This is a genomic window from Thermostichus sp. OS-CIW-30 (genome assembly GCF_054060215.1).
Map to the genome: position 1 here is coordinate 1 of NZ_JBSSCZ010000030.1, position 40,953 is coordinate 40,953.

Annotated in this window: 37 protein-coding genes, 1 tRNA gene and 1 pseudogene; 17 read left to right on the forward strand and 22 right to left on the reverse strand. The window is 58.9% G+C overall.

The genetic code is table 11. The features are described from left to right. Window positions 1-178: 178 nt before the first annotated feature. Window positions 179-2,128 carry an acetate--CoA ligase family protein gene (locus tag ACVWZF_RS12155; protein ID WP_011434445.1) on the reverse strand — a complete coding sequence of 650 codons (1,950 nt, stop codon included), beginning with the start codon at window positions 2,126-2,128 and terminating at the stop codon, window positions 179-181. A 376-nt stretch (window positions 2,129-2,504) separates the two neighbouring features. Continuing rightward, window positions 2,505-2,654, reverse strand: a complete 150-nt coding sequence (locus tag ACVWZF_RS12160) for a hypothetical protein (RefSeq protein ID WP_011429585.1) — start codon at window positions 2,652-2,654, stop codon at window positions 2,505-2,507. 134 nt (window positions 2,655-2,788) lie between these two features. Between ACVWZF_RS12160 and ACVWZF_RS12165 the strand changes: the two genes are divergently transcribed. Then, window positions 2,789-4,012 (forward strand): Era-like GTP-binding protein, encoded by a 1,224-nt coding sequence (locus ACVWZF_RS12165; RefSeq protein WP_011434442.1) that lies wholly within the window; start codon window positions 2,789-2,791, stop codon window positions 4,010-4,012. Here ACVWZF_RS12165 and lipA read toward each other — a convergent pair. The 3 genes from lipA to ACVWZF_RS12180 form a co-directional block, all read right to left on the reverse strand. After that, a complete protein-coding gene (lipA, locus tag ACVWZF_RS12170; RefSeq protein ID WP_011434441.1) occupies window positions 4,009-4,863 on the reverse strand; it encodes a lipoyl synthase in 855 nt (284 codons plus the stop codon). The genes ACVWZF_RS12165 and lipA overlap by 4 nt on opposite strands. Before the next feature lie 221 nt (window positions 4,864-5,084). Then, complete coding sequence (locus tag ACVWZF_RS12175; protein WP_011434440.1) at window positions 5,085-5,579, reverse strand: DUF4079 domain-containing protein; 495 nt, start codon at window positions 5,577-5,579, stop codon at window positions 5,085-5,087. A 465-nt stretch (window positions 5,580-6,044) separates the two neighbouring features. Beyond that, entirely contained in the window at window positions 6,045-6,281 is a 237-nt protein-coding gene (locus tag ACVWZF_RS12180) for a DUF3148 domain-containing protein (protein ID WP_011429589.1), read from the reverse strand. Between the two features lie 510 nt (window positions 6,282-6,791). Here ACVWZF_RS12180 and ACVWZF_RS12185 point away from each other — a divergent pair. The 4 genes from ACVWZF_RS12185 to ACVWZF_RS12200 all read left to right on the forward strand — a co-directional run bounded on the left by ACVWZF_RS12185 (window position 6,792) and on the right by ACVWZF_RS12200 (window position 10,043). Further along, window positions 6,792-7,013: a DUF2949 domain-containing protein gene (locus tag ACVWZF_RS12185; RefSeq protein WP_041436895.1), complete on the forward strand. Its 222-nt coding sequence runs from the start codon at window positions 6,792-6,794 to the stop codon at window positions 7,011-7,013. 262 nt (window positions 7,014-7,275) lie between these two features. Then, the gene (gene mazG, locus ACVWZF_RS12190) at window positions 7,276-8,076 is read left to right on the forward strand and encodes a nucleoside triphosphate pyrophosphohydrolase (RefSeq protein WP_049749664.1); all 801 of its coding nucleotides are present in this window, start codon (window positions 7,276-7,278) and stop codon (window positions 8,074-8,076) included. 426 nt (window positions 8,077-8,502) lie between these two features. Then, window positions 8,503-9,444, forward strand: a complete 942-nt coding sequence (locus tag ACVWZF_RS12195) for a transglutaminase family protein (RefSeq protein ID WP_011434438.1) — start codon at window positions 8,503-8,505, stop codon at window positions 9,442-9,444. Window positions 9,445-9,536: 92 nt separating this feature from the next. Next, window positions 9,537-10,043: a hypothetical protein gene (locus ACVWZF_RS12200; protein ID WP_011434437.1), complete on the forward strand. Its 507-nt coding sequence runs from the start codon at window positions 9,537-9,539 to the stop codon at window positions 10,041-10,043. Between the two features lie 9 nt (window positions 10,044-10,052). Here the strand turns inward: ACVWZF_RS12200 and ACVWZF_RS12205 are convergent, their stop codons facing one another. Next, a complete protein-coding gene (locus tag ACVWZF_RS12205) occupies window positions 10,053-12,779 on the reverse strand; it encodes a CBS domain-containing protein (protein WP_011434436.1) in 2,727 nt (908 codons plus the stop codon). Between the two features lie 236 nt (window positions 12,780-13,015). Continuing rightward, window positions 13,016-13,564, reverse strand: coding sequence for a ribosome recycling factor (frr, locus tag ACVWZF_RS12210; RefSeq protein WP_011434435.1), 549 nt, complete (start codon window positions 13,562-13,564; stop codon window positions 13,016-13,018). A 237-nt stretch (window positions 13,565-13,801) separates the two neighbouring features. Between frr and ACVWZF_RS12215 the strand changes: the two genes are divergently transcribed. Then, a complete protein-coding gene (locus ACVWZF_RS12215; RefSeq protein WP_414329036.1) occupies window positions 13,802-14,380 on the forward strand; it encodes a hypothetical protein in 579 nt (192 codons plus the stop codon). 13 nt (window positions 14,381-14,393) lie between these two features. Here ACVWZF_RS12215 and recR read toward each other — a convergent pair whose 3' ends face one another. Continuing rightward, the gene (gene recR, locus ACVWZF_RS12220) at window positions 14,394-14,993 is read right to left on the reverse strand and encodes a recombination mediator RecR (RefSeq protein ID WP_414344525.1); all 600 of its coding nucleotides are present in this window, start codon (window positions 14,991-14,993) and stop codon (window positions 14,394-14,396) included. A 35-nt stretch (window positions 14,994-15,028) separates the two neighbouring features. Further along, entirely contained in the window at window positions 15,029-15,364 is a 336-nt protein-coding gene (locus ACVWZF_RS12225) for a YbaB/EbfC family nucleoid-associated protein (RefSeq protein WP_011434432.1), read from the reverse strand. A gap of 221 nt (window positions 15,365-15,585) precedes the next feature. On the opposite strand from ACVWZF_RS12225, the gene ACVWZF_RS12230 reads away from it, so the two are divergent. Both ACVWZF_RS12230 and ACVWZF_RS12235 read left to right on the forward strand, forming a co-directional pair. Continuing rightward, window positions 15,586-16,482 carry a carbohydrate ABC transporter permease gene (locus ACVWZF_RS12230; RefSeq protein ID WP_414416210.1) on the forward strand — a complete coding sequence of 299 codons (897 nt, stop codon included), beginning with the start codon at window positions 15,586-15,588 and terminating at the stop codon, window positions 16,480-16,482. 18 nt (window positions 16,483-16,500) lie between these two features. Next, window positions 16,501-18,009, forward strand: a complete 1,509-nt coding sequence (locus ACVWZF_RS12235) for a UbiD family decarboxylase (RefSeq protein WP_457411577.1) — start codon at window positions 16,501-16,503, stop codon at window positions 18,007-18,009. Here the strand turns inward: ACVWZF_RS12235 and ACVWZF_RS12240 are convergent. Beyond that, window positions 18,006-19,217 carry an ABC transporter permease gene (locus ACVWZF_RS12240; protein ID WP_457411578.1) on the reverse strand — a complete coding sequence of 404 codons (1,212 nt, stop codon included), beginning with the start codon at window positions 19,215-19,217 and terminating at the stop codon, window positions 18,006-18,008. The two genes, ACVWZF_RS12235 and ACVWZF_RS12240, sit on opposite strands and share 4 nt — an antisense overlap. Then, window positions 19,214-20,587 (reverse strand): efflux RND transporter periplasmic adaptor subunit, encoded by a 1,374-nt coding sequence (locus tag ACVWZF_RS12245; protein WP_414329040.1) that lies wholly within the window; start codon window positions 20,585-20,587, stop codon window positions 19,214-19,216. The genes ACVWZF_RS12240 and ACVWZF_RS12245 overlap by 4 nt, the downstream gene beginning before the upstream one ends. A 166-nt stretch (window positions 20,588-20,753) precedes the next feature. Between ACVWZF_RS12245 and rplS the strand changes: the two genes are divergently transcribed. From rplS to ACVWZF_RS12265, 4 genes are all read left to right on the forward strand, one after another. Further along, window positions 20,754-21,131, forward strand: coding sequence for a 50S ribosomal protein L19 (rplS, locus tag ACVWZF_RS12250; RefSeq protein ID WP_011434427.1), 378 nt, complete (start codon window positions 20,754-20,756; stop codon window positions 21,129-21,131). A 67-nt stretch (window positions 21,132-21,198) separates the two neighbouring features. Next, a tRNA-Trp gene (locus tag ACVWZF_RS12255) sits at window positions 21,199-21,271 on the forward strand. 69 nt (window positions 21,272-21,340) lie between these two features. Beyond that, window positions 21,341-22,165 (forward strand): tetratricopeptide repeat protein, encoded by an 825-nt coding sequence (locus ACVWZF_RS12260; RefSeq protein ID WP_041437723.1) that lies wholly within the window; start codon window positions 21,341-21,343, stop codon window positions 22,163-22,165. Window positions 22,166-22,567: 402 nt separating this feature from the next. After that, on the forward strand, window positions 22,568-22,990 hold the full coding sequence (locus tag ACVWZF_RS12265) for a hypothetical protein (RefSeq protein WP_148202781.1): 423 nt from the start codon (window positions 22,568-22,570) through the stop codon (window positions 22,988-22,990). A 151-nt stretch (window positions 22,991-23,141) separates the two neighbouring features. On the opposite strand, the gene pgl is transcribed toward ACVWZF_RS12265, so the two are convergent. Then, window positions 23,142-23,873 carry a 6-phosphogluconolactonase gene (gene pgl, locus ACVWZF_RS12270; protein ID WP_011434423.1) on the reverse strand — a complete coding sequence of 244 codons (732 nt, stop codon included), beginning with the start codon at window positions 23,871-23,873 and terminating at the stop codon, window positions 23,142-23,144. An 86-nt stretch (window positions 23,874-23,959) separates the two neighbouring features. Then, entirely contained in the window at window positions 23,960-24,967 is a 1,008-nt protein-coding gene (locus ACVWZF_RS12275; protein ID WP_457393965.1) for a phosphoribulokinase, read from the reverse strand. 351 nt (window positions 24,968-25,318) lie between these two features. Between ACVWZF_RS12275 and ACVWZF_RS12280 the strand changes: the two genes are divergently transcribed. From ACVWZF_RS12280 to ACVWZF_RS12290, 3 genes are all read left to right on the forward strand, one after another. After that, a complete protein-coding gene (locus ACVWZF_RS12280) occupies window positions 25,319-26,209 on the forward strand; it encodes a ferredoxin--NADP(+) reductase (protein ID WP_457411579.1) in 891 nt (296 codons plus the stop codon). A 140-nt stretch (window positions 26,210-26,349) separates the two neighbouring features. Further along, window positions 26,350-28,998 (forward strand): leucine--tRNA ligase, encoded by a 2,649-nt coding sequence (gene leuS / locus ACVWZF_RS12285; RefSeq protein WP_457411581.1) that lies wholly within the window; start codon window positions 26,350-26,352, stop codon window positions 28,996-28,998. 132 nt (window positions 28,999-29,130) lie between these two features. Then, window positions 29,131-30,522, forward strand: a complete 1,392-nt coding sequence (locus tag ACVWZF_RS12290; RefSeq protein ID WP_011434419.1) for a TldD/PmbA family protein — start codon at window positions 29,131-29,133, stop codon at window positions 30,520-30,522. A gap of 234 nt (window positions 30,523-30,756) precedes the next feature. Here ACVWZF_RS12290 and ACVWZF_RS12295 read toward each other — a convergent pair. From ACVWZF_RS12295 to ACVWZF_RS12335, 9 genes and pseudogenes are all read right to left on the reverse strand, one after another. Next, a pseudogene (locus ACVWZF_RS12295) lies at window positions 30,757-31,029 on the reverse strand (CHRD domain-containing protein); the annotation flags it as partial. Window positions 31,030-31,393: 364 nt separating this feature from the next. Beyond that, window positions 31,394-31,852, reverse strand: coding sequence for a fasciclin domain-containing protein (locus tag ACVWZF_RS12300; RefSeq protein WP_011434417.1), 459 nt, complete (start codon window positions 31,850-31,852; stop codon window positions 31,394-31,396). Window positions 31,853-31,933: 81 nt separating this feature from the next. Beyond that, on the reverse strand, window positions 31,934-33,244 hold the full coding sequence (locus ACVWZF_RS12305) for a CO2 hydration protein (RefSeq protein WP_011434416.1): 1,311 nt from the start codon (window positions 33,242-33,244) through the stop codon (window positions 31,934-31,936). A gap of 58 nt (window positions 33,245-33,302) precedes the next feature. Continuing rightward, window positions 33,303-34,838 (reverse strand): NADH-quinone oxidoreductase subunit M, encoded by a 1,536-nt coding sequence (locus ACVWZF_RS12310; protein ID WP_457411583.1) that lies wholly within the window; start codon window positions 34,836-34,838, stop codon window positions 33,303-33,305. Between the two features lie 50 nt (window positions 34,839-34,888). Continuing rightward, window positions 34,889-36,724, reverse strand: coding sequence for an NAD(P)H-quinone oxidoreductase subunit F (locus ACVWZF_RS12315; RefSeq protein WP_457411584.1), 1,836 nt, complete (start codon window positions 36,722-36,724; stop codon window positions 34,889-34,891). A 405-nt stretch (window positions 36,725-37,129) separates the two neighbouring features. Further along, complete coding sequence (locus tag ACVWZF_RS12320) at window positions 37,130-38,086, reverse strand: NAD(P)H-binding protein (protein WP_457411585.1); 957 nt, start codon at window positions 38,084-38,086, stop codon at window positions 37,130-37,132. A gap of 140 nt (window positions 38,087-38,226) precedes the next feature. Next, window positions 38,227-38,517, reverse strand: coding sequence for a 4a-hydroxytetrahydrobiopterin dehydratase (locus tag ACVWZF_RS12325; RefSeq protein WP_457395221.1), 291 nt, complete (start codon window positions 38,515-38,517; stop codon window positions 38,227-38,229). Between the two features lie 67 nt (window positions 38,518-38,584). Continuing rightward, entirely contained in the window at window positions 38,585-39,103 is a 519-nt protein-coding gene (locus tag ACVWZF_RS12330; RefSeq protein WP_457383990.1) for a GNAT family N-acetyltransferase, read from the reverse strand. Window positions 39,104-39,105: 2 nt separating this feature from the next. Then, a complete protein-coding gene (locus tag ACVWZF_RS12335) occupies window positions 39,106-39,264 on the reverse strand; it encodes a hypothetical protein (protein WP_414342473.1) in 159 nt (52 codons plus the stop codon). Window positions 39,265-39,526: 262 nt separating this feature from the next. Here ACVWZF_RS12335 and ACVWZF_RS12340 point away from each other — a divergent pair, with 262 nt between their 5' ends. Next, window positions 39,527-40,306, forward strand: coding sequence for a cysteine hydrolase family protein (locus ACVWZF_RS12340; protein WP_041437718.1), 780 nt, complete (start codon window positions 39,527-39,529; stop codon window positions 40,304-40,306). A 45-nt stretch (window positions 40,307-40,351) separates the two neighbouring features. Next, entirely contained in the window at window positions 40,352-40,816 is a 465-nt protein-coding gene (locus ACVWZF_RS12345) for a cupin domain-containing protein (RefSeq protein WP_011434408.1), read from the forward strand. Window positions 40,817-40,953: the final 137 nt, after the last annotated feature.

Consider the following 40,953-nt stretch of genomic DNA (forward strand, 5'->3'; position numbering starts at 1 on the left):
ACTTGGCTCATAAGTTCATTGTACTTCATCAAAGCGCATTCCTCCCGGCACTGACCCTACGGGTACAGTGCGGGGCTCCTGCGATTTCTAGCTGACTGGCTGGCCGGCCTTTTTCCCCAGCAGGGATCCCTTGTTTTGCCTACCCTTTTACAAGAATCTGAAGAAAATCCAAAACCCCTCAGCCAGACCAGTTCTTCAGCATCTGGCTAATGGTTCTGCAGATGATCCGCAGGGTCATGGAGCGCAGCAGGATCCCCATCTGAAGGTCTGTCCCCGGCAATTCAAATCGCTCCGCCTGGCCCGCCACCGTCAAAGTTAGGGTGGATCCCCGCTGCAGGAAGAGGGCGCCGCCGGGGTTGAGATCCCGTTTCAGGGTTTGCAGCTCTTGATCGGAGGGATCCCGCAGCACCACCAGATCGCTGCCTTCGTAGGCCAAGCCCTCCCGCTCCAGGGTCTCTTCGTCGGCTTCCGCCAAAAGCAGATCCAGTTGGGGATGGCGCAGCAGGGTTTTCACCTGGCGAAAGAGGCTGCCCTGCAGGGGTCTAGAGCTGTGGTTCAGCAGCACGCCCTCCCGACAGACGGATCCCACACATGCGTTGGGGCGGTGGGACAAAATATGCTCCACCAAGGTGTGCGCCTCCGCCAGGGTAAGGCGGTTGAAGGTCAAAATCGGGATGCGGGCCGTCTTGGGAAACAGATGGTCGAGGATTGCCCCCGGCACATCCACTCCCGCGCCAATGGCAGGTTTTTGGTGCATGAGCACACCTGGCGCAGCATTGATCTCGATGATCCCCAGGGATCCCTCCTTCCAGGAGCGCTCCAGGCTGGGGGCAATGACATCGATGCCCAAGCACACCAGCGAGAACTGCTGGGCAATGGTTTGGGCCAAAACCACGTTGTCGGGATGGACGGTGGCCGTGACATCGCGGCTCACTCCTCCCGCCGAGAGATTGGATACCTTGCGCAGATAGACCGTCCGCCCCGGTTCCAGCACACTGTCCACTGTCAAGCCCTGCTCCGCCAGAAAGCGCTCCATTGTCTCATCCCATTGGATCGGCCCTAGGGGAGAAGTGGGGGTATCCCAACGGGCGGGATCCCGGTTGGCCTGCTCGATGAGCTGCCCGATGGTGCTTCGGCCATCTCCCGTCACCGAGGCGGGGCGTCGTTCCGTGGCCGCCACAAAGCGGCCTCCCACACACAACAGGCGAAAATCGGTGCCCTGCAGATGCTTTTCCAGGATCAGTCGGATGGGCTCCTCAGGGGGAAGGGCTGCCACGGCTACCTCGTAGGCAAAGGCCAGTTCTTCTGGGGTTTGAATGCCTGCTGTTACCCCTATCCCCTTGTGGCCGGCCACCGGCTTGAGCACCACCGGATAGCCGATTTCTTGCGCTTGCTGCAAAGCTTCTGCCAAAGAGGCGACCACCTCTCCCTGGGGCACGGGGAACCCTTGCGCCGCCAGAAAGGCTTTGCAATCGTCTTTGCGGGTGGTGAAGTCAGAGTCGAGATGGCTGTCGCAGTGAAAGGTGGTGGCCACCCCTCGCACCTGGTTGCGACCATAGCCATACTGCATCACCCCTTCATCCCATAGGTAGTAGGTAGGGATCCCGCGTTCGTGAGCAGCCCGCAAGAGGGCATAGACCGTCGGCCCGCCGTACACCGAGTCGCGAAACAATTGCTGCAGGCGGCGCATCTCCCCTTCAAAATCGAAGGGCTGTCCTTGGGTGATGGCTTCCAGCCAATCCCAAGCAAAATAGACCGCAGCACGAGTGGTACGGCCATGTAAGGTCTGCACCGCGATGCGCACATACTCTGAAAACGGATGACAGCTCCACCGCTGCAAGTGGAGATCCATCTGCAACCGGTTCACCTCCGTCACCAGCCGGGCAAACAAGTGGGCGTAGGAAGGATAAGATCCCTCCTGCAACTGGGGAAAGTAGAAGCAGACCTTGGACAGGTAGACATCGATGGGCAGTGGCTGTGGGCACTGGGTAAGGGCAAAGTCGAAGGTGAAAGCGGCTGTACTGAGATAGGGGTTAGGGCCGAGATAATGCTTCAGGTTGAAAATGTCGAAAACATCCGACTCGCGCGCGTTGATGCGGGGCACGCCCGCCGCCTCCTGCAAAACCATAGCCGGCCTCAAGAGAAGGAAGACAACGACCTCAGCTCGGAGAAAACCCAACTCCCCCGGCTTGGGCCGCTTCCATTATTCCCGATCCGGCCCCCATCCCCGGCGGCTTGCCCTCGCAGCACAAGGGATCCCAGCTAGCCTTTTGCTGGTCAATTAACAGTTGCCTGACAGGCAACTTGGTAACTTGGAAAACCCTTCCCACCCTCTGATCGGGTTGGGGTTATTTCGAGTTGCAGTGCAACTGTTTGCCAATTCTGGGATCCCCTCTCCTCATAATGGGCAAGGGGCTGGGAGTGCTTGCCTGTAGCAGTGCTAGAGGAATGCCTCAGACTTAGACTTGTTCGGAATCACCTAACGATGGGCTTGCCAAGTTGGACTAGCGAAGGGCGCTCAGAAGCACAACATCCATAACCAGCAGCGCCCCAGCAAAGGCCAGCAGGCTGCGCACGATCTGGCGCTCTTGCTTAGAACGATGGGATCCACCCACACGAAGCCATTTCAGAGATTGGGGAAGGCGGTACAGCATAGGAGATTCGGCGGAACCCTAGGGTGATCATGCCCTATTTTGTGGGGTTTGGATTCCCCACGCTGGGGGGGAGAAACGGCTAGCCCTGAGGGGCAATTCCCTCTAGAGTGAGGGTTAGTCCATTGCCCCTGTCTATGACCACTCCCTTGACCCAAGCCGAAACCGTTTTGCAAAGGTGCTGGGATCATTGGCAATCTCTGGCCAGCCGTCGGGATTTACAACCGGAGTTCAGGGCTCTATCCACTTTGCGCAAGCGCCTCACCGCGCGGCTGTTTTCCATTGCGGTGTTTGGGCTGGTCAACCGTGGCAAGTCGGCCGTCCTGAACGCCCTAACCGGCGAGGAGCGATTGAAGGTGGGCCCCCTCAATGGGGTCACTCAGCAGCCCCAATCCCTGCTGTGGCAGCCGGGGCCGGGGATCCCTTGGCGGGTGAGGCTGGTGGATACTCCGGGTTTGAACGAAGTGGAAGGAGAAGCCCGCGAACAGTTGGCCTGGGATGTGGCCCGCTCGGCGGATTTGATCGTGTTTGTCATCGCCACCGACCTGACCCAGTTGGAATACCAAGCTCTCTCGGAGCTGCGCACCCTGCACAAACCCATCCTGCTGGTGTTGAACAAATGCGATCTCTACTCCGAAGCGGAGTTGCAGGCCATTTGTGCCCAGATCAGCCGCCACCTAGGCTGGGTATCGCCGCAAGAGATTTTGACCGTGGCCGCTTGCCCAAAACCTCTGAAAGTCCGCACCCACTGGCCGGATGGCCGCATTACTTTGGAATGGGAACGGCCTGCACCCCAAATTGAAGCCTTGCGGGGGCGAATTCTGCAGATTTTGCAAACCGAGGCGGGATCCCTCCTGGCTTTGAATGTGTTGAAGCGGCTGGACCGGGTTCAGGCCCAGATTCTGGAAAAACAGTGGCAGCACCATGCCCCCTTTGTGGAGCAATGGGGCAGGATTTTCGCCCTTGGCAAGGGGATGGGGGTGGGCTTAGCTCCGCTGGGGTTGGATTTGCTGTTGGCCCCGCTGCTGGATGGTCTTTGGCTGCTGGGCTTGGAGATCCGGCTGCACCTGCCCCGGAGGGTCTTGTGGAAGGGGCTGTGGCGACCGCTGCTGCTCAATGGGGCTTTGCTGCTGCTAGCAGAAGGAGTAAGTTCCTGGCTGTGGGGAGGCTGGGGCAACGGCCTCTTGCCGGGTCTGGTGGCGGGGGTCAGCCTGTATCGCCTGGGATCCCTGGCGCCACAGGTGCTCAGCCGGTTTGCAGCCCGAGCGTTCGGCCTGGAAGCGGGCCTTCGTGCCTTGATCGGACGGGAAAGGTTGGCTATGACAGACTGCACAGCCTCTCTGCCAAGCTCCCTGGCCTAGTTCTCAACCATTTCGGCAGCGTGGTAGGAGCTGCGCACCAATGGCCCTGAGCGCACCTGGCGAAACCCCATCTGGCGGGCTATCTGGCCCAGCTCGGCAAACTCCTCCGGAGTCCAGTAGCGTTCCACAGGGCGATGGGCCAAGGAAGGCTGCAGGTATTGCCCCAGAGTCAGACGATCGCATCCCACCGCCAGCAGATCCCGGAAAGTTTCCAGCACTTCTGCGCGGGTCTCCCCATGCCCCAGCATCAGCCCAGACTTGGTGGGTAATCCAGGATTCAGCTCCTTGACCGTTCGCAAAACCCGCAAGGACAGGTCATAGCCGGAGCTGCGCCGTACTGCCTGGGAGAGGCGTCGCACCGTTTCGATGTTGTGGTTGTAGCAGACAGGCTGGGCAGCCACCACACGGGCAATGCACTCGCGATCCCCGCGAAAGTCGGGGGTGAGCACCTCGATCTGGGTGCCGGGGCAGCGCCGCCGAATTGCCTCCATGACCTCCACAAAGCGACCGGATCCCTGGTCGGGCAGATCGTCGCGGGCCACCGAGGTGAGTACCACATAGCTGAGCCCCAGCAGCTCAACCGCCTCGGCCACTTTCTCCGGCTCTGTGGGATCCAACGGTGCGGGCCGTCCACTGGCCACCTGGCAAAAAGAGCAGGCGCGGGTACAGATCCCTCCCATCAACAGAAATGTAGCGGTTTTTTGGCTGTAGCACTCGGCTCGGTTTGGGCAGCGCCCCTCTTCGCAAATGGTGTGCAGGCCCCGCTGCTTGATCACCTGCTGCACCGCTGAAGTCTCGCTGGCTTTGCCGATGGAACGCTTGACCCAACTGGGAAGAGGGCTAACCGACATAGGGAGAACCGTTGCGTTAACTGGGTATCGGCAACAAGACTGCGCCCCTCTACAGCCGAAGGATGCAGCGCCTGCTCTGCCATTCTGACATGATGAAGCTCTGGGTTCCGAAAAGGGGAGGCCGAAGTCTTTGGGTCGACGGACTTCTCGGCTCGCACCAGCGGGACAAAGTCCTCCCAAAGCTCAGCCCTGTTCAGGGTTGCATGGGTCTTTCGGGGAGATTAAGCCACCTGGGGTGTGGTCAGCATTTGGTCGACGATGCGCTGCACAATCTGAAAGCCGGTCACCGCCTGCCAACCCAAGATCGCCAGGATCACCACGTTTAATAGGACATGCACATTACGCGCCCAGACCTTTTGCCCGTCTTTCATCAGCGGTGCTAGAGCCGCAGAGCTGGCCACCAAGGCCACAATGCCCAACCCAGCCAGCAGGTGAGGCCCAACAAACAGCTTGCCATTGTTCAGGTAGGTAACCCCCATGCCGCCCAGCGCCCCGAACACCATCAACACCAAGAACAGGGATCCGGCGAGGAAATGCCGCTGACCAAACTTCCCTTTGATCAGCTCCTTGCGTTCTTCTGCCGAGGCAGTGCGCACCCGTCGCGCTTGCAGACCCAGGTAAAGGGCATACAGGGCCAGCGCAAACGCCAAAATCATCAGCACAGGATGAAAGAAAGGCAAGGCCAGTTCTAGCCAGCGAGGAAGTTGAATGCTCATAGAGATCGCAGGATGGAAGAGGAAGACGCCCCCAAATTAACATGAGTTAACCTGATGCGCGGCAGTCTCCAGTCTCAGCGCAGCGGACTGGCACCCTATGGCAGGGTAACCCCCTGCCTCACTTTGTGGCTACGCAACGCTGCCGCGGCCCAGCTTTATCCCAGTCGCCAGCAAGAAAAACTCTTGCACCACTGGGGGCGGATGTGCTGAGCCCTCTACAGCGCGGCGGTGGCAGATCGCAAAACCAGCTACCAAAAGCTGGGCAGGTCTGTCAGCTACTTCGACACCGCTGACGGGAATAAGCAACTGAGCTCGCTGAAGCGTCAGAAGCGGCTAGCCGCGGTTCAGGCTATCGCGAAAGTCCGCCGGCCAGTTGAAGGCTCGCTTCTGCAGAAAGCTGCCAGCTCCCAAAGGTTCTAAAGGTCGGCAAACCCATCCAGCTGGCTCGGAGGAGAGATGGGCGTGTCAGGACAGGGATCCCACCGGCGCGAGATATTTTCCGTCTATGAGAAAGATGCCATTGGCAAACTGCACACTGTAGGTGCCCAACAGCCGCCGCTGCAGGATCACCCCTTGTTCGTGCAAGCGGATCAAATGGGCCGGGCGCAACATCGGCATTGGGTCAGCCGTTTTTAGGTAAGGAGGCATCTCCACCACTTGAACCGTTGCCCCCACTGGCAGTAAACCCTGGGCTTCAGACATAACGGGAGTCCATGTGGCAAGTGTCTCTAGCTTAGCTGAACGTAGGACGATGTATGCCCAAAACCGAACCCGAGCAGGATGACAGCATTAGGGCAGATCCCAGAGGAGCCGAACAGATTGGATCCCCGAAGAATTGTTGTAAGATTTTTATCAAGCACGAGGACTCAACGAGATAAAAAGGTAACATCTTGCAAGGTGAGTTGGTTTTTCCCACAAAGAAAAAGCAGTCGGCCTTTCGGGGTGCTGCCAACTGATCGCCAATTTGCTACCATACCATGAACTCTTGGTACCCATTTTTTGTGTCCTTGGATACGGAAACCTCATTTGCCGAGGCAATTTAGGGGTTCTCTTGTCCTGGAGCTGTGGGCGCAGGGCTTAGCAAGCTCGCCTTCGGCCTACGCACCAGCCAGATCTTTGCCGAAATTCTGTAGAAGTGTTAAGAATAGTTACATTGGTTTGCTATCTTCTCAGTTTTCATACTCGTCCTTACTTCAGCGCTGCGAAACGACCATGCTAGATCCCATTCCCCCCCCAGCCCTTGAGGAATATCTATTGGAAACGGGCATTATCGACCGTTCTCAACTGAGCCTGGCCAAGAAGCTGCAGCATCGCCAGCAAGGGCCGTTGCTGATGATCCTTTTGGAGTTGAGTTTCATCGATCTGGAGCAGCTCAGCCGCCTTTTGGATTTGGGCCGCGCCTACCCTTTTGATCATGCTGCAAACGCTGGATAGTCTTCAGCCCAACTGGCAACAGGCTCTGGCTCGGTGGTTCGCTGCTGAGCAGGGATCCCTGCTGCTGAAAAGCTGTGGGGGCCAGGATCTGGCGAAGCTGCGCAGTGTTTTGCAACAGATCTGTTCTCCTGTCCAGTCTGTTACGTTGCTAACAGAAGACTTGGAGGTGGTGGCCGGCCCATTGACGCTGCAAAGCTGGGATCCTCAAGCGACGGGCCATTTTGCCCACCTTTATCTGGAGCGTTCCGCCTCTAGCTCACACATGAGTCGTTTGGCGGCTATTGTTGCTCGGTTGCGCGCTCCCGACGGGTGTCCTTGGGATCGGGCCCAAACTCCAGAGTCTCTTACCCCCTACATTCTTGAAGAAGCGTATGAGACGGTAGCTGCCATTCGAGCCGGGGATCCGGCAGCAATTGCCGAAGAGCTGGGGGATTTGTTGTTGCAGGTGGTGTTGCAGTCTCAGATCTTTGCCGAGCAGAACCACTTTGATCTGGAAGCTGTGGCTGCGGGAATTGCCGATAAGCTCATCCGCCGTCACCCCCATGTGTTTGGGGATGCTGTGATGGCAGATCTTCCGGAGTTGCACCGCTCTTGGGAACAGATCAAGCAAGGGGAGCGACCGGATCAAAGCCTTGGCCAAAAACTGCTACACTATGCCCAAGGTTTGCCCCCCCTGATGGCTGCCCTGAAAATTTCCTGCAAAGTGGTGGGGGCAGGGTTTGAGTGGCCAACGGTGGAGGGGATCTGGGCCAAGATCCGCGAGGAAGAAGCCGAGCTGCGTCGAGAATTGGAGAGGGATCCCCCCGATCCAACTCGGCAGGAAGCCGAACTGGGGGATCTGCTTTTTGCCCTGGTCAACTTGGGCCGTTGGTATGGTTTGGATGCTGCCCAAGCTCTAACCCAAACCAACCTGCGCTTTGCTCGCCGTTTTTTGCGCATGGAAGAGCTGGCTCAGGAACCAGCGGGATCCCTGCCCGGCGATGGCATAAGCTCCCTTCTGAAAGGACGCAGTTTCCAGGAGCTGGAAGTCCTCTGGCAACAGGCCAAGCAAGAATATCCCTAGTTTGGATATGGGGTTGAGCTGGCGCTGGCTTTGAGGGGGTATCCGCCCACACAGTCTTGGGGCAAGTTCTCTTTGTAGGGTAGGAGCTGTTCTGAGCACCTGTCTCTATGTCGGCTATGTCTCCAGTTTCTTTCCTTGAGCAGGCTGGGGCTTGGATTGAATGCCTGCCCACATGCCAGAATGCAGCAAACCCCCCTCGCTATGCTCCTGTACGGGCCGGGGAGTATATTCGCTCTAAGCTGAAGGTTTCGATGATTGGGGAGGTAGGGCAGAGCTCTCGGAGATCTCAAACTCAGATAAAGTTTCAAAGCTCCCCGGCAGAGGATACAGCTACCTCCTGGCTTTGATTCGAGAGCAGTTTGGGTTACCTGATCTCAAGGCTCGGCTGCCTGTGATAAAACTCCTTGCCCGTCATTTGGCCAACCTGTGCAAATTCAGATCCGCCATCTCATCGAATATCGCTACAGTCGTCCAGTCCAACTGGAGCCCCACACGGTGCGATTGCGACCGCGCTGCGACGGGATCCAGACTCTCCTGGCTTTTGAGTTGCAGGTGGATCCGCAGCCGGTGGGCCAATCGGCGCTGGTGGACCTGGAGGGCAACGCGGCGGTTCGGCTCTGGTTTGGGGATCCCACCGAGCATTTGCGCATTCAAACTCAGGCCACGGTGCTCACCCTGCGGCAGAATCCCTTCGACTACCTGCTCTGCGATTGGGCCACCCATCTCCCCATCGACTATCCCAGCACGCTGGCAGCCCAATTACAGCCTTATCTGACGGCTCAGGCGGATCCCGGCATCCAGGCCTTGGCCTGGGAGCTATGGGATCACGTGCAGGGGGAAACGACGGCTTTTCTGCCGGCGCTGAACCAGCGCATCTATTCAGAATGCCGCCACATCTTGCGGGAAAAGGGGGATCCCTGGCCTGCCGGCTTGACCTGGCATCGCAAAACCGGAGCCTGCCGCGATTTGGCCCTGGTGTTCATGGAGGTCTGCCGTACGGTAGGCTTGGCCGCGCGCTTTGTCAGTGGCTACCAGGTCAGCCCCTCGCAGCCTTCGGGGGAGAGCAGGGGTGGAGAACCCCCAGAGCCTGTGCGCCGTCATTTGCACGCTTGGGCGGAGGTGTACTTGCCAGGGGCCGGTTGGCGGGGCTTTGATCCCACCCAGGGGTTGGCCGTGGCCGATGGTCATGTGGCTTTGGCGGCCAGCGCTTACCCCAGAGATGCCGCTCCCATTTACGGCCATTGGCTGGGCAAGGGCGTTCACAGCAGCATGAGCTACACCATCCACATTCAGGCGGGATCTTCTGCGCAAAGCCAAGCCCAGCTTGCTGCAGACAGCCTGAGCACTCCACCAAAAGTTTGGGGCTGAAGCCGTAGAGCTTCAACTTGGCCGGATCCCAAAGCGGAAATTTGAGATAGCATAGCCTAGCCCAGATCTTGAGAATTTGCCGAGGGATCCCGTTGACCCAGTCTATTGATGTCCCCACCAGCGTTGATACGTTTTTGCAGGAGTTGGCCGCCATTCAGCAAGTTGGGCCGAAGCGAGTGGCCATCCTGGGCAGCCGTCATGTGCCCATTACCCATCAGTATTTGATCGAGACCCTCAGTTATGCCCTGGCCCTTACCGGCAATCAGATCCTCACCTCTGGGGCCATTGGCACCAACTTGGCCGTCATTCGGGGGGCGATGCGGGCGGACATGAAGTCCTTGACGGTGATCTTGCCGCAGAGTTTGGAGCGACAGCCGGCAGAGTCGCGGGCCAGCCTGGAGCAGGTGCTGCATCTGGTGGAGCATCCGGAAAACGACCATCTTCCCTTGGCGGAGGCCAGCCGCCTGTGCAACCTGGAGATCATCAGCAAGTGCCAGCAGTTGATCTGCTTTGTCTTCCACGACAGCGTCACGCTGCTGGATGCCTGCAAGCATGCTGAGGAACAACACAAGTTGGTCACTCTCTTCTATTTCGACTGATTTGCCCTTCTACTTTCTTCCTCGGTATTGAGCTTGCGGCAGGGGGAAGTGTTCTTGTAGCCAGGCTTCAGCTTCTGCCGGGGTGGTGAGTTCGCCGTTCAGGGTGAGGCAACGCAGTTGCTCCAAAATGGCTTGGAAGGGGCGACCTGGCTTGTAACCCAGACGACGCAGATCGTGGCCGTTGAGGAGCGGCTTCACCCAGTACCACTCCTGCAAGTAGCGCCAGATCAACCGCCGGGCCGGCTTGGGGGCGATCCCAGCCAACAAAATCACCGCCGGGATCCGCAGCCCCTGCAGCAGTTGCACCACCTGGGCCGGAGAGAGGGTGCCGGGGTCCAATTGGGCCAACAGGGTTTGGTAATAGGAGGAATGGCTGAGGCGTTCGATGCCTGCTTGGGTAAGGTGGAGTTGGCTGGCCACCTGGGGGGCTTGGGGCAGCGTGAGGAGGAGAGCCTCTAGGCGCAGTTGCCAGATCTCCTGGGATCCCAGCTCAGGATAGCGGCGGCGAAAGTGATAGGCCCAGCGGCCCACCCGTTGCAACCGCCGGCACAGGGAGGGATCCCACTCCAGGTCGGGGTGAATACAGCGCAAAGCCCCCCATTCTGCCAGCTGCTCAAAGGCTTGGGGCCAATCGCGGGATCCGAGAATGTAGGCCAGCTCCTGCTTGAGGCGATCCCCGCCGACGGCATCGTGCAGACCACTGGCCACAGCAGCGCGGATCCATTTTTCTGTGGTCGAGTCCAGGGCGAAGCCCAAGCGCACCGCAAAGCGCACCGCCCGATAAATGCGGGTGGGATCCTCGATGAAGCTGTTGGGGTGTAATGCCCGGATGATCCCCTGTTGCAGATCCGCTTGTCCGCCGAAAAAATCCAGCACCTGTCCTCGCTGGGGGCCGTTGAGGCGCAAGGCCAAGGCGTTGATGGAAAAATCCCGCCGATAGAGGTCTTGCTGAATGGATCCCATGGCCACTTCGGGGGGAGAGGCCGGGTAGGGATAAAACTCCGTGCGGGCGCTGGCGATATCCACACAAAAGCCGCCTGGCCAGATCAAGGCCGCCGTTTGGAATTTGCCGTGGATCTCCAGCCGCGCTTCTGGGAAGTGCTGTTTGAGCGCTTGTCCCAAAATCAAGCCCCAGCCCGGGGGATCGATCCCATCCAGGGCCGGAGAGTAGGGCCCATCCACCACCAAGTCCAGATCCAGCCGCTCCAGGTTGGGTGAGGGCTGCCGTCCCCACCGGTGCAGCAGCAGATCCCGCACCGTTCCCCCCACCAGATACAACCTCAGGCCCTTCTCATCGGCGATGTGGGCGGCCTGCTCCAGCAACTGTCGATGCCGCTCCGACAGGGCCGCGAAGGCGAGATCCAAAGGGCAGGAAAGGGTGGGCAAAGCCAACTGCGGTGAGAGGGCCGGCAACTCGTGTAGGTGCCGCAACACATCGGTGCGAGTTACAATGCCCACCAACTGTCCATCCTGGAGAACCGGCAGGCGGCCAATATCCCACTGCACCATCAACCGCTGAATCTCCGCCAAGGGGGTGTCGGGGGAGAGGGTTTTCACGTCGGTGGTCATGTAGCCCTTGACGGGGGCATGGCCAAACCCGTGATGCAGGGCGATATCGATATCCCGCCGCGAGATCACCCCCACCAGGCGACCTTGAGCGTCCACCACCACCAGGCCGGAATGGCCGTAGCGCAGCAGCACCCGCTGGGCCTCGTCGATGGTGATCTCCGGTCGGATGGTGCGCACCGGAGCCGACATCAAATCTTTGGCCGTCACCGGGGGCGGGATCCGCTCTTGGACAGCCTGCCTGAGGGCCGCCATGACTTGGGCCGGGTTGGGCAAAGGCTGCTCTGGGCTGGCTTTTAACGTGGCTGCTGCAGCACAATCGTGTCCACCGCCGCCGTAGAGGGCCATCACCCTGCCCAACTGGGCAAACTCCTGCCGCGCCCGCCCGATCAGGCTGAGCCGCTCCCCCTGCCGCGCCACCAAGAGCAGCACATCCACTCCCGTCAGATCCATCAGCCGCATCACCAGGCCGGCTAGGCCGGGCACAAACTCCGGCAGCTCCAGCAGCCACTCTCCCAGGCGATACTCTCCCACCTGCTGCACCTGCATCTGGGCCAGCCCCTGGCTGAGCAGTTCGCGCATCTCTGGGGTGAGGCCATCCCCCAAAAAGCGCCGCAACAAGACCAGGTTCACCCCCTGATCCAACAGCCAGCTCAGGGCAGCAGCATCGCGGGCGGTGGTCTCCGGGAAGGTCAGGGATCCCGTATCCATGTGAATGCCCAAAGCCAGCGCCAGCCGCTCAAAAGGGCTGAGAGGGATCCCAGCAGCCTGCAGCCGCTCCACCAGCAAGGTACAGGTGGCCCCCACGGCCTCGATATGACAGTTCACCTGCTGCTGCGGCCAAAAGCCATCCGGTGGGGTTTCCGGATCCCTGAGGTGATGGTCGAAAATCTCGATTTGGGTGCCGGGGACGCTCAACCAAGCGGCAGCTTTGCCCAAGCGATCCGGATCGTGACAGTCCACCACAATCCACCGCTGCACCTGTCCCGGATCCACAGAGCGCAGCTCGATGAGGGGAAATTCATCTCGGTACAAGGCCAAAAACTCCTGCACCCCCGGCAGGGATCCCCCGGCCAAGGCAATGCGGGCACCCGGATACAGGCGCGCCGCTCCCACCGCCGCCCCTAGGGTGTCGAAATCCGCCGATTGATGGCACAGGATCAGATCCATTGCGGCAAGAGTTGTCGTTTTCCCCCCTTCCATCCTGGCCTAAGCCAGGATCCCTCTTGTTGGAGTCGGACAAGAAGAAATGAAGGGCTGCTCAACTCCGAGGGGCAAGTGAAAACCTCGAAGCTAAGTTTCAGGACGGGTGTCCGGGTTTTTATCAAAAAATTGGGTCATAACCCCGTCCTACGGCTATGCAGAAGCAGGCCAGTAGCGTGGGGAGTTATGTCCACAAGGAGCTTTTACAGCGTCGTCAGCTCCTTTTCTTTTTCTGCCAGCAGCTCATCGATCTTTTTGATATAGCGGTCGGTCAGCTTCTGGATGTCATCCTGCAAGCTTTTGGACTCATCTTCAGACAGCTCGCCGTTTTTCTCCCGCTTGCGCACCGAGTCGATGCCATCCCGCCGGATGTTGCGGATTGAGACTCGCCCCTCTTCGGCTAGCTTGGCCACCTGTTTGCTCAGCTCTTTGCGGCGCTCTTCCGTCAGGGGGGGAATGGTGAGCCGCACCACCTTGCCGTCGTTGCTGGGGGTTAGACCTAGGTCAGAGGCAACAATGGCCCGCTCAATGGCCGCCAAGGTCGAGGGATCAAAAGGCTGGATCAAGAGAGTGCTGGAGTCTGGCGTGGTGAGGCTGGCCAGGGCCTTGAGGGGAGTGGGCACGCCGTAGTACTCCACCTGAATGCGATCCAGCAGGCTGGAATTGGCCCGCCCGGTGCGCACCGTATTAAAGGAGCGCTGTGTGGCTTGCACAGCTTTGTTCATCAACTCCTCAATCTCAGCTAGCTCCACGGGGTTTTCCTCGCTTTCAAAACAGTTTCCAGACAGTCAGGCTTGGGCAGCCAACCTGGCCCCTCTACGGTGAGCCTGACCTCAATTCTACCGCCTTGTCTTAGGATCCCGTTCCCCAAAGCTGCACCTGCAGCTGGCGAATTTCCGCAAAATGCCCCCCAGTGGGATAGTACGAGCTCAAAGCTTTTCTTAGACTGGTCTGGACTTTACTGCACAATACAGGCACGACGAAGTTTTATGCCCTCTCGTCAAGTTTGTTCTTCAACGGCCCTAGCCTGGCTGATCGGCAGCTTGAGTCTCTTGGGTTTTGGAGCGGCTGCGGCAGCCTTAGAGCTGCAGATTGTGTCCCCCAATGCTTATAAAGTGCCCTACCTGGGAATTGATGGTGTTTTCACTCTGGATACGTCCCTGGAACAATCGGCCAACGATCCGCGCAATCCAAAGCGGGTGAAGTTTGAGAAGATGGAGTTCTTCTCCTTCTACGCCGATCTGGAGGGGAAAAAGCCCCTGGCGGAAAATTGTCGCTACGCCTATCGGGGGGCTGCGCCGGATCCCTTCTACTACCCTGAGCGCTCCTTAAGTTCCATCTGGGATTTGTTTCAGTTGCAGCCTGGAGCAGACGCCAGTTGCGAGACCTTCACCTATGTGATTCTGCGGGCACCCCACGGGGATCCGGTGCACATGCACCTGCGCTACGGAGGCCGCAACAGCAGCTTCCAGGAACTTCTGAACATCAGCACTCTGCCCGAGGATCCTGCCAACTTCAACCCCTGGTGGAGCACCTACTGCGCGGAGGGGGTAACCGGCTGCGATTGATGGGCTGGGCGGCTCACAACTCCTGCCGGGCTTCCAGGGCACGGGCCAGGGTAACCTCGTCGGCATATTCCAGCTCGGATCCCATGGGCAGGCCGAAGGCCAGGCGGGTCATGCGCAAGGTGGGGGCAACTGGCTTCAGGTAATCCTTGACCACGTGCATGGTCACCTCTCCCTCTACACTGGGGCTGAGGGCGAAGATCAGCTCCTGCGGTTTTTCCCGTGCCACCCGGGCCACCAGCTCGCGGATGTGCAGTTGGTCGGCCCCGATCCCGTTCATGGGGGAGATGAGGCCGCCCAAAACGTGGTAGAGCCCCTTGAACTCGCGGGTGCGCTCCATCGCAATCAAGTCTTTGACGTCGGCCACCACGCACCACAGCAAGGGATCCCGCTGTGGCGAACGGCAAATCTCACAGGGATCCTCCGCTGACCAGTTGAAGCAGATGGAACAGTGCCGAACCGTCTGCTTGGCTTCCAGCAGGGCTTTGGCCAGGGCCTCGATCTCGCCGGCAGGCCGGTTGATCAAGTGGAGAGCTAGGCGCTGAGCGGTTTTGGAGCCAATGCCGGGCAGCCGTTGCAGCTCTTCGATGAGGCGAGCCAAGGGGCGAGTGTACATACAGAGTTAAGCAAGCGGGGTTAAGCAAGTGGGGCTCAACCCAGTCCCAACCCCGGCAGACTGATGTTTCCGGTCAGCTCTTCCATGCGTTTGCGCATCGTCTCAGCAGATTGGGTGTAGGCGTTCACCATTGCTGTCAGGAGCAAGTCTTCTACCACATCCACCGACTCCTGGAGCACTTGGGGATCCAGAGAGACTTTGAGAGGTTCTTGGTTGCCGTTGACCGTCACTTTCACCAGCCCATTGCCGGCTTCGCCGACGATCTCCATCTCCTCTAGCTCTTTTTGCAGCCTTTGGGCGCCATCGCGCACCTCTTGGGCTTTCTTGAGCGCTTCTTGGATTTTGCCGAAGGGGCCAAAGCCTCGAGTCATGGGATCCTCTCTTGGGTTATCCAGATACTGCTGTTCTACTCTACCCGTTTCCCCATCGCCGGTAAAAGCACTCGAAAGTTCAGGCCAGAAGTGCTCCGCACCGCTAAGGCGACCGGCCTTCCTTAGGTTGCCCTTAACTCTGGCAGATTATCCTCACAAGAGAAGCCAAAGATCGACTCAAAAGCCCATCTGCTCATCAGCGTTTGCTGTCCGGAGGTGCCATGGCCCAACTGTTGCAGGATCCCCGATCTCAAGTAGCCCAGCCCAGTTCAACTCGGGTGGAGCCTTCTCCCTGGCGTTGGCGGCGCTGGATCCCGGAGCGTTGGTATGTGCATTTGGGCCTGGTGCTGGCCTGCTTGGTTCTGGGATTTCCGGTGTTGTACGCCCTGCTCGTGAGCACCCAGAACAATGCCGAGGTGTTCCGCTATCAATTGACCTTTGGCTCCTCTTTTGCCTTCAACTGGCATCAGGTGATGGTGGCGCGGCACTTGGGCCACTACATGGTCAACAGCACCATCGTGGCGGTGGCGATCACCGTGGGCAAGACGGTTTTGTCGCTGCTAGCCGGGCTGGCCTTTGTGTACTTCCGCTTTCCCGGCAAAGGGCTGGCCTTCGGCTTTGTGCTGATCACGCTGATGATGCCCACCGAAATCTTGATTATTGCCCTGCTGCGATTGGTCACCAACTTGGGCTGGGGATCCACCTACTACGCTTTAATCGTGCCCTTTCTGGCCAGCGCCACGGCCACGTTTTTGTTCCGCCAGCATTTTTCCAACATCCCCCGCGAGCTGGCGGAGGCGGCCCAACTGGACGGGGCCAACCCGCTGCAATTTCTCACCCAGGTGCTGATCCCCTTGAGCTGGAACGCCATCGGGGCGCAGGCGGTGATTCACTTCGTTTACGCTTGGAATATGTACCTGTGGCCCCGCTTGATCGTGCAAGGCCGAGAGCGACAAGTGGTGCAGGTGGGGCTGCAATCCCTGCTCAATCTGGATAGCTCGGCCTCCTATGGCCCCATGATGCTGGGAGCGATCATCGCCAGTATCCCGCCGCTGCTGGTGTTCATTGTCCTGCAAAAGCCCTTCATGAGCGGGTTAGCCCTCAATCGCGACAAGTAAGCCCTTAGGTTCCCTTTCATGCCCAGAGATCTACGCCGTTTTATTGCTCTGCTGGAATCCCGTGGTCAGCTCCGCCGCATTTCGGCAGAAGTGGATCCGGATCTGGAAATTGCCGAGATTGCCGATCGCCTCTTGGCCTGCGGGGGGCCGGCGCTGCTGTTTGAGCGGGTGAAGGGATCCTCAATGCCGCTGCTCATCAACACCCTGGGCACGGTGGAGCGCATTTGCTGGGCTTTGGGAATGGAGCAGCCTCAGGATCTGGAGGAACTGGGGAAAAAGCTGGCCCTGCTCTACCAGCCACGGCCCCCCAAAACCTTTGCCCAGGCGGTGGAGTTGGGACAGGCGCTGCTTAGCGTCTTCAAAGCGAGACCCAGCCGGGATCTGATCCCTCCCTGTCAGCAGGTGGTGCTGCGGGGAGAGGAAGTGGATCTCACCCAATTGCCCCTGTTGCGGGTCTACCCCGGCGATGCCGGACGGGTGCTGACCTTGGGCCTGATGGTCACCAAAGACCCGGAAAACGGGATCCCCAACGTGGGGGTGTACCGCCTGCAGTTGCAAAGCCGCAACACCATGACGGTGCAATGGCTGTCGGTGCGGGGGGCGACTCGGCATCTACGCAAAGCGGCGGCCCTGGGCCAAAAGTTGGAGGTGGCGGTGGCGGTGGGGGTGGATCCGGTGGTGATTCTGGCGGCGGCCACACCTCTGCCGGTGGATCTGTCGGAGTGGCTGTTTGCCGGTCTCTACGCCGGAGAAGGGTTGCACCTGGCCCAGTGCAAAACGGTGGATCTGCAGGTGCCGGCTCATGCTGAGATCGTTTTGGAGGGCACCATCACCCCTGGGGAAGTGGCCCCCGACGGGCCTGCCGGGGATCACATCGGCTACTATGGCCCCCGCAACGAGCAGGCCCCTCTGATTCGCTTCCACTGCTTGACCCACCGCCGGGATCCCATCTACCTCACCACCTTCAGCGGCAAGCCCCCCAAAGAAAACGACATGATGGCGCTGGCCCTGAACCGCATCTACACCCCCATCCTCAGGCAGCAGGTGCCGGAGATTGTAGATTTCTTTTTGCCGATGGAGGCGCTGGGCTACAAAGCAGCCATCCTCTCCATCGACAAGGCCTACCCTGGCCAGGCGCGGCGGGCGGCTTTGGCTTTTTGGAGCGCCCTGCCCCAATTTAGCTACACCAAGTTTGTGATCGTGGTGGACAAGGATATCAATGTGCGGGATCCACGGCAGGTGCTCTGGTGTCTGTGTTCGCGGGTGGATCCGCAGCGGGATGTGTTTATTCTGGCGGACAACCCCTTTGACACCTTGGACTTTGCCACCGAAAAACGGGGTCTGGGGGGCAAGATGGGCATTGATGCCACCACCAAAATTCCCCCAGAAACCGATGCTCCCTGGCGGGATCCCCTCACTCCGGATCCAGAAGTAGCCCGCCTGGTGGATCGCCGCTGGGCGGAGTACGGCTTGGCGGATCTCAATTGGCAGCCGGCGGATCCCCGCCTGTTTGGATACGATCTCTAGGCCCGCAGGGCCTCAATGGGATCCAGTTGCGCCGCTTTGCGGGCCGGGAAAATGCCAAAGACTAGCCCAATCCCAGTGGACAGGGAGAACGCCACTCCCACTGCCACCCCATCGACTTGGGTGGCCAAGGGGGTGAACACCTGCACCGCCACCAGCAGGCCGCTGCTGAGGAGGATCCCGAGCACCCCCCCGGTCACGGCAATGAAAATCGCTTCGGCGGCAAACTGCTGCAAAATCTGCCGGCTATCCGCCCCAATCGCCTTGCGCAGCCCGATCTCATGGGTGCGTTCCGCAACCGAGATAAGCATCACATTCATGATCCCCACCCCTCCCACCAGCAGGGAGAGGGCCGCCGTGCCCGTCAGCAGCACCCGCAACAGGCTCAAAATCCTGGCCGACCCATCCAGGAGCACTTTCTGGTTGCGGATGATGAAGTCATCTTCTCCCACCAATTGGTGCCGCTGGCGCAGCAGGTTGCGGATTTGGAACTCGGCAGCAGGCAGATCGGCTTCAGAGCGGGCCGAGACGAAAATCGCCGTCAGCTCTGTGCCGTAGGGGGAACGCCGCCCGACCAACCGATTGGCCACCACGTCCACCGGCAGAAACACTCCGGCATCGCTGTTGCCAAACACCGTCGGCTTCGAGCGCAAAGTGCCGATCACCTCGAAAGGCAAATTGTTCAGTAGGACGGTCTCCCCAATGGCAGCGGCAGGATCCAGGCCGAACAACTGGCTGGCGGCATCGCTGCCCAGCACCACCACCGGGCGCTGTTCCTCGATATCCGAGGGCAAGAGGAAGCGGCCTGCCTCGATCTCTAAGTTCAAGACCGACAAATACTCCGGCCAAGTGCCGGTGGCCTCGTAGCGGCGATCCACTCCACCTCGCACCGCGCGCACATTGGTGCCCAGGCTGGGGACAGCTGCTGACACGGCAGGCACTTCCGCCGCAATAGCCCGTACATCCTCCAAGGTGAGGGGGCGGATGTTGCCGGCATCAGCTAGGCCCAAGTTGGCCGAAAAGACGATCAGCAAGTTGGTGCCCAGAGAGCGAAATTGATCCACTGCCATCTCTTGGGCAGCATAGCCAAATCCGGCAATGGCCACCACCGCCGCATTGCCGATGAGGATCCCGAGCATGCTCAGCCCGGTGCGCAGGCGATGTCGTCGCACCATTTGCCAGGCCATTTTGGCCGCCGTTGCCAGGCTCATGGCTGTTGCTCCGCTCTTTTAATCAAAGTCTCTAGGTTCACCCCAGGAGGCAGGGCAGTAAAGACCCGATCCCCTGCCTGCAGACCAGAGAGGATTTGGGTAACTCCACCCTGAGTGATGCCCGTTTCCACGCGGCGATAGACAGGTTGCCGGCTTTGGGGATCCAGCAGGAGCACGCCTTCCTGGCTTTCCTCCCGGAGGATAGCCACTGAGGGCACCGTCAGAGCCTGAGGCTGGGGATCCCCAATGAAATCCACCGAAACAGTCATGCCGGTGCGCAAAAAGTCGGCCCCAGGCTCCGGTTCAACGAAGACCCGAAAGACGGTTACCTCTCGCACCACCACGGTAGCAGGCGCAATCCGCTTCACCCGCCCCTGCACCAGGCGGTCGGGGTAGGCCAGGGAGCGGATCTCCACCGGCTGACCCACCCGCACCTGGGCAATCTGGGCTTCTGGCACTTCTGCCCGCACCTCAATTCCCTGAGCCAGCGCCAAAATGGAACTGGAAGAAGCTGCGGTGGCATCGGAAGCTGCTGTTGTGGGAGCTACAAAGGATCCCACCTCGGCAAAGCGCTGCACCACCACACCGGAAAAGGGGGCGCGGACTTCGGTGTCAGCCAACCGGGATTGCCGTTGGGCCAGCTCGGCTTGTGCCTGGGCAATTTGGGCTTGAATTTGCTGTAGGGTTTCCGGGCGGCTCCCCAGTTGCAATCGCTCCAACTCCTGTTGAGCAGCTCGCAAATCCGCTTGCGCTTGTTCCAGGCGGGCCGAGCGTTGATCCAGCTCGCTGCGGGCTACCACCCCCGCCTGCACCAGGGCCTGGATGCGCTCTAACTCCCTCTGAGCCAAGTCCACCTGCGACCGGGCAGCATCCACCCTGGCCTGGGCCGCCGCGATCACCTGGGGGCGCTCTCCGGCCTGTTGCTCCGCTAGACGGGCTTGCAGCTCTTGAATGCGGGCTTGGGCTTGGCGAATGCCACTGGCGAGATCGCCGTAGTCCATCCGGGCCAATAACTGCCCTGCCACCACTTCATCTCCCTGATCCACCAACAGTTCCGCCAGGCGACCCGACTCGCGAGGGCTGACATTCACCTGGCGGAGCGGCTGCACCTGGCCGCTCACCCGCAGGCGTTGGGTCAGATCCACCACTTGAACCGGTACCGTCAATCTTTCCAGCCGTTCTGCCCTCTGCTGCTGCAGCTGACGCTGGATCAGGAGACCGCTGCCCCCTAGGCCGGCCAACAGCAAGCCCAAGAGCATCCAACCGAAGGGAAATCTCTTGGGGCGGGGTTTGCTCTGGGGCAGAGGCTGATCTGCAGGCCTGGGAGTAGACAGGGATCCCGTCTTGGGCTCATCGGTGTGCAGGATCACAAAAGTCTCCCGTTTGTAACAAAAGCTTTATCTTTGTCTAGCCTATTGGAAAAATGGGGGAAGCGTAAACACAGTCTCCCACCTCTTGAGCTCTATGTCGGCCAGCTCTGTACAAAAAACAGCGACGATTGTTACCATGGTTAACTGCCGGTAGCGCGGGAAGGCCATGAACGTTCGCATCAACGCTGAGGAGATCATCCGCTCCATTGAAGCTGCCCAGATGAAGCCGGATCTGCCGGAGATTCGGGTTGGGGATCAGGTACGGGTGGGAGTTCGCATTCAAGAGGGGGGCAAGGAGCGGGTACAAGCCTTTGAGGGCACGGTCATTGCCATGCGCCACTCCGGCATTAACCGCACCATCACGGTGCGCAAGGTTTTCCAGGGAATCGGCGTGGAGCGGGTTTTCCTCATTCACTCCCCGCGCATCGAGTCGATTCAGGTGCTGCGGCGGGGTAAAGTGCGTCGGGCCAAGCTGTTCTATTTGCGGGATCGGGTGGGCAAAGCCACTCGCATCAAGGCTAAGGCAGAGAGCCCAGATAGTTGAGGAACAGCTCCTCTGAAAATTAGGTGTACCTGCTACACTGGGTAAGCGGGTGTAACCTTTGGCCAATGCGTCCTTAGTTCAGTTGGTAGAACGTCGGTCTCCAAAACCGGATGTCGGGGGTTCGAGTCCTCCAGGGCGCGCTAACCATCAGACCCCCTGCGGCGATGGCTTCAGGTGGGGACACCCCATCCAAGGTGGTTTTTGCAGCCATGAAGTCCGTCAGTGTACCCAACCTACTCCCTGCGCTGCTGCTGGGGCTGCTGTTTTGGCTAGGGATCCCTATCTGGCCTGGATCGGGTGTGGTGGCAACGGCAGCGAGCAACAGGGTAGATCACGAGATCGATCGACTGTTTGAGGAGGCCTTTGCGGCTACTCAGAGGGGAGATTTTGCCCGGGCGGAAGCCCTGTGGACTCAACTGTTGCAGATCCAGCCTGATAATCCAGCCCTGTGGAGCAACCGGGGCAATGCCCGTGTCAGCCAGCACCAACTGCAGGCAGCTCTGGAGGATTACGCTGAGGCCATTCGTTTGGCCCCTGAGGCGCCGGATCCCTATCTAAATCGAGGAACTGCTCTGGAGGGGCTGGGGCGGTGGCAGGAGGCGATTGCAGACTACGAACGAGTGTTGCAGTTGGATCCCAACGATGCGGCGGCCTACAACAACCGCGGCAATGCGGAAGCAGGGCTGGGCCAATGGCAACAGGCTTTGGCCGACTACCGCCGCGCCACAGAATTGGCTCCCGACTACGCCTTCGCTCAGGCCAACTATGCTCTGAGCCTCTACCAGGTGGGTGAAACAGAAGCTGCCCTGCGCTTGATGCGGGCTCTGGTGCGCAAGTACCCGAAGTTTCCAGATATGCGGGCTGCTCTCAGCGCCATTCTTTGGGCGCAGGGTCGCCAGGGAGAGGCTGAAAGTCACTGGGTGGCTGTGCAAGGACTGGATCCCCGCTACGCCGACCTGGAATGGGTGAAAACCGTCCGCCGTTGGCCACCGGCAATGGTGGCAGCTCTGGAGCGTTTCCTTTCTCTCAAGTAGTGAGGCTTACGATTGCGGCGGAGGCACTCTGGGTCTTGACTCTGCGCATTGACGAAACAGTTGCTGGGGATCCCCGCAGCCAGAGTCTCAGGTTACATCCTGTCTGGGGGGATGGAGATTGCTAGATTGGGATCAAGCCGAGGGCGGATTCCAGCAGCAGGCTTAACCCAGAGCCAAGAGAGCGCAGAGGGATCCCAAAGGCTTTCAGCGAGCTGTGAAAAAAACTGTGTAAGGGATTGCTTCCTGCGACACCTTTTCGCCTTTTTCTTCGTCTGTTTTAGACCTATCGCGGCGCGTGGTATCAACGTGAGTGCAATGGCTTGTTTCTCTCGCTCTTCTTCCTTCCTCCCCGATTGGAGAGGGGGGCTGCGAAGTCACTGGAGCTGGGCAGGGCTGTTGCTCGTGGTTCTGCAGATTGGGCAACCCGCCGTGGCTCAGACGGAAACCCGAGTTTGGAGCGGAACCGGCCAAATTTTGAGCGGCCAGGGGCAGGGGGCGACGGTGCAATTGATCTTGGAAACGGGTGGCGGGCGTATCTGGAGCCAATCGGGGCCGGCTTTGGATGCACCCTTTTCCGGCGGCCATATTTCGGTAACCAGCGGTGATGGCACCTGGCAAATCCAATCGCAAGGGGATCAGTTGTTGGTTACCTTTTACCGCGGCGAGCAGATCATCCGCTGGCAACTGCGGCCCATGGGCGAGATCCCCAGCTCTTCCCCTTCTGCGCCATCCAGCTCCCTGAGCAGTGACTCCGCCCAGCCCGTAGCGCTGCCCGTCCAAGAGCTGGTGATTCCAGTACTGAAGAATTTGCCCGGTACCCCCTGAGGGATCCCTGCCCCGCCGGTTCTCGACCCATGAAACCTGGTGCGTTGGCCGCTGGGGCTATCAAACCTGTGGCCACTGGAATGGGCTGGGATGATTTTGGGGGCGGTGGGCCTGGGGATCCTATCCCATCGGCAGTTAGCCCGCCTGTTGTTTAGCTGAGCAGCGGGACACAGGGCAGGGGCAGTTGAGCTGCTGCCGCCGCATCCAGCAACCACAGCAGCCGTCCTCTGGGGTTTACGCGCTGGCAGGGTAGGTGGGCCTCGGTGGTCAGCGCCTCTTTCACGATGGGGGCTTTGTTCGCTCCGGTTACCAGGAACACCACCTGGGCTGCTTGGTTCAGAACAGGATAGGTCAAGGTTAGACGCGGCTCCTGCCCTTTTTGCCCCACCGTCACCCAGCGGTGCTGCACCTGCAGAGCGGCGGTGTCGGGAAATAGAGAAGCTGTGTGGCCGTCTTCCCCCACCCCCAGCCATACCAGGTCGAGAGAAGGGCACTCTGCACCGAAAATCTGCCGTAGGGTGGCCTCGTATTCGGCAGCATCGCGAAGGGGATCCCCCGCTTGGGTAGGCATGGGGAAAACTTGAGCTGCCGGGATCCCGATCTGCTGCAGCAGGGTTTCTCGTACCATGCGGTAGTTGCTTTCAGGGTGATCCGGGGGAACATAGCGCTCATCCCCCCAGAACAGCCAGGTTTGTTGCCAAGGGATCCCTGGGGTTTGGGCCAGGGCAGCATACAGCTTCTTGGGGGTGCTCCCTCCCGCCAAGGCCACCGTAAAGCGTCCCCGCTCGCGAATGGCAGCGGCTGACCGAGCTTGCCAAATCTCGATGGCCCGTTGGATTAAGACGGGGCCCTCCGGAAAGATCTCCAACTGGAATCCCTGCATACACCGAAGCCCTACTGCCGACCTATGCTGGGTCAGCCGACCTGCACCAACACTTTACCGAAGGGATCCCCTAAGCGGGGCAAACACTAGGAAGCCACCGCCAGCTCTTTGGCTTCTGCCCGAATTTGCTCGTAGAGGGCGCGCAGCTTCAGGCCCACGATGATCTGAATCAGACCAGAGCCATTGCGGGATCCCGGGTATTCCGGGTGCTTGCGCAACAGTTCCGTCAGCTCGCCATAGTAGCGGGTGGACAAGTTGCTCAGGTGGTTCTCGATGTAGATGACCTCTTCCAGCTTGTCGAAGGTGCCGTCGATCTCCAGAATCGAAACCGGGTGCTCGAAGTAGGTGGAAGGGCCATAGTGGAGGCGGATCCCTGGATAGGAACAAGTCAGCTTTTTGCCGCAGGGGATCCAATCAATGGTGGAGCCTTCGTCAAAGAGATAAACATGGTCGAAGTACTTCACCCCTTCCCGCTGGATCAGCCGCACCCGCAATACCTTGTGCTCTGGATCCAGCTCCGGCAACAACTGGGTAGGCAAAACCTCAATGACGGCATCGGCGTACTGCTTCTGCACATCGACATAGGCTTCAAAGTCCGGGCGGCGAGCCTCGATTGAGCGCAACACATCTTCGTAGGTGTGGCCCCGCTCCGCCATGTCCCGCTTCACTTTCCAAGCAATCTTGATCTCTGGGGCCAGATCCAAGTACACCTTGAAGTCCAGCAGCTGGCGCACCCGCTCGTCATACATGGGATGCAGCCCCTCCAGGACGATGATGCGGTTGGGCTCCACCAGCTCCGGCGGGTCAATCATCCCCGTCTCGTGGTTGTAGATGGGCTTCATCACGCTTTGGCCGTTCTTGAGCGCCTTGGCCTGCTCGTACATCAGGTCGAAGTTGTTGGCGCGGGGATCCAGCGCCGTGATGCCCTTCTCTTTGCGCTGGTAGCGATCCAAGGAGTGATAGTCATCCAGACAGATGGTGGTAATCAGATCCCGGCCAAATAGATCCCCCAGCCGGCGTAAAAAGGTGGACTTGCCACAGCCAGAATCTCCGGCGACACCAATCATCACAACACGATCAGGACTGCTTGCCATGGGAACTCCTTGGGGACGGGCAGGGCAAAACTGAGAAAAAGGCTCTAGAAAGTTACCAACTGTTACGGTCTTACATGATACCAAATAAAGCCGTTACATCACAAGCCGCTGGCAGGCCAGAGAGGTGGGCACCCTAAGCAACAATTTAACAAAAAATCCATATTTTTGGCCGATGAGCTTGGCCGGGATTATTTTTCCGGGGTTGCCGCTCTCAGGACGGCCTGGGGGGCTGGCGAAGGTCGTCTGCTTCTCCTCTGACAAGTTCCATTTGAGCAGCCGGGCTGCTGTGGTGTTTGCTATTTTGCTATATGTAAACTCATTTCCTCCCAGTGCCAGGAGCAGATCGCAGGTATGGTTGCCAGCGCAGAAAAGCGAGAGGTTGTCGTCAATCTGTATCGTCCCAACGCACCGTTGATCGGCCACTGCGTGGAGACCTACTCCATTGTCGGTGAAGGAGCACCCGGACTGACTAAGCACATTGTGCTCAGCTTGCCGGATCCCAACTACCGCTACCTAGAAGGGCAAAGCGTCGGCATCATTCCTCCTGGTGAAGATGCCAAGGGCAAACCCCATAAGCCCCGCCTTTACTCGATCGCTTCCACTCGCTTTGGCGATGATGGCGAGGGGCGCACCGTCTCTTTGAGCGTGAAGCGGGCCGAATATGTCGATAGAGAGACAGGCCAGCCGGGGGTGGGGGTCTGCTCCGGCTTCCTCACCGATTTGAAGGCAGGCGACGAGGTGATGATCACGGGGCCATCGGGGAAAACCTTCCTACTGCCCGAAGATGAGAACGCCAACCTGATTTTGATCGCCACCGGCACCGGCATTGCTCCTTTTCGCGCTTTCATCAAGCACCTGTTTGAAGAGGATCCCAACTATCAGGGCAAGATCTGGCTGTTCTTTGGGGTGCCCACCACTTCCACCTTGCTCTACCACGGGGATCTGGAGGCCTGGAAAGCCCAGTACGGGGATCGCTTCCGCGTCGATTACGCCATCAGCCGCGAGCAACAGACCCCCGATGGCAAGAAAATGTACGTGCAAAACCGCATGGCCGAATACGGTGCCGAGCTGTGGGACATGCTGCAACAGCCCAACACCTACACCTACATCTGCGGCCTCAAGGGGATGGAGGACGGGATCAACAACGTCATGGGGCCTTTGGCCGAACAAGCCGGTCAGGATTGGAGCAAGTTCCAGAAGGAACTGAAGAAAGCAGACAGGTGGCACGAAGAAACCTACTGATCTCTGCTTGTGATCCCTGCTTGTCGGTTTGTCAGCGCCAATAGGGATCCCGTTCCTTGCTTGAGAGCACTGGCGTGGGGAGTATGTCAAAATGCTTCTATCTCCCAGCGTATGCGCTTTTTTCCCAGGAGCATCGAACCGTGGACGCGCGCTACAATCCCCAGGCCATTGAGAGCAAGTGGCAAGCCCACTGGCGTGAAATTGGGCTGGATCGCACCCCAGAGCTGAAGGACGGGAGCCGCAAATTCTATGCTCTGTCCATGTTCCCCTATCCCAGCGGCAACCTGCACATGGGGCATGTGCGCAATTACACCATCACCGATGTGATTGCCCGCCACAAACGAATGCAGGGATACGCGGTGTTGCACCCGATGGGCTGGGATGCCTTTGGCCTGCCGGCGGAGAATGCCGCCATCGACCGGGGGATCCCGCCGGCCAAGTGGACCTACCAAAACATTGCCCAGATGCGGGATCAGTTGCAGCGGTTGGGCCTGTCCTACGACTGGGAGCGGGAGATCACCACCTGCGCCCCCAACTACTACAAGTGGACGCAGTGGCTCTTCCTGCAATTTTTCAAGGCCGGCCTGGCCTACCAGAAGGAAGCGCCAGTGAACTGGGATCCGGTGGATCAGACGGTGCTGGCCAACGAGCAGGTGGATGCGGAGGGGCGCTCCTGGAGATCCGGTGCCCTGGTGGAAAAGCGCATGCTCAAGCAGTGGTTTTTCAAAATCACCGCCTATGCCGACCAACTGCTGGCGGATCTGGAAAAGCTCTCCGGCTGGCCGGAGCGGGTGCGCACCATGCAGGAGAACTGGATCGGCCAATCGGTGGGGGCTAAGGTGATTTTCAAAACCGAGGCAGGGGACGAGCTGGCAGTGTTCACCACCCGGCCCGATACCCTCTGGGGGGCCACCTTCATGGTGATGTCGCCGGAGCACCCCTTGGTGGACAAGCTCACCACTGCCGAGCAACTGCAGGCCGTCAGAGCCTATCAAGCCCAGGCCGCTGCCCGCAGCGAGATCGAGCGCAGCGCCGAAGACCGGGAAAAAACGGGGGTTTGGACGGGATCCTACGCCATCAACCCCGTCAACCAAGAGCGAATCCCCATCTGGATTGCCGACTATGTGCTGATGGGCTACGGTACGGGGGCCATTATGGCCGTGCCTGCCCACGACCAGCGGGATTTCGAGTTTGCCCGCAAGTTCGGCCTGCCCATCAAGCGGGTGGTGCAGCCGCCGGAGGGTTCCTTATCCTCGACGGATCGCGCCAGCGGGACGGAGTCCTCAGAACTGCAGGCTGCCTGGACGGGGGAAGGGGTGATGATCAACTCTGGCCCCCTAGACGGGATCCCGGTGGGCAAAGGCCCAGGGCAAAGCGTGGAAAGAGCCATCGCCTGGCTGGAAGCCCAGGGGCTGGGGGAAAAGCAGATCAACTACCGCCTGCGGGATTGGCTGATCTCGCGGCAGCGCTACTGGGGTTGTCCCATCCCGGTGATCCATTGTCCCCACTGTGGCATTGTGCCGGTGCCGGAGAAGGATCTGCCGGTGCTCTTGCCGGAGGATGTGGAGCTGACGGGGCGAGGGGGATCCCCGTTGGCCCAGTTGGAGGACTGGGTGAAGGTGAAGTGCCCCACCTGTGGCGCGGAGGCTCGCCGGGAAACCGATACCATGGACACCTTCATCTGCTCGTCGTGGTACTTCCTGCGCTTTAGCGATGCCCGCAACGACCGAGAGATCTTCCGCAAAGACCGGGTGAACGCCTGGCTGCCGGTGGATCAGTACGTGGGCGGCATCGAGCACGCCATCCTGCACCTGCTCTATTCCCGCTTTTTTACCAAGGTGTTGCGGGATCGGGGGCTGCTGGATTTTGACGAGCCGTTCCTGCGTCTGCTCACCCAGGGGATGGTGCAAGGGCGCACTTACTACAACCCCAACAAGTCCGGCAAGGATTGCTGGATCCCGGCAGCTCTGGTGAAGGATCCCGACAACCCCACAGATCCGGAGACCGGCGAACCCCTGGAAGTGATCTATGCCACCATGTCCAAATCCAAGGGCAACGGCGTGGATCCCGAGGAGGTGCTGGCCCACTACGGGGCGGATACGGCCCGCATGTTTATCCTCTTCAAGGCCCCGCCGGAGAAGGATCTGGAGTGGGACGATGCCGATGTGGAGGGGCAATTTCGCTTTCTCAACCGCGTCTGGCGGCAGGTGTACGAGTTTGTCGTTCGCGGTGGCGGGACGGAGTCCTGGCGGGGCAGGGTCTCAGAGCTGTTGCCGGCCAAGGTCGAGGTGGGATCCCTGACCAAGGCGGAAAAAGATCTGCGCCGGGCCATCCACACCGCCATCAAGGAAGTCAGCGAAGATCTGGAAAACGATTATCAATTCAACACCGCCATTGCCGAGCTGATGAAGCTGAGCAATGCTCTGGGGGAGGCCGGGATCCCGGATTCGCCGGTCTATGCAGAGGGGATCCGCACGCTGGTGTTGCTGATGGCGCCTTTTGCCCCCCATATTGCGGAGGAGCTGTGGCAGGCGCTGGGGGGCGCAGACTCGGTGCATCGGCAGTCTTGGCCCAGCTATGACCCGGCAGCGCTGGTGGCCGACACGGTGACCATTGTGATTCAGGTGAACGGCAAATTGCGCGGCTCGTTTGAGGCCCCTGCCGAGGTAACGCCGGAGGAGCAGGAACAGTTGGCCCTTCGGTCAGAAGCAGCGCAGAAATACCTGGAGGGGGCAACACCCAAAAAAGTGGTGGTGGTGCCGAAAAAGCTGGTTAACTTTGTCCTCTAACGGCGGGCCTGGCCAAAATGTTCCGCACTGCTGACACGAACGGGATCGGGGCTTTCACTCGGCGTGGCAGCTCATCGACTTTCCAGGATCGGGCTATGCTGGACTGAGGACTACACCCATCTCCCTGTTGCTATGCGAGACCTTCTGCGCGACATCCTTCGGGACTGCTCTGGCTTTGTGGAACTGCGCTACCACGGCAAGGTGTTTCGCAGCATCACTGCCGAGAAGGGCCGCCTTGAGCGCACCGCGGTTCGTCGCCGTTCCGGAGTGGGGGTGCGGGTGTTGGAGGCCGGCACTTGGGGCTTTGCTGCCACCGGGGATCCCTCGCCGGCTGCCATTCGGGAGGCCATCGCTGAAGCTCGCCGTGCCGCCCAAGCCAGCGCCGACTACCGCAAGCAAAAGCTGGGATCCCTGCCCAGTGTGCGGCTGGCCCAAGGGGAGTTCTGCGAGCCCGGTGTGGAGGAGGTGTTGAACAAACCGCTGGAGGCGAAGATCCAGTTGGCTTTGGAAACCGAGGCGCAGGCCCGGCAGGCCTCTCGCCAAATTAGCTCCGCCAGTTGCACCTACAACGAGATCTACGAGGAAAAAGCCATTGTCACCACCGATGGGGCGGATGTGGCCTTTCGTCTGGTGCGCCCCGAGCTGCGAGTTCAGGCGGTGGCCGAAGCTGCCGGCCAGCTCAGCAGTGGCTCCGAGGCCATTGGGGTAACGGGGGGATGGGATTGCCTGTTCCGCTCGGATCCCTTGCAGATGGCGGAAAAGGCGGCTGCTACCGCTGTTGACTTGTTGTCCGCAGGCTACGCGGAAGGGGGATGGGCCACGGTTATTCTGTCGCCTTCCATCGTGGGGCTATTGGTGCACGAGGCCATTGGCCACACTGTCGAAGCGGATTTTGTCCTGGCGGGTTCTGTGGCTGCCGGCAAGCTGGGGCAGCGGGTGGCCAGCGACTTGGTTACTCTCAAAGACTCCGGCCATTCGGAGTTTATGCCAGGGGCAGGGGGAACCCTTCCTGTGGACGACGAGGGCGTTCCTACCCAAAGCACCACCATCATCCAAAACGGCATTCTGGTCAGCTATCTCCACAACCGCGAAACTGCCGCCCACTTTGGGGTGGAGCCCACCGGCAATGCCCGCGCCTGGGAATACGCCGATGAGCCTTTGATCCGCATGCGCAACACCTTCATCGAGCCCGGATCCCAAACGCTAGAGGAAATCATCGCCAGCACTCCCGATGGCTACTTCCTGGATGGGGCCAGGAACGGGCAGGCGGACTCCACCGGCGAGTTTATGTTTGGGGTAGAGCGGGCCTACCGCATTCGCGATGGCAAGCTGGCGGAGTTGCTGCGCGGTGTCACCATCACCGGCAATGCTTTTGAGGTGCTGCAATCGGTGGATGCCGTCTCGCGGGACTTCCTGTGGGACTTGGGATCCGGCCATTGTGGCAAGGGTCAACCGGCCAAGGTGGATGCAGGCGGCCCCTACATTCGCTGTCGGGCCATTGTGGGCGGACAGCAACCTGTGTAGTTATTCCCTTGGCGCTCCACAGCTAGCCCAGAGGTGAAGCCTACAGCTCGCTCTGTAAAGGGGACTGGCAGGCCAGCTCCAGGACTACCGAAAGCTGCTGGCCAGGAGCTACACAGAAACTCTGTCCTGCCGGCCCGACTGACCGTGGGGGAGTTCACAGAACAGCCAATCCGTCCGCAAAAATTAGGGATCCCCTCACCTGCGGGGATCCCAGATGGGGTACTGGATCAAACCTTAGCGAGGGAAAACCACCTGGGCTCGCAACTCGCCCGGCGGGTTGGCCTGCGTGTGAATGTTGATGTAGTAAGCTCCGGCCAAAAAGCTGGAGACTTGCTCAGGGGTGAGGTTGGCTTCCAGTCGGAAATTCCCCGACTGATTGCCTGGATTCGGCAACATGTTCAAGACAAAGACCACCGGCCCTGTGGCCTGGGCGAAAGATTGTCCTGGCTGCGGCTGAGCAATGTGAATGTGCCCAGGGCCAAAATCAGCAATGGGTAGAAGTGGGGTTGTGAGATTTGTAAAGCTTCCTTAACCGCTGAGAAACAAGACAGCAACCAGGCAAAAGCCGCAAAAAGCCTCGAAAATTGAACGAGGCCGAAGGGCAAAACCGATCAACAACATGGAAAAAGCTCCTCGGTCAGAGAACAGGCCAAATAAGTTACGTATCAGGCCAAGCTTCGGATTCATCTCTGGGTTTAAAAGATGGCAAAATCCCCGCTACCAAGAGACAAAAGCCCCTACCCTGTGGGGGTTGGGGGATGGTGTAGACTGCACGCGGAGCAGAAATCTCTGACCGTACCCATTGGAAGGCATAGCCGGGGAGAGTGTTCACCAAGGCACTTTCCCCAACCTCCGTTCAGGATGGATCCGTTTATCCTCTGGCCGAGGCGGCCAAAGCAGAGTTCATGATCGGCCAGAACCAGTGGGGCCGCATCAGGATGACGGTGTCAATGACGTGGATGATGCCGTTATCGGCTTCGATGTCCGCTTGGATAACGGTGGCGTTATTGACCTCGAAAACGTCCCCTTCGATCAACAAGTCGATGGGGGATCCCTCTACCGAGCCCACACTTTGGTACTTGGCCAAATCTGCCTTTTTCAAGCGGCCGGGCACCACGTGGTAACACAGGATGCGAGTCAGTTGGGGGATATTTTGCACCAGGGTGGTGATGGTGCCAGGAGGCAGCTTGGCAAAAGCCCCATCGGTGGGGGCAAAAACGGTAAAGGGGCCAGGGCTTTTGAGAGTGTCTACCAGGTTTGCCGCTTTAACGGCAGTTACCAAGGTGGAAAAACCCTCAGCAGAGACCGCAATATCGACAATATCGGGCATGGCCGGGATCCTTTTGCTGTGAAGTTGTTGCTAACTGGATTGCTGCTCGAAAGGCTTTGAGATCATTAAAGTTGCCACGGGCTAGCGATAATTCTGATCCTGAATGTAGGCGAGGCGGGCTGCTTCCCGGATCCCATATTCCGGTCGGGTGAAGCGATTGAGTTGTCCCTCAAAATAACGGCGGTTCATCATCAAGTGCCGTGGATTTGGATCATCAAGGGGATACAAGAAAGCGGCCCTTCCCGCCTGAATCACGGCTGAGGTGACGTTGTACATGGAGCGCTGGAAGCTAACCCCCAATTGAATCAGCATGTCCTCTTCGCCGCGGCAATGCTTGCGATAATACTCCACCAAATACTGGGGCAAAAAGTGGTACATATCCTGGTGCAAGAGCGTGGGCGGGATCCCGGCGGTGCCCACCGGAAACTTATCGGCGTAGAGGATCCCGTAGTGAAAGTCCAACTGGTTGGTGGGAACTTCGTTGGCCTGAGCGTTGTAGGACTTGGTGCCGCGGAAAGGAGAGGTGCGATAAAACACGGCCTCTACATAGGGGAAAGCGGCCTCATATAGCCAGGTAAATCCCTTGGATTTGGGCACAATATCGTACCATTCTCCCCGAATGCGCACGCGATGGTAGATGGGTCGTCCGGCAATGGCGAAGATCCCGTTGACCAGAAAGTTCATCGCCTCCGGCACGCTGGTAATTTTGCCTTCATCGTAGAGATCGCTCATCTCAAAAAAGACCGGAGCCATCACCTCCCAAAACAGGCCCAACACCGAGTACATGGTGGCCTGGCGGCACAGCTCCAAAAACATATCGGGGAAGAGCTTGTATAGCCCCATCAACAAGGGGTTGCCCTGGCAATAGGCGCGGATGGCGCGGTCGGCATTTTGCTTGTATTCTTCGGAATCCATGTAGGGATCCAGCAAGCCCCCCATATCCCGGTGCCAGAGCATGGCCCGCATACATTCTTCGGCAAATTCCATGTTGATGCGGTCATGCCAAAGGTGATGCAAAATCCGCGGCAGCTTGCGCTTGAGCTCCCCTTTTTCCATGAACTCCAGCAGTTCCGGGTGGGCCGTAGCGGGGCCGCGCCAAATGCGCAAATCGGCATTATCCCCCGCGTAGTGGTTGGCCAGCTTCAAATATTCTTCGGGAATGATGAACTTAAAAAAGGGCAAGGGATCCACAAACACCTGCTCGGCAATGTAGAGCAGATCGCGCCAGTAAAAGTCCATCGGCACCGCATAGGCTTTGTAGAGGCCGATAATTTGCATCAGGTTTTCCGGCGTATCCGGCAGCATCGATCCCCCAGCCTCCAAGCGGTGGACTACATCCGCAAAAGGGTGGGTAGAAGGGGGAAGCTTGCGGGTTGTAAGGGTTGTCGTCATGGAAGAAGTCTCCAACTCTTCAAAAGTCCTGGCTCCATAGGGGGCATCTGCTGGGATCTCAATTCCTGGGAGTTTCCCGCTTGCCTGGATCGGCTCCAGAGAGGGTGATGGGGGCAAGGTCACCGGCTGATGCCAGGATAAGCGTTTGCGCTTGAGCCACCTGGGTGGATAGGGTAAACGCCAAGGGTTGTGGCCATTTCACCAGGCTCATGGGCTGGATCCCAAACCAAACGATCAAGGCCGTCAAAATCAGCCCCGGGATCCGCTCCCAGCCGTGCACGCGTGGGTAGTAGGCGGTACGGTTGTCCAATTTGCCAAAGCAGGTGCGGTTTAGCAAAATCACGAAGTACACCGCCGTCAAACCGGTGCCACAGATGCTGATCAAAGTCGGCAAAGGAAAATCCTGATAGCTGCCCTGGAAGATCAAAAACTCCGCCACAAAGCCCACCAGGCCAGGGATCCCGGCGCTGGCCATCCCCCCCAAGATGAGCAGAGCACTCACCGTGGGCAAGCCCCGCAAGGGGTTGAGCAGGCCGTTGAGCACATCCAGATCGCGGGTTCCCACTTTGCGCTCCACCAAGCCCACCAAATCGAACAGCAGCGCCAAGATGAGACCGTGAGAGACCATCTGAACCATCGCCCCGGTCAGGCTAATGGGGGTGGCTGCCGCCATGCCCAGCAAGATGTAGCCCATGTGGCCAATGGAGCTGTAGGCCACCATGCGCTTGATGTCTTTTTGGGCGATGGCTGCCAAAGCCCCGGACAACACGGCAATGGCTCCCCACCAGGCTAGGATCCCGCCCAGGTCGGCCCAAGCTTGGGGAAACAACTGCAGCCCAAAGCGAAACAGACCGTACGTGCCTAACTTGGAGAGGATCCCTCCCAGGAGGATGGCCACTGGCGGCGACGACTCCCCGTATGCATCAGGCAACCAGGTGTGGAAGGGGATCAGCGGCATCTTAATGCCGAAAGCCACGATCAAGGCCAACAGCGTCAAGGTCTGGGCAACAGGGCTGAGAGAGGTGATGCGGATCTCCAGCAGCTCAAAGCTATGGGGATCCCCCAGCCAGTAGATGGCCAAAAAGGCCCCCAACAGAAAGATGGCGGAAACGGCGGTGTAAATCAAAAACTTGATGGCAGCATAATCCCGCTTGGGGCTGCCCCAAATGGAGATGAGCAGGTAGATCGGGATCAGCACCAGCTCGTAAAACAAGAAGAACAAAAGCAGGTTCTGGGCAACAAAAGCCCCGTTGACCGACCCGCTCATGAACAAAATGCAGCCGTATAAGAGGTTGGGCCGCTTCACCTCTGGCTCAGCTGTCAGCACCGCAATCAGCGTGAGCAGCCCATTCAAAGCCACCATCAGCAGGGAAAACCCGTCCAGGCCCAGGGAGTAGCTCAGCCCAATTGCCGGGATCCAATCCCACCGCTGCACCCACTGCAGCCCTTCCGCTTGCAGGTCAAAGTTGGCAAACAGCAGCAGCGAGATCCCCAGCAGGATCCCGGCCAAGGCCACCGCCGGCTTTCGCCCCCCCAAGCCTAAGAACAGGAGCAGGGATCCCAAGATCGGCAACACAATCAAGGCACTCAGCATGGTCTTTTCCCTCTTTATCTAAGGACTCCGTCCCGCTACCTTGCCCAAGCCTAGAGAATCAGCCAGCCCAGCAGGGCCACCCCCACCACAATCGTCAGCACGTAGGCTTGCAACTGGCCAGAGGTGGTGTATTTCAAAACCTGTCCACCCGCCAATACCGCCAAGCTGGTCAAATTTACCAAGCCGTCTACCACATAGCGGTCGAACAAGGCTGTAACCTCAGAGATGATGCGTACCGCAAACACCACACTGGCCCGGTAGAGCTTGGGGGTGTAGAAGTCGTTGGCCAACAAATCCTGCCAGTCGGCCAAGAAGGCCCAGTCCACCGGCTGCCGCTGCGGACGCAGATACAGCCAGGCTCCCAAGGCAATGCCTGTCAAGCTGGAGCCCGTCATTACCCCAACAGGGATCCCTTCCAGAGCGGGAATCAGACCTAGTGCCGATAGGATCATGGGCATGTGCAGCGTTACCCCCATCATGGCGGTGCTGGGCAACATCATCGGCCAATGCACCTCTGGCGAGCGCTCGCTCATCTGCTGCGGTTTGCCCCCCCAAACAAGGCCAAATACCCGCGTTAGCCCCAGCGCCGTCACCGCATTGGTAACCAGCACAACTGCCGCCCACAACCCCTGCCCCGGTTGCACCAACTGCTGCCAGAGATCCGTCAGCACCCAAAAGGAGCCGAAGGGAGGCAAAGCGATGATTCCAGCCATCCCGGTCAAGAAGCACAGCCCCGAGATAGGGCGCCGCGACCACAAGCCTCCTAGATAGCGCAGATCCTGGGTAATGCTGTTCCAGATCACCATGCCCAGCGCCATCACCAACAGGGCCATCGCGGGCGCATAGGTCAGCAGCAACCCATAGGCTTGCTGGGGATGACCGGTGCCCACCGCCACAAAGATCAAGCCCATGTAGGCGCTCACCAGATAAGACAGGGCCCGCTTGGCATCGATCTGGGCCAAGGCCACTAGGGATCCCCCCACCGCTGTCAAGCCGCCGATGGTTAGCATCACCCTTAGCACTGTTGGGGAAAGCTCGTAGAGGGGTTGCAGGCGAATCAACACCCAGGCCCCTGTGCCCACCACCACCGCATTGCGCAAGATCGTCGAGGGGATCGGCCCTTCCATCGCCTCATCCAGCCACAGGTGCAGAGGAAATTGGGCACACTTGCCTACGGGGCCGGCCAGCAACCCCAGCCCTACCAGGGCCAGCAGGGTGGGATCCACAGTGACAGATCCTGCCTGCACCGCCTCTGCCCAGGCCGCCAAATCCTCAAACTCCCAGGAGCCGGTCAGGGGATAGATGGCGATTACCCCCATCAAGAGCAACAGGTCGCCGATGCGCTTGGTTAAAAAAGCATCCCGCGCTCCCGTCACCACCAGCGATTGGTTGAACCAAAAGCCCACCAACAGGTAAGTGCCCAGGGTCAAAATCTCCAGGATCACGTAGCTGAAAAAGAGGGAGTCGCACAAAGCCAAGGCACACATCCCCCCCTCAAACAGGCCCAGCAGGGAGAAAAACCGCGCCCAGCCCCAGTCCATTTCCATGTAGCCAAAGCCGTAGATCTGGGCCACCAGGTTCAGCCCCGTCACCACAGCGCAGGCCCCCAGAGTTACCGATGACACCTGCAGCGGCAGCTCTAACATCAGATCCCCCACCTGTAGCCAGGGCAACCGAATGACCTGCGCCGGCTGATCCCAAATCGCCACCAGCGCTCCCACACTGTGAAGGAAAGCCACTAAGGTCAGCAGGGCATTCAAATAACCTGCCGGACGTGGTCCCGTGCGCCGGGTGATTCCTGGGGACCAGATCAGCGCTCCCGCCCACGCCACCAAGGCGTAGAGGGGAATCAGCCATGCAGTTGTGACCAGCCCGTTCAAGCTCATAATCCTCCTTCGGCCAGGGATCTTGGCCAAACTGGAACACTTGCTGAGATCCTGTAAAAAATCTTAAGCAGCATCTTAGCTGCGAACTAGGATAGATAAAAATTGAACTTCTCGATGAAAGCTATAGACTTTTGTCTATAGCTTAAGAAGGAGCAACAGCATAACCTCTGTTGTTGTCACCACTCCCCTCTCCAAAGCGTGGATGGGAATAAACTCCTTGGGAACTCAGGATCCCCGGCTGCGCAGATACCGTGAATGGCTCTATGACATCCCCGAAGTTCTGCTGCCCTACTTCCGGTCTTCGATAGGCTAACGCAAGCAGGATCCCATTCACCTCTTCATCCCAAGGCTACCATCGTAAGTCCCTGTGAAATTGCCAAGAAGATGAAGATTGAGAACAACGACCTAGAAGGGCGTTTTGACTTTGGGTTGCTTGACCTTCAGCTCGCGAATCCGTTTCAACATCTTCTGGAAATACTCCGCTAGGTAGTCCTCAAGAGAGGTCAGAGAGGCCAGTTCAATCCCCAGGGTTTCGCATACAGGCGTCATATCGGCGTGCATGGGTTCTTTGGCAGCAATCACCTCGGCGAAGGCCAGCCGGTCGGCAATGTTCCAGCTCCACTGAAAAAACTGCGCCACCTTGCGCGCCCCTCGCAGTAATCCCAGCGGCATGGTGCTGACTTTGGCCTTTTTGCCGGAGAGCTGCTCGCACAAGGCAATGACTTCTCGAGCCGTCCAAGCCTTGGGCCCCACCAAGGGAAAGATTTGCTGCTTGGCAGCTTCTACAGTGAGAGCTCGCACCGCAAACCGGGCTGCATCTAGGGTGTCTAGGTAGGCCGTTGGCATGCCCTCGCCGGTTACCCAGACGATTTGTTCTTCCAAGATGGGGATGGCGTACTGGCCAATCAACCCCTGCATAAAGCCCGCTGGCCGGAAAATGGTGTAGGGCATCTGGGATCCAACCAAATACTTCTCAATGTGATGCTTGAAATTCATCAGGGGCACATTGGGATACTCGTGGTGGGCGCCCATGATGGAGAAAAAGATAAAATGCCCTACCTGGGCAGCCCGTGCCGCATTGATCAGGGCAACTTTGCCATCCCAGTCCACCTGACGGGCGCTGAGGGTATCGGTCACCCGCACCGTGGCACAGTCGATCACCGCCTCGATGCCTTCCATCGCGGAGTTGAGGGTGCTGGGCTGAAGCAGGTTTCCCACCTTCAGGTGAGCGCCCCATTCACTTAAGAAAGCAGCCTTTGCCGGATTTCGCACCAGACAGGTAACTTGGTGTCCCTCTTCGATGGCTCGGCGTACCACTTGACGGCCCAGCGTTCCCGTCGCCCCCACAACCAGCACGTTCATAAAATTATCATTTCTTAACCTTAGGCTTAGTCTATCAGACCAGCGCAACTCCCGACACAACCTTAGAGGCAGCAACAAACCAATGGGGATCCTCTGCCAAGCCGGCTTTGAGGGATCCCCAAAGTTGGGTACTGAAGCGTCTAGCTGGCCAGCTCGTTCATGCGTTGCGCCAGGGTAAAGTCCAGTTCTGTAATGCCCCCGGCATCGTGGGTGGTGAGATCCACCCGCACGCGGTTGTAGACATTGGTCCATTCGGGATGGTGCCCCATGCTCTCGGCCACCAAGGCCACACTGCTCATCCAGCCAAAGGCTTCGACAAAGGAGCGAAACTGAAATTGACGATGCAGCTTCCCATCCTGCAAAGACCAGCCCGGCAGATTTTCCAGCTTGGCTTGGATCTCGGCTTCACTGAGTTTGACAGGTCTGGACATGGGCTTTCCCTCCAGTCTTTGCCACCGCTTTCATCAAAAGAGCAACTGAGAGCGGATCCCAGCTTATTTACAAAACTTCATAACCTTTTGGTTCTGCCACGCCAGCGGCGCCGAGGGGTTTGTACAGCCAGTAGCCTTGCACGGAGAAATGGGCCCGCTTGTAGAAATTGAGGGCAGCCTGGTTATGGCGATAAACCTGCAGGGTGATGGCCGCCAGCTGCTGCTGGGATCCCCAGCGTTCCACCTGTTGCATCAAAGCTCTGCCCAGGCCCTGCCGGCGATGGGCGGGATCCACCCAGAGCAGAAAAATGTAGGCTACCCGCCGATGGGTGGCTTGATCGGTGGAGATGCCGGCCCAAACACAGCCCACCGGCTCTGCAGTTTCTTCTTTCAAGATCCACCAGCAGGGGGTGCGGGGTGGGTCGAAGAGGCGATCCAGCGTCTCTTCTAGGTGATCCCAGTTGCTTTGCTCTGGAAAAGATTCCTGCAACGTGGCCTGCAATCCTCGTCGCACCCAGGGCCGATCCCAGGCTGAACCGATGCGCCAACGATAACCCACAGGCAGAGGGATCCCTTGTTCAGCCATCCTCAGGCATTTGCAGAAAGGGCCACAGGCGTCGCTTCTTCTAGAGGGGCAGGCTGGGCCATATCCTCCGGCAGAAACGAGCGAATGCTCACCACCACCAGGGTAAACAGAAACACCAGCAGGATGAGAGCGGGAAAGATATATTGCCGCAAGATGTTCATATTTCTACATAACCTTGGTCTCTACAGCATAGCGTGCAGAGGGGAATCCCTAGGCAGCTTTTCGGAAATCTCCTCGGTTTTTCTTCTCCTGATCTCCATCTCAGCCCCTATCGACTGACCCTGGGGGATCCCATGCGTCAATAAGGTGAGAAAGTGTAGCCTACGATTCCAAAGTGAGGTTGGCTGTGCATTAAGGTCGAGCGTAGTTGTGGGTCATCCGCCCCACCTGATCCCACTGCTGCGCGACGCGAGCGGAGAATCCATGAGCACCCCCAATCGCCCCTTGAAGACCCTTGGGATCCCTCCCAATGCCTGGGCCGTGAATGCCGAAATGGCCGACCTCACCCGTCCGCCCTTGGATCCCCGGCCCATCCTGCTACCCACCTCCAGCAAAACCCTGCGCTTGGATCTGGCCAAGGCGGCGTTGTTGGTGATCGACATGCAAAACGACTTTTGTCATCCCGACGGTTGGCTGGCCAGCATTGGCGTCGATGTTACACCTGCACGGGCTCCCATCGGCCCTCTAAAAGCCCTGCTGCCCCGCCTGCGACAAGCTCAAGTGCCGATTGTGTGGGTGAACTGGGGCAATCGCCCTGACTTGCTCAACATCAGCGCCGGCTTGCGACATGTGTACAACCCCACCGGAGAGGGAGTAGGGCTGGGGGATCCCTTGCCTAAGAACGGGTCTTTGGTCCTCACGCGGGGCAGTTGGGGCGCTGCTGTGGTGGAGGAACTGGAGGTCAAGCCCGAGGATATCTGGGTGGATAAGTTCCGCATGAGCGGCTTTTGGGATACCCCTCTCGATAGCATTCTCAGAAACCTGGGGCGCACCACCCTCTTTTTTGCCGGCGTGAACATCGACCAGTGCGTCATGACCACGCTGCAAGATGCCAATTTCCTCGGCTACGACTGCATTTTGCTGGAAGACTGCGCCGCCACCACCTCTCCTGAATACTGTTTGCTAGCTACCCTCTACAACGTCAAGCAGTGCTTTGGCTTTGTCGCCTCCTCCTCAGATTTGCTCGCGGCTCTCCCCTGTTAGCACTTGCCCACTATTCACCCCTCATCTCTTGAGCGGAGGATCCGGATGCAAACGCTTTCCCGCTGCGTGATTCCAATTGTTAAAACCCCTGCCGATTATCAGGCTTTTCGCATCAGCCCCCACGATACCAATCGCCTGGCCATCGTGTTCGATCCTTCTCATGCTCAGATTTCTCTAACCTTTTGTGTGGAGATCTTCGATGAGGGAGGCAAAACCCCTCCAAATCGCCATCAAATGGCTGTGGAAATGTTTTTTGTTCTCAAGGGGGAAGGCCTGGCCATTTGCGATGGAAAAGCGGCCCCCATCAAAACTGGAGATAGCATTCTGGTACCGCCGACCGGTGTACATGAAATCCACAATACCGGCCCAGGCCGCCTCTACGCCCTCTGCTTCATGGTGCCCAACGAAGATTTTGCCGAGCTCATCCGCTCCGGCACTCCTGCGGACTTGGATGAGGAGGATTTGCAGGTGCTGTCGGGGGGCTGGAGAAGGGCATTTGCTGAGGCTTAGGCCTCAATGGCTCTGGGAGCTGTAGAGGTTGGAAGTCAGGGGTACTGATACATTTACGCTGAACACTGCTGAACATCACTGTTCAACTATGCAGCGATAGCATTCTGTTTGTTTCCAAACAGAATGGCGGTATCCCG

Excerpts from the sequence above, each read along its gene's own strand:
- ACVWZF_RS12155 (WP_011434445.1), bottom strand. The coding sequence starts at position 2,128 with ATGGTTTTGCAGGAGGCGGCGGGCGTGCCCCGCATCAACGCGCGCGAG.
- ACVWZF_RS12160 (WP_011429585.1), bottom strand. The coding sequence starts at position 2,654 with ATGCTGTACCGCCTTCCCCAATCTCTGAAATGGCTTCGTGTGGGTGGA.
- ACVWZF_RS12165 (WP_011434442.1), top strand. The coding sequence starts at position 2,789 with ATGACCACTCCCTTGACCCAAGCCGAAACCGTTTTGCAAAGGTGCTGG.
- lipA (WP_011434441.1), bottom strand. The coding sequence starts at position 4,863 with ATGTCGGTTAGCCCTCTTCCCAGTTGGGTCAAGCGTTCCATCGGCAAA.
- ACVWZF_RS12175 (WP_011434440.1), bottom strand. The coding sequence starts at position 5,579 with ATGAGCATTCAACTTCCTCGCTGGCTAGAACTGGCCTTGCCTTTCTTT.
- ACVWZF_RS12180 (WP_011429589.1), bottom strand. The coding sequence starts at position 6,281 with ATGTCTGAAGCCCAGGGTTTACTGCCAGTGGGGGCAACGGTTCAAGTG.
- ACVWZF_RS12185 (WP_041436895.1), top strand. The coding sequence starts at position 6,792 with ATGCTAGATCCCATTCCCCCCCCAGCCCTTGAGGAATATCTATTGGAA.
- mazG (WP_049749664.1), top strand. The coding sequence starts at position 7,276 with ATGAGTCGTTTGGCGGCTATTGTTGCTCGGTTGCGCGCTCCCGACGGG.
- ACVWZF_RS12205 (WP_011434436.1), bottom strand. The coding sequence starts at position 12,779 with ATGGATCTGATCCTGTGCCATCAATCGGCGGATTTCGACACCCTAGGG.
- ACVWZF_RS12215 (WP_414329036.1), top strand. The coding sequence starts at position 13,802 with ATGCCCTCTCGTCAAGTTTGTTCTTCAACGGCCCTAGCCTGGCTGATC.
- recR (WP_414344525.1), bottom strand. The coding sequence starts at position 14,993 with ATGTACACTCGCCCCTTGGCTCGCCTCATCGAAGAGCTGCAACGGCTG.
- ACVWZF_RS12225 (WP_011434432.1), bottom strand. The coding sequence starts at position 15,364 with ATGACTCGAGGCTTTGGCCCCTTCGGCAAAATCCAAGAAGCGCTCAAG.
- ACVWZF_RS12230 (WP_414416210.1), top strand. The coding sequence starts at position 15,586 with ATGGCCCAACTGTTGCAGGATCCCCGATCTCAAGTAGCCCAGCCCAGT.
- ACVWZF_RS12235 (WP_457411577.1), top strand. The coding sequence starts at position 16,501 with ATGCCCAGAGATCTACGCCGTTTTATTGCTCTGCTGGAATCCCGTGGT.
- ACVWZF_RS12240 (WP_457411578.1), bottom strand. The coding sequence starts at position 19,217 with ATGAGCCTGGCAACGGCGGCCAAAATGGCCTGGCAAATGGTGCGACGA.
- rplS (WP_011434427.1), top strand. The coding sequence starts at position 20,754 with ATGAACGTTCGCATCAACGCTGAGGAGATCATCCGCTCCATTGAAGCT.
- ACVWZF_RS12260 (WP_041437723.1), top strand. The coding sequence starts at position 21,341 with ATGAAGTCCGTCAGTGTACCCAACCTACTCCCTGCGCTGCTGCTGGGG.
- pgl (WP_011434423.1), bottom strand. The coding sequence starts at position 23,873 with ATGCAGGGATTCCAGTTGGAGATCTTTCCGGAGGGCCCCGTCTTAATC.
- ACVWZF_RS12275 (WP_457393965.1), bottom strand. The coding sequence starts at position 24,967 with ATGGCAAGCAGTCCTGATCGTGTTGTGATGATTGGTGTCGCCGGAGAT.
- ACVWZF_RS12280 (WP_457411579.1), top strand. The coding sequence starts at position 25,319 with ATGGTTGCCAGCGCAGAAAAGCGAGAGGTTGTCGTCAATCTGTATCGT.
- ACVWZF_RS12290 (WP_011434419.1), top strand. The coding sequence starts at position 29,131 with ATGCGAGACCTTCTGCGCGACATCCTTCGGGACTGCTCTGGCTTTGTG.
- ACVWZF_RS12300 (WP_011434417.1), bottom strand. The coding sequence starts at position 31,852 with ATGCCCGATATTGTCGATATTGCGGTCTCTGCTGAGGGTTTTTCCACC.
- ACVWZF_RS12305 (WP_011434416.1), bottom strand. The coding sequence starts at position 33,244 with ATGACGACAACCCTTACAACCCGCAAGCTTCCCCCTTCTACCCACCCT.
- ACVWZF_RS12310 (WP_457411583.1), bottom strand. The coding sequence starts at position 34,838 with ATGCTGAGTGCCTTGATTGTGTTGCCGATCTTGGGATCCCTGCTCCTG.
- ACVWZF_RS12315 (WP_457411584.1), bottom strand. The coding sequence starts at position 36,724 with ATGAGCTTGAACGGGCTGGTCACAACTGCATGGCTGATTCCCCTCTAC.
- ACVWZF_RS12320 (WP_457411585.1), bottom strand. The coding sequence starts at position 38,086 with ATGAACGTGCTGGTTGTGGGGGCGACGGGAACGCTGGGCCGTCAAGTG.
- ACVWZF_RS12325 (WP_457395221.1), bottom strand. The coding sequence starts at position 38,517 with ATGTCCAGACCTGTCAAACTCAGTGAAGCCGAGATCCAAGCCAAGCTG.
- ACVWZF_RS12330 (WP_457383990.1), bottom strand. The coding sequence starts at position 39,103 with ATGGCTGAACAAGGGATCCCTCTGCCTGTGGGTTATCGTTGGCGCATC.
- ACVWZF_RS12335 (WP_414342473.1), bottom strand. The coding sequence starts at position 39,264 with ATGAACATCTTGCGGCAATATATCTTTCCCGCTCTCATCCTGCTGGTG.
- ACVWZF_RS12340 (WP_041437718.1), top strand. The coding sequence starts at position 39,527 with ATGAGCACCCCCAATCGCCCCTTGAAGACCCTTGGGATCCCTCCCAAT.
- ACVWZF_RS12345 (WP_011434408.1), top strand. The coding sequence starts at position 40,352 with ATGCAAACGCTTTCCCGCTGCGTGATTCCAATTGTTAAAACCCCTGCC.